Source organism: Arthrobacter sp. AD-310, from assembly GCF_054656615.1.
Window position 1 is genome coordinate 1 of the sequence record NZ_BAAHNO010000007.1, and the last position, 57,671, is coordinate 57,671.

General features: G+C 65.8%; 45 protein-coding genes (1 of these 45 running past the window's edge). 25 read left to right on the top strand and 20 right to left on the bottom strand.

Annotated elements, in window-relative coordinates:
• From ACYQ1Z_RS04125 to ACYQ1Z_RS04140, 4 genes are all read right to left on the bottom strand, one after another.
• A partial coding sequence (locus ACYQ1Z_RS04125) for an RskA family anti-sigma factor (protein ID WP_459791239.1) occupies positions 1-386 on the bottom strand: 386 nt, incomplete at its 3' end.
• Between the two features lies 1 nt (position 387).
• A complete protein-coding gene (locus ACYQ1Z_RS04130; RefSeq protein ID WP_459791240.1) occupies positions 388-996 on the bottom strand; it encodes a sigma-70 family RNA polymerase sigma factor in 609 nt (202 codons plus the stop codon).
• Positions 997-1,204: 208 nt separating this feature from the next.
• Positions 1,205-1,672 carry a tRNA (cytidine(34)-2'-O)-methyltransferase gene (locus ACYQ1Z_RS04135; RefSeq protein ID WP_459791241.1) on the bottom strand — a complete coding sequence of 156 codons (468 nt, stop codon included), beginning with the start codon at positions 1,670-1,672 and terminating at the stop codon, positions 1,205-1,207.
• Between the two features lie 95 nt (positions 1,673-1,767).
• A complete protein-coding gene (locus tag ACYQ1Z_RS04140; protein ID WP_459791242.1) occupies positions 1,768-2,715 on the bottom strand; it encodes a J domain-containing protein in 948 nt (315 codons plus the stop codon).
• A gap of 194 nt (positions 2,716-2,909) precedes the next feature.
• On the opposite strand from ACYQ1Z_RS04140, the gene ACYQ1Z_RS04145 reads away from it, so the two are divergent.
• From ACYQ1Z_RS04145 to ACYQ1Z_RS04185, 9 genes are all read left to right on the top strand, one after another.
• Positions 2,910-3,602, top strand: a complete 693-nt coding sequence (locus tag ACYQ1Z_RS04145; RefSeq protein WP_459791243.1) for a hypothetical protein — start codon at positions 2,910-2,912, stop codon at positions 3,600-3,602.
• 86 nt (positions 3,603-3,688) lie between these two features.
• Positions 3,689-4,912, top strand: coding sequence for a cysteine desulfurase family protein (locus ACYQ1Z_RS04150; protein ID WP_459791244.1), 1,224 nt, complete (start codon positions 3,689-3,691; stop codon positions 4,910-4,912).
• A gap of 160 nt (positions 4,913-5,072) precedes the next feature.
• Positions 5,073-6,203 (top strand): tRNA 2-thiouridine(34) synthase MnmA, encoded by a 1,131-nt coding sequence (gene mnmA / locus ACYQ1Z_RS04155; RefSeq protein WP_459791245.1) that lies wholly within the window; start codon positions 5,073-5,075, stop codon positions 6,201-6,203.
• Positions 6,204-6,437: 234 nt separating this feature from the next.
• Positions 6,438-8,069 carry an ABC transporter substrate-binding protein gene (locus ACYQ1Z_RS04160; RefSeq protein ID WP_459791246.1) on the top strand — a complete coding sequence of 544 codons (1,632 nt, stop codon included), beginning with the start codon at positions 6,438-6,440 and terminating at the stop codon, positions 8,067-8,069.
• Positions 8,070-8,185: 116 nt separating this feature from the next.
• Entirely contained in the window at positions 8,186-9,277 is a 1,092-nt protein-coding gene (locus ACYQ1Z_RS04165; protein WP_459791247.1) for an ABC transporter permease, read from the top strand.
• Between the two features lies 1 nt (position 9,278).
• Entirely contained in the window at positions 9,279-10,301 is a 1,023-nt protein-coding gene (locus ACYQ1Z_RS04170; RefSeq protein ID WP_459791248.1) for an ABC transporter permease, read from the top strand.
• Complete coding sequence (locus ACYQ1Z_RS04175) at positions 10,298-12,013, top strand: ABC transporter ATP-binding protein (RefSeq protein WP_459791249.1); 1,716 nt, start codon at positions 10,298-10,300, stop codon at positions 12,011-12,013. Before ACYQ1Z_RS04170 ends, ACYQ1Z_RS04175 begins: the two co-directional genes overlap by 4 nt.
• A gap of 95 nt (positions 12,014-12,108) precedes the next feature.
• Complete coding sequence (locus ACYQ1Z_RS04180) at positions 12,109-12,522, top strand: chorismate mutase (RefSeq protein ID WP_459791250.1); 414 nt, start codon at positions 12,109-12,111, stop codon at positions 12,520-12,522.
• A gap of 74 nt (positions 12,523-12,596) precedes the next feature.
• On the top strand, positions 12,597-13,601 hold the full coding sequence (locus ACYQ1Z_RS04185; protein ID WP_459791370.1) for a uroporphyrinogen decarboxylase/cobalamine-independent methonine synthase family protein: 1,005 nt from the start codon (positions 12,597-12,599) through the stop codon (positions 13,599-13,601).
• A gap of 29 nt (positions 13,602-13,630) precedes the next feature.
• On the opposite strand, the gene ACYQ1Z_RS04190 is transcribed toward ACYQ1Z_RS04185, so the two are convergent.
• Genes ACYQ1Z_RS04190 through ACYQ1Z_RS04215 form a run of 6 tightly spaced genes read right to left on the bottom strand, consistent with a single transcriptional unit; the run spans position 13,631 to position 19,620 of the window.
• Positions 13,631-14,344 (bottom strand): DUF4166 domain-containing protein, encoded by a 714-nt coding sequence (locus ACYQ1Z_RS04190; RefSeq protein ID WP_459791251.1) that lies wholly within the window; start codon positions 14,342-14,344, stop codon positions 13,631-13,633.
• Between the two features lie 34 nt (positions 14,345-14,378).
• A complete protein-coding gene (locus ACYQ1Z_RS04195) occupies positions 14,379-15,671 on the bottom strand; it encodes a DUF58 domain-containing protein (RefSeq protein ID WP_459791252.1) in 1,293 nt (430 codons plus the stop codon).
• Positions 15,671-16,666, bottom strand: a complete 996-nt coding sequence (locus ACYQ1Z_RS04200) for an AAA family ATPase (protein WP_459791253.1) — start codon at positions 16,664-16,666, stop codon at positions 15,671-15,673. Before ACYQ1Z_RS04200 ends, ACYQ1Z_RS04195 begins: the two co-directional genes overlap by 1 nt.
• Positions 16,663-17,883 (bottom strand): DUF4350 domain-containing protein, encoded by a 1,221-nt coding sequence (locus tag ACYQ1Z_RS04205; RefSeq protein WP_459791254.1) that lies wholly within the window; start codon positions 17,881-17,883, stop codon positions 16,663-16,665. The genes ACYQ1Z_RS04200 and ACYQ1Z_RS04205 overlap by 4 nt, the downstream gene beginning before the upstream one ends.
• Entirely contained in the window at positions 17,880-18,539 is a 660-nt protein-coding gene (locus ACYQ1Z_RS04210; protein WP_459791255.1) for a DUF4129 domain-containing protein, read from the bottom strand. Before ACYQ1Z_RS04210 ends, ACYQ1Z_RS04205 begins: the two co-directional genes overlap by 4 nt.
• A 37-nt stretch (positions 18,540-18,576) precedes the next feature.
• On the bottom strand, positions 18,577-19,620 hold the full coding sequence (locus tag ACYQ1Z_RS04215) for a DUF7847 domain-containing protein (protein WP_459791256.1): 1,044 nt from the start codon (positions 19,618-19,620) through the stop codon (positions 18,577-18,579).
• A 421-nt stretch (positions 19,621-20,041) separates the two neighbouring features.
• Between ACYQ1Z_RS04215 and mtrA the strand changes: the two genes are divergently transcribed.
• The 7 genes from mtrA to secA all read left to right on the top strand — a co-directional run bounded on the left by mtrA (position 20,042) and on the right by secA (position 30,213).
• Positions 20,042-20,716, top strand: coding sequence for an MtrAB system response regulator MtrA (gene mtrA, locus ACYQ1Z_RS04220; protein WP_459791257.1), 675 nt, complete (start codon positions 20,042-20,044; stop codon positions 20,714-20,716).
• A complete protein-coding gene (mtrB, locus tag ACYQ1Z_RS04225; RefSeq protein WP_459791258.1) occupies positions 20,691-22,535 on the top strand; it encodes an MtrAB system histidine kinase MtrB in 1,845 nt (614 codons plus the stop codon). Before mtrA ends, mtrB begins: the two co-directional genes overlap by 26 nt.
• Positions 22,532-24,244, top strand: a complete 1,713-nt coding sequence (locus ACYQ1Z_RS04230) for an LpqB family beta-propeller domain-containing protein (protein WP_459791259.1) — start codon at positions 22,532-22,534, stop codon at positions 24,242-24,244. The genes mtrB and ACYQ1Z_RS04230 overlap by 4 nt, the downstream gene beginning before the upstream one ends.
• Positions 24,245-24,347: 103 nt before the next feature.
• Positions 24,348-25,268, top strand: a complete 921-nt coding sequence (locus tag ACYQ1Z_RS04235) for a ComF family protein (RefSeq protein WP_459791260.1) — start codon at positions 24,348-24,350, stop codon at positions 25,266-25,268.
• 144 nt (positions 25,269-25,412) lie between these two features.
• On the top strand, positions 25,413-26,138 hold the full coding sequence (gene hpf / locus ACYQ1Z_RS04240) for a ribosome hibernation-promoting factor, HPF/YfiA family (protein ID WP_459791261.1): 726 nt from the start codon (positions 25,413-25,415) through the stop codon (positions 26,136-26,138).
• Between the two features lie 30 nt (positions 26,139-26,168).
• Positions 26,169-27,392 (top strand): winged helix-turn-helix domain-containing protein, encoded by a 1,224-nt coding sequence (locus ACYQ1Z_RS04245; protein WP_459791262.1) that lies wholly within the window; start codon positions 26,169-26,171, stop codon positions 27,390-27,392.
• Between the two features lie 82 nt (positions 27,393-27,474).
• Positions 27,475-30,213, top strand: coding sequence for a preprotein translocase subunit SecA (gene secA, locus ACYQ1Z_RS04250; RefSeq protein WP_459791263.1), 2,739 nt, complete (start codon positions 27,475-27,477; stop codon positions 30,211-30,213).
• A 73-nt stretch (positions 30,214-30,286) separates the two neighbouring features.
• Here secA and ACYQ1Z_RS04255 read toward each other — a convergent pair whose 3' ends face one another.
• Together ACYQ1Z_RS04255 and ACYQ1Z_RS04260 are read right to left on the bottom strand one after the other, a co-directional pair.
• The gene (locus tag ACYQ1Z_RS04255; protein WP_459791264.1) at positions 30,287-30,811 is read right to left on the bottom strand and encodes an Rv3235 family protein; all 525 of its coding nucleotides are present in this window, start codon (positions 30,809-30,811) and stop codon (positions 30,287-30,289) included.
• Positions 30,812-30,892: 81 nt separating this feature from the next.
• On the bottom strand, positions 30,893-31,168 hold the full coding sequence (locus ACYQ1Z_RS04260; RefSeq protein WP_459791265.1) for a LysM peptidoglycan-binding domain-containing protein: 276 nt from the start codon (positions 31,166-31,168) through the stop codon (positions 30,893-30,895).
• Positions 31,169-31,843: 675 nt separating this feature from the next.
• Here ACYQ1Z_RS04260 and ACYQ1Z_RS04265 point away from each other — a divergent pair.
• On the top strand, positions 31,844-32,413 hold the full coding sequence (locus ACYQ1Z_RS04265; RefSeq protein ID WP_459791266.1) for a hypothetical protein: 570 nt from the start codon (positions 31,844-31,846) through the stop codon (positions 32,411-32,413).
• Positions 32,414-32,449: 36 nt separating this feature from the next.
• On the opposite strand, the gene ACYQ1Z_RS04270 is transcribed toward ACYQ1Z_RS04265, so the two are convergent.
• Positions 32,450-32,665 (bottom strand): helix-turn-helix domain-containing protein, encoded by a 216-nt coding sequence (locus tag ACYQ1Z_RS04270; RefSeq protein ID WP_009356834.1) that lies wholly within the window; start codon positions 32,663-32,665, stop codon positions 32,450-32,452.
• A gap of 155 nt (positions 32,666-32,820) precedes the next feature.
• Here ACYQ1Z_RS04270 and ACYQ1Z_RS04275 point away from each other — a divergent pair, with 155 nt between their 5' ends.
• The 4 genes from ACYQ1Z_RS04275 to ACYQ1Z_RS04290 are packed head-to-tail and all read left to right on the top strand — an operon-like array spanning position 32,821 to position 41,173.
• Positions 32,821-33,462 (top strand): hypothetical protein, encoded by a 642-nt coding sequence (locus ACYQ1Z_RS04275; RefSeq protein WP_459791267.1) that lies wholly within the window; start codon positions 32,821-32,823, stop codon positions 33,460-33,462.
• Positions 33,459-34,769, top strand: coding sequence for an AAA family ATPase (locus ACYQ1Z_RS04280; RefSeq protein WP_459791268.1), 1,311 nt, complete (start codon positions 33,459-33,461; stop codon positions 34,767-34,769). The genes ACYQ1Z_RS04275 and ACYQ1Z_RS04280 overlap by 4 nt, the downstream gene beginning before the upstream one ends.
• A gap of 56 nt (positions 34,770-34,825) precedes the next feature.
• On the top strand, positions 34,826-39,679 hold the full coding sequence (locus ACYQ1Z_RS04285; protein WP_459791269.1) for an NAD-glutamate dehydrogenase: 4,854 nt from the start codon (positions 34,826-34,828) through the stop codon (positions 39,677-39,679).
• Positions 39,680-39,706: 27 nt separating this feature from the next.
• Positions 39,707-41,173, top strand: a complete 1,467-nt coding sequence (locus ACYQ1Z_RS04290; RefSeq protein ID WP_459791270.1) for a sensor histidine kinase — start codon at positions 39,707-39,709, stop codon at positions 41,171-41,173.
• 91 nt (positions 41,174-41,264) lie between these two features.
• Here the strand turns inward: ACYQ1Z_RS04290 and ACYQ1Z_RS04295 are convergent, their stop codons facing one another.
• Positions 41,265-41,513: a WhiB family transcriptional regulator gene (locus ACYQ1Z_RS04295; RefSeq protein WP_459791271.1), complete on the bottom strand. Its 249-nt coding sequence runs from the start codon at positions 41,511-41,513 to the stop codon at positions 41,265-41,267.
• Positions 41,514-41,853: 340 nt separating this feature from the next.
• Here ACYQ1Z_RS04295 and ACYQ1Z_RS04300 point away from each other — a divergent pair, with 340 nt between their 5' ends.
• The gene (locus tag ACYQ1Z_RS04300; RefSeq protein ID WP_459791371.1) at positions 41,854-42,231 is read left to right on the top strand and encodes a hypothetical protein; all 378 of its coding nucleotides are present in this window, start codon (positions 41,854-41,856) and stop codon (positions 42,229-42,231) included.
• A gap of 19 nt (positions 42,232-42,250) precedes the next feature.
• On the opposite strand, the gene ACYQ1Z_RS04305 is transcribed toward ACYQ1Z_RS04300, so the two are convergent.
• Positions 42,251-46,258, bottom strand: a complete 4,008-nt coding sequence (locus ACYQ1Z_RS04305; RefSeq protein WP_459791272.1) for an FtsK/SpoIIIE domain-containing protein — start codon at positions 46,256-46,258, stop codon at positions 42,251-42,253.
• A gap of 208 nt (positions 46,259-46,466) precedes the next feature.
• Between ACYQ1Z_RS04305 and glf the strand changes: the two genes are divergently transcribed.
• Both glf and ACYQ1Z_RS04315 read left to right on the top strand, forming a co-directional pair.
• On the top strand, positions 46,467-47,654 hold the full coding sequence (gene glf / locus ACYQ1Z_RS04310; RefSeq protein WP_459791273.1) for a UDP-galactopyranose mutase: 1,188 nt from the start codon (positions 46,467-46,469) through the stop codon (positions 47,652-47,654).
• On the top strand, positions 47,651-49,675 hold the full coding sequence (locus ACYQ1Z_RS04315; protein ID WP_459791274.1) for a glycosyltransferase: 2,025 nt from the start codon (positions 47,651-47,653) through the stop codon (positions 49,673-49,675). Before glf ends, ACYQ1Z_RS04315 begins: the two co-directional genes overlap by 4 nt.
• Before the next feature lies 1 nt (position 49,676).
• On the opposite strand, the gene ACYQ1Z_RS04320 is transcribed toward ACYQ1Z_RS04315, so the two are convergent.
• On the bottom strand, positions 49,677-51,269 hold the full coding sequence (locus ACYQ1Z_RS04320; protein WP_459791275.1) for a DUF2142 domain-containing protein: 1,593 nt from the start codon (positions 51,267-51,269) through the stop codon (positions 49,677-49,679).
• Between the two features lie 75 nt (positions 51,270-51,344).
• On the opposite strand from ACYQ1Z_RS04320, the gene ACYQ1Z_RS04325 reads away from it, so the two are divergent.
• On the top strand, positions 51,345-51,836 hold the full coding sequence (locus ACYQ1Z_RS04325; protein WP_459791276.1) for a GtrA family protein: 492 nt from the start codon (positions 51,345-51,347) through the stop codon (positions 51,834-51,836).
• Between the two features lie 186 nt (positions 51,837-52,022).
• Here the strand turns inward: ACYQ1Z_RS04325 and ACYQ1Z_RS04330 are convergent, their stop codons facing one another.
• From ACYQ1Z_RS04330 to ACYQ1Z_RS04345, 4 genes are all read right to left on the bottom strand, one after another.
• Positions 52,023-53,711 (bottom strand): DUF2142 domain-containing protein, encoded by a 1,689-nt coding sequence (locus tag ACYQ1Z_RS04330; RefSeq protein ID WP_459791277.1) that lies wholly within the window; start codon positions 53,709-53,711, stop codon positions 52,023-52,025.
• Entirely contained in the window at positions 53,708-54,709 is a 1,002-nt protein-coding gene (locus ACYQ1Z_RS04335; RefSeq protein WP_459791278.1) for a substrate-binding domain-containing protein, read from the bottom strand. The genes ACYQ1Z_RS04330 and ACYQ1Z_RS04335 overlap by 4 nt, the downstream gene beginning before the upstream one ends.
• 123 nt (positions 54,710-54,832) lie before the next feature.
• A complete protein-coding gene (locus tag ACYQ1Z_RS04340) occupies positions 54,833-56,812 on the bottom strand; it encodes a DUF6541 family protein (protein ID WP_459791279.1) in 1,980 nt (659 codons plus the stop codon).
• On the bottom strand, positions 56,809-57,671 hold the 3' portion of the coding sequence (locus ACYQ1Z_RS04345) for a lipopolysaccharide biosynthesis protein (RefSeq protein ID WP_459791280.1). The gene runs 370 nt beyond the window's last position; only the last 863 of its 1,233 coding nucleotides appear in the window; the start codon falls outside the window, past its right edge; its stop codon occupies positions 56,809-56,811. Before ACYQ1Z_RS04345 ends, ACYQ1Z_RS04340 begins: the two co-directional genes overlap by 4 nt.

Here is a 57,671-nt window from a genome sequence, read left to right on the forward strand (position 1 = left end):
GCCCCGGCAGCCGCACCCGTTTGGGTGACCGCAGCCGGCCCGGCAGCAGCACTGCCGGCGTCGCGCCCGTCCGGCTGTTGCGCCCTGCCGCCGTCCGGCAGCTGGGCGACGATGCGGCCATAGAGATCCGCAGGAGGCTCCGCCTCAACGCGGAAAGTCCTGGCGAGCGTCTCGCGGGCATGGCGGACCCGCTCCTGGAAGGCAAGCCGTTCCGAATCGGGAGCGGTGGAGAAGTAGTCCTCAATGGCCTGCCGCTCTCCAGCCGTCACAGCGTCCAGGGCATACAACTCTGCCAGGTCTACGGCGCGGCCGGTGGCGAGGTCCATGGGTATGGTCTCTCCGAAGGCACCGGAGCGGCCGGTGCTTCCATGGTTTGCGTCTGTCATCTCAACTCACCCCCAGACAGGTTTTCAATCGGATCAGTCCGTCCCGGATGCGGGACTTGATGGTGGGTACCGCTGCGTTCAACTGTTCCGCGACCTCCCGGTAGGTGAGGCCGCCGTAGTAGGCCAGGCGAACCGACTCCTGCTGCGTTTCCGTCAGCGTACCGAGGCAGCGGACAACCGCCTCGGCTTCAAGCCGGCTGCCCACTTCATCGGAAACTGAGTCGTGGTCGATGTCCTGGCTGCTGGCGCCGTATCTGGCCTCCCGGTCCGTGGCGGACTGCGCGGACCTTACTTTGTCCACGGCGCGCCGGTGCGAGATGGTCATCAGCCAGGAGAGCGGGCTGCCTGCCTGGGGATCAAACCGTGCCGCGCTCTGCCAGACCTGCAGGAACACTTCCTGCGTGGTGTCCTCGCTGAGCTCGGGATCGATCAGGACCCTGCGGGCCATGCCAAAGACCCGCCGCGACGTCAGCTGGTAGAACTCCGCGAAGGCTGCCTGGTCGCCCCGGGCGATTCCCTGCAGCAGCGCACCTAGGTGGTGGTTGAGGTCGGCCGGCGGGTCTGTGACCGCGGCGGAAGCCTCGGTATGTGGCGCATTGGGGGTTTCCATTACTACCAAGCATAAGTCTCCCGGCGGCGGATCCAGAGCAGTTTCGCTGTGCTGGAGTCCGCCTGTCCGGGGGCCCGTCCCTAGTAATGTCACCTGCCGCTCCTCGTTCCCGCCGGAATGTCCTCACGAGGGATTCGGGGCAGCGGCTGGGGTGGATGGGCGATACCGGGCGTTCATTTCAGGTTCGTGGACGCGGCCAGCGGCGGTGTCAGAGCCGGGCGCCCGCAAACCCCTGCTGCCGCCACGCCTCGTAGACGGCGATGGATGCGGCATTGGCGAGGTTGAGAGAGCGCAGGGCCGGGAGCATCGGCAGCCGCACCGTCGCAGTCACGTGGGGATCGGATTTCAGTTCCTGCGGAAGACCCACCGATTCCCGCCCGAACATCAGGACGTCGCCGGGTTGGTAGGAGATGTCCGTGTAGCTGGCCGTCCCGTCCGAGGTGAAGGCGTAGACGCGTTCCGGCTGCAGGTGCTGCCAGGCTTCCCCGATGCTCTTGTGCACGGTGACCACGGCGAGGTCGTGGTAGTCCAGTCCGGCCCGGCGCAGTTTGGCGTCCGAGAAGTCGAAACCGAGGGGTTCCACCAGATGCAGCTCCGCACCGGTGATGGCAGCCAGCCGGATGGCGTTTCCGGTGTTGCCGGGGATTTCAGGTTCATGGAAGAGGATGCGGAACACCTTCCAATCCTAGCCACAGCACCCGGCCCCGCCTTCCCGTGGCGGTTGCATGCCGTTCAGAGACGCCGTTCAGTGACGCCGTCCAGTGATACCGCTCAGTGCATGCCGCGGAGCAGCCGGGCCAGCACGGGAACATTGACCGTGTGCGGTGCCGGTCCGGAGGCGAGGAACTCCTTGATGCCCCGGACCATGCCTGCGGCATTGACGATCTGGACCGTCTCCAGGGCCCCGGCGGAGCGGCGGTGGTGGTCGATCACCGGTTCGTGCAGGTTCCCGCTCGGGCTGAGGACCACGGTCCAGCCGGTGACGTTGAGTTCCGGAAAAATATCCTGCATGGCCCGCACCATATGGGAGAGCCGGGGCGGGACGATGGTCCGCGCTCCATGGTTGAGCGTGTTGCCGTTCCAGGCGTAGGCACCCTTGGGCAGCAGCATGGAGTTGACCAGCGCAAGCCGGTAACCGGACAGGACGGCGTGGTCGATGTGGCTGTTGTCCGCGGGCGATTGCAGGCCGTTGATGAGCCGGGCCGCCGGGATGGCCGGCAGGACCTGCCGGGTCAGGAGCTGCACCGTGCGCATCTCCCGCTGGATCCTGGCCTCGGCGCCAAAGATCCCGCGCTTCCGGGGCATGCCGTGGACCTGTTGGCTCGCCTGGGCCAGGGGAATCAGCGGCACGTTTCCGGACGCCCCGCCATCGAACGGCGGGACGTAGACGGGAGGATCACCCGCCGTGTTCCGGGCACTGCCGGTCCGGTGGACGGTGGCTGACGCCCTGCTGCCTGCGGGCGGAGCGTCGAAGTGCGGTTCGTTGTCCGGGGTGCCGCGGACCGTGCCGGCCGCATAGGAACGGTCATACGCTTTGCGGCGCTGGGGGTCGATGAGTGTCTCGTACGCGGCAGTCACCCGGCGGAAGGCAGCCGGGTCACCGCCATGGTCAGGGTGTGCGGCACGGGCAGCACGGCGGTAGGCCAGCTTGATCTCTTTCTCGGTGGCGGTGACGGCCACCCGAAGGACCTGGTAGTGGGAGCTGCTGCTCTCGGTCAAGCACTCGTCCTTTTCGTTGTCGGCCTGCCCCGCCGGGCCGGGCCAGCCCAGTCTAGCCAGCATCGCGGCCGGCCCTGTTCACACAACGAGCGCCCGGGTCCGGCGGGTTCCCGGTCCTGCCGCAGTCTAGACTCGTGGGTGCACGGCCGGAGGGGACGTGCCGAAGCGGATATGGGGACAGCAGCGGGGTGGACATGGAAAAGCCGACGGCGGGACGGGCTGCGCGGGCGGGCCGGCCAGGGAAGGTGCTCGCGGCCGCGCTTGGTGCGGTTCTCCTCGCTGGCTGCAGCATCGGCGTCCCCGACCCGGCGGCCCCACAACCAGTTGGCAGCACCCCTGTCCTGGCGACTCCGACGATCACTCCGGGCCATGACGCAGAGGCCGTGGCCGCGCAGGACCTGCCCCTGGCTGCGGGACAGACCCTTGCCCGGGGCGTCCCGGTGGGCATATCCGATGGACTGGGTAAAGCTCCCGGCTGGAAACCGGTCAAGCAGAACGTGGCAGGGGAGAGCCAGTACCTCAAAACGGACGGCTGCCTGGTGGCTGCCAAAGTCCGGAATACCCAGGCGGTCCTGGCTAGGGCCGATGACCGTGATTCAACAGTGGCGCTGTTTGAATACCTGGATCCGACGATCCTGCCGGACCACTTGAAGACGGACACGCTGGGCTGGGGGGAGGGCCAGGACGGTCCCGTCCGCCGGGCGGAGGTCCTGGTCCTTGAACAGGCCGGACCGCCGGCCGGAAGAGCCGCCGTCGTCCTCGCACGGCTGTTCGCGACTGCGGGCTCTTCCGTGTATGTGTCCGTGTCATGCCCCGACGCCGCCGCTCTGGGCGCGGCCCGTGCCGACGTGTCCAGGTACCTGCCGCTCGTGCCGCCGTCGAACTAGCGTTTCGAGGAGATGCCGGCCAGCCGGGCCGCGGCCACGACTGAACGAAGCCGGGGCCGGAACATCACATTGGCTAGAATTGGAAGGTGCCCGTCTACCTCGACCACGCTGCCACCACCCCGATTGCGGCTGAGGCGCTGGCTGCCCTCACGCGCGAACTCGCCCGCACCGGGAACCCGTCATCCCTGCACGGTTCCGGACGCAGGGCGCGCCGCACCGTTGAGGACGCGCGCGAGACGGTAGCTGCTGCCGCCGGAGCCCATCCCTCCGAGGTGATATTTACCTCCGGCGGAACCGAATCGGACAACCTCGCCGTCAAGGGCCTCTACTGGTCCCGCCTGGCTGAAGACCCTGCGCGGCGGCGCATCCTGTGTTCCGCCGTCGAACACCATGCAGTCCTGGACACTGTCGAGTGGCTGGAACGGCACGAGGGCGCCGAGGTGGCGTGGCTGCCCGTTGACAGTGAAGGCGTCGTGGACCTGCAGGCCCTTGAAGCCGAGCTGGCCCGAGATCCCGGAACCGTCGCACTGGTGACAGTGATGTGGGCCAACAACGAGGTGGGCACCATCCAGCCCATTGCGCGGATCGTGGAACTGGCCCACGCTGCGGGCGTCCCGGTGCACTCAGACGCCGTGCAGGCCTTCGGTTCCCTGGCAGTTGACTTCAAGGCGTCCGGCCTCGATGCCATGTCCATCTCCGGCCACAAGATCGGCGGGCCGGTCGGCGTCGGCGCCCTCCTGCTCGGGCGTGCGGTCAAGCTCACACCGGTCCAGCACGGAGGCGGCCAGGAGCGGGATGTCCGTTCCGGAACCCTGGACACGGCCTCCATCGCGGCCTTCGCCGCTGCGGCCGGTGCCGCCACGGCAAACCTGGGCGGGGAGTCCGCCCGGATAGCAGCGCTGCGCGACCGCCTGATCGATGGCGTCCGGGAAAGGGTTCCGGACGCGGTCCTCCGGGGAGCGCCGGGCGCCGGCCGTCTCCCCGGCAACGCGCACTTCACGTTCCCGGGCTGCGAGGGTGACTCGCTGCTTTTCCTCCTGGACCTTGCCGGCGTCGAATCGTCCACCGGGTCGGCCTGCACTGCCGGCGTCCCGCGCCCCTCGCATGTGCTGCTGGCCATGGGCCTGGATGAGGAGACGGCGCGCGGGGCGCAGCGCTTCACCTTGGGCCACGCGTCCACCGAGGCCGATGTGGACGCCCTGCTGGCGGCCCTGCCGGACGCTTATGCCCGGGCGCGGCAGGCCGGCATGGCCGGGCATGAGTCCTCTATCCAGACAGCCGGCACCATCGCCAGGCAAGCTGCCAAGTAAAGCTGCGGACGCCCTGCGCGGCGGCGCGCTTTACACGAGGCCGTAGAATAGATAGGCGAACATCGTTTCCGGGAGCCTCCCCGGCAATCCACTTAACACCCTTCCGGCCCGTCCGCCCATCCCGGCCTCCGGCCAGATCCTTCCCCGACAGAAAGCCAGCATGCGAGTTCTAGCAGCCATGAGCGGCGGAGTAGACTCCGCCGTTGCCGCCGCCCGCGCCGTCGAGGCGGGGCACGACGTCGTCGGTGTCCACCTGGCGTTGTCCCGGATGCCCGGTACCCTGCGCACGGGCAGCCGGGGCTGCTGCACCATCGAGGATTCCCGCGACGCATGGCGCGCCTGCGACGTCCTCGGCATCCCCTACTACGTCTGGGACTTCTCCGAGCGGTTCAAGGAGGACGTGGTGCAGGACTTCATCGACGAATACGCTGCAGGCCGCACTCCCAACCCCTGCATGCGCTGCAACGAGCGGATCAAGTTCGCCGCGCTGCTGGAGAAGGCAATCGCACTGGGCTTCGACGCCGTCTGCACCGGCCACTATGCCAAGGTGATCGAGGACGCGGACGGGAACCGCGAACTGCACCGCGCCGCTGACTGGGCCAAGGACCAGAGCTACGTCCTCGGCGTCCTGACGCACGAGCAGCTCAAGCACTCCATGTTCCCCCTGGCCGATACCCCGTCGAAGGCCGAAGTCCGGGCCGAAGCCGAGCGCCGTGGCCTGTCGGTCGCCAACAAGCCGGACAGCCACGACATCTGCTTCATTCCCGACGGCGATACCGCAGGGTGGCTTGCGGAAAAAATCGAGATGACCGCCGGGGACATCGTGGATGAAACCGGTGCCAAAGTAGGCGAGCATCCCGGTGCCAATGCTTTCACCGTCGGCCAGCGCCGCGGCCTCAAGCTGGGCACGCCGGCGGCGGACGGAAAGCCCCGCTTTGTGCTCGAAATCCGTCCGAAGGAAAACAAAGTGGTGGTGGGCCCCCAGGACCTGCTGGCCATCGACGAGATCCGCGGCATCAAGGTGTCATGGGCAGGCCTGCCCATCACGGAGGTGGAGACCGGCGAGGCCTTCGACTGCCATGCCCAGGTCCGCGCCCACGGGGACCCTGTTCCGGCCACCGCGTGGATGGAGCAGGGCGACGACACTTCCGCAGGCCAGTTGGTAGTCCGGCTGACCGACCCGCTCCGCGGCGTGGCTCCCGGCCAGACCGTGGTCCTGTACCAGGGCACGCGTGTCCTCGGCCAGGCAACCATCGACGCCGCCCGGTCGCTTCAGCGCGCCGCCCTCTAGCGCAACCAGGCCAAAGCGCCGCCCCTGCACACGCAGGGGCGGCGCTTTTTGCTGCCCGATGGCAGACGCAGTCCGGGTCCGCAGGCACCCGCCAGCCGGATTTCGTGTCGTAACTCACACAATGAACCGTCCTGAGTGTTGACTCTCTGATTGAATCTACCCATCAGTAGCACCCTGCCTAAGCAAAGGCACCCCTGGTCGGCGGGGTGTGCTCATCGGACAGAAAGTTCACAGATGACAAAGAGCCCCAAAGCACTGCCCGGCGCCATCGCGCTCGCAGGCATCTCCGCCCTCGCCTTGACTGCCTGCACGGGCCCCTCAGGCGGCGGCGGATCCTCCACCGGCGGCACCGGCGGTGCAGACATCAGCTACGGCACAACAGACAAAGTCGTAACGCTCGACCCCGCCGGATCCTACGACGGCGGATCCTTCATGGTCATGAACCAGGTCTATCCGTTCCTGCTGAACTATGCCCCGGGGACCGCGGACGCCACGCCGGACATTGCCGAATCCGCCTCCTTTACCAGCCCCACCGAGTTCACCGTGAAGCTGAAGCCCGATCTCAAGTTCGCCAACGGGCACACCCTGGATTCGTCGGATGTCGTCTTCTCCTTCAACCGGGTCAAGAACATCAACGACCCCAACGGCCCCGCGTCCCTGCTGTCCAACATGACAAAAGTCGAGGCGACGGACGCCACCACTGTGGTCTTCACCCTTGAGGCCGGCAACGACCAGGTCTTCCCGGGCGTCCTTGCGTCCAATCCCGGTCCGATCGTGGACGAGGAAGTCTTCCCGGCCGACAAAATCCTGGACGACGACGCCATCGTCGCGGCAAAGCCCTTCGCAGGCCAGTACACGATCGAGAGCTACAAGAAGAACGAACTGGTCAGCTTCAAGCCCAACCCCGACTACCAGGGCCTGCTCGGCAAGGCCGCCAACAGCGGTGCGACCCTGAAGCACTACGCCGATCCGAACAACCTGAAGCTGGACGTCCAGCAGGGCAACATCGACGTTGCCGGCAGGATCCTCACTGCGACCGACGTCGCCGACCTCGAATCCGACAGCAACGTCAAGGTCCACAAGGGTCCCGGCGGTGAACTGCGGTACATCGTGTTCAACTTCGACACGATGCCCTTCGGAGCAAAGACACCCGACGCCGACCCCGCCAAGGCCCTCGCCGTCCGGCAGGCAGTCGCCCACCTCGTTGACCGGGAAGTGATTGCCTCCCAGGTCTTCAAGGACACCTACACTCCGGTCTACTCCTACGTTCCCAAGGAGTTCGAGGGCGCAGCCGAACCCTTGAAGAGCCTCTACGGGGACGGCAACGGCAAGCCCAGCCTGGATAAGGCCAGGAAGGTCCTGGCGGATGCGGGCGTCAACTCAGTGGTGGACCTCAAGCTGCAGTACACAGACAGGTACGGCACCTCCGCGGCAGATGAGTACGCCCTGGTCAAGGAGCAGTTGGAAAAGTCGGGGCTGTTCACGGTGGACCTCAAGTCCACGGAATGGACCACCTATACCAAGGAGCGCAGGGCCGACGCCTATCCGGCCTACCAGCTCGGCTGGTTCCCGGACTACTCCGACGCCGACAACTACCTCACCCCGTTCTTCATCCCGGGCAACTTCCTGGGCAACCACTACGAAAACGCTGCCGTGACCGACGTCGTGAAGAAGCAGCTGGTGACCACCGACAAGGCGGAACGGAGCAAACTGCTGGGCCAGGCGCAGGAAGCCATCGCCAAGGACCTGTCCACGCTGCCGCTGCTGCAGGGCGCCCAGGTGATGGTGGCCAGCACCAACGTGCAAGGCGTGGAGAAGACGCTCGACCCGTCCTTCAAGACCCGCCTCGGCGTGATGTCCAAGTAGGTCCACGCTGCCAATTCCGCCAAGAACCGCACACGGGGGCGGGGCGCCGCAAGGGCGTCCCGCCCCCGTGCCGGCCGGTGCGGGCGCGGCCCGCATCCGATGACCCCTGAGGTACCATGACCACTTTGATCGACGCGCCGCCAGGCGACGCTGACGGGCTGCTGCCGACAGCCAAGAAATTTTCCGGAGGTGGACTGGGGCAGTACATCCTGGTCCGTTTCCTGCTGATCTTTCCCACCATCTTCATCCTCGTCACCATGGTCTTCTTCCTGATGAGGATCACCGGCGACCCCATCACCGCAGCCATGGGCGGCAGGCTGCCCGCAGACCAACTCCAGGAACGTATCCAGGCCGCAGGCTACGACCGGCCGCTCCTGGTCCAGTACTTCGAGTACCTCGGGCAACTGGCGACCGGCAACTTCGGACGCACCCTGACCGACAACCGCGCCGTCGTCGAAATGCTTGCCACGTACGGGTCCGCCACCCTCGAACTGAGCATCAACGCGCTCCTTGTCGCCCTGCTGGCCGGCATCCCCCTCGGTATGGTGGCCGCGTCCCGCCGGGACAAGGCACCCGATGCGGTGCTCAGGATCTTCGCCATCCTCTGCTACGCCACTCCGGTGTTCTTCGCCGGGATGCTCCTGAAGCTCACCTTCTCGGTCTGGCTGGGCTGGCTGCCCGTGGCCGGAAGGGCGAAGACCTCCAGCGAGCTGGCCCTGACCTCGCTGGAAGCCCCTACCGGCATCTACTGGCTGGATGCCCTTCGCAGCGGCAACCTGGCCGCCTTCGGGGACGTCGCGGCCCATGCAGTCCTCCCCGCCCTGGCCCTCGGCCTGCTGACGGCAGGAATCTTCCTCCGCCTGGTCCGCACCAATGTGATTGGCACCCTGGGCCGGGACTACATCGAGGCAGGCAGGTCCCGCGGCGTCAGCGAGTACCGGCTGGTGACCAGGCACGCCTACAAACCCGCGCTGATCCCGATCATCACGGTGATGGGCCTGCAGATCGCCGTGATGCTGGGCGGTGCGGTGCTCACCGAGAAAACGTTCGAGTGGAAGGGGCTGGGGTTCCAGTTGGCCAATTACCTCACTGCACGTGACTTCGTTGCCGTGCAGGGCATCGTCGTGCTGCTGGCGATCATCGTGGCCGTGACCAACTTCATCGTGGACATCATCGCCGCGCTGATCGACCCCCGCGTGAGGTACTGACATGAGCGTTACCGACGTGCCTGTTCCCGTGGCCAATCCGCGGGCTCCGCTGTTCCGCCGGCTTCCGGTCGTCTCACACTTCGCGAGGAGCGTTGGGCTCCAGCGCGGCATGCTGGTGGCCGGGCTGGTCCTTACCGGCGCCTTCGTCCTGACCGCGGTGTTCGCGCCGCTGCTCGCGCCGTACGGCTTCTCCCAGTTGTCCGACGACGACGGCAACTTCCCCACGCAGCAGGCACCAGGCGGCAAACACCTCCTGGGCACGACGGTAGGCGGATACGACGTCCTGTCGCGGGTGATCTGGGGTGCGCAGACAGCAATCCTCGTCATCGTTGTGGCGGTCACCTTGTCCATCGTCGTCGGTGTGGCCCTTGGCCTGGTCAGCGGCTACCTCGGCGGTTGGCTCGACCGGATCCTGGTGGTCATCGCCGACGCCGTCTACGCCTTCCCGTCACTGCTCGTGGCCATCGTCATGGCCATTGTCATCAGCGGGGGGCAATCCAGCCTTACCGGTGGCATCTTCGCCGCGGGAACCGCGATCACCCTGGTTTTCATCCCGCAGTACTTCCGTGTCATCAGGGCTGAGACGGTACGGCTGAAGGCAGAACCCTTCGTCGAGTCAGCCAAGGTGGTCGGGGCCTCCAGCACCAGGATCATGGGCCGGCACATCTACCGGAACGCCACCCGGACACTGCCACTGATCTTTACCCTGAATGCGTCCGAGGCAATCCTGACCCTTGCCGGACTCGGTTTCCTCGGATTCGGCATCGAGCCCAGTTCGGCAGCAGAGTGGGGGTTCGACCTCAACAAGGCGCTCGCCGACACCACCTCCGGAATCTGGTGGACCGGACTGTTCCCCGGACTGGCGATCGTGCTGACCGTGGTAGGCCTCACGCTCGTGGGGGAAAGCATCAATGACCTGAACGATCCGCGCCTCCGCGGACGCAAAGCCGCAGGAGCCAAGGGCGGACGTGGGCCCGCGGCCCCGGCGCAGGCTGCCATCGACGTGGAAGTGAGGGGATCATGAGCACTGACCCTGGTTCGGTATCAGACCGGCCGGAACGGAACGGACGGCCCGTCCTCGGCATTGGCAACCTTCGGGTCACCTTTGCCACCGACGGCGGTGACGTCCACGCGGTGAAGGATGTCACCCTGGACGTCCAGGCAGGGGAGGTGCTGGCCATCGTGGGCGAATCGGGTTCAGGCAAGACCGTGACCGCCAAAACCATCCTTGGCCTGCTGCCGGAAACAGCCACCAGCTCCGGAACCGTGCTGATCAACGGCGCCGACGTCATCAGCGTCGGCGCCGAGCGGCTCCGTCAGATCCGTGGACGCGACGTGGCCATGGTGTTCCAGGAGCCCTCGACCGCCCTGAACCCCGTCTTCACCGTGGGCTGGCAGATCGCGGAAGGAATCCGTGCGCACGCCGGGACAAGCGGCGGAAAACGGGTGTCCGCCAAGGACGCCAAAGCCCGTGCGGTGGAGGCGCTGCGCAAAGTGGGCATACCCGACCCCGAACGCCGCGTAAATTACTACCCGCACCAGTTCTCCGGCGGGCAGAAGCAACGGGTGGTCATCGCCGCTGCACTGGCCCTGAATCCCGGACTGATCGTCGCGGACGAGCCCACCACTGCACTGGACGTCACCGTGCAGGCGGAAATCCTGGAACTGCTCCGGGACCTTCGCGACACATACGGCACGTCCATTGTCCTGATCACGCACAACATGGGTGTGGTGGCAGACCTCGCGGACCGGGTAATCGTGATGCACCAGGGCGGCATCGTCGAGGAAGCGCCGGTGCGGAAGCTTTTTGCGGAACCCCGGCAGGACTACACCCGCAAGCTGCTTGCCGCGGTGCCGCACCTGGGGCACAACTCGGCCTCCGCAGGCCTCACAGAACGTCCCCGCCAGGGCGCGGAGGTCCTGGTTGCTGCAGAAAACCTGGCCATCGAATATGCCGGCAGGCTCGGCACCCCGGCGTTCAAGGCGGTGGACGGCGTCAGCTTCACGCTGTCCAAGGGCGAAGTCTTCGGGCTGGTCGGGGAGTCAGGATCGGGAAAGACCACTATCGGCCGCGCCATCGCCGGGCTCAACCGGGCCACGGGCGGGAGCCTGAAAGTGCTGGGCTACGAGTTGCTGGACTTCCGGGAGCGCACCTTCAAACCACTCCGGAAAGACATCGGATTTGTTTTCCAGGACCCGGCGGCATCCTTCAACCCGCAACTCACCATCGGGGAATGCATCGCCGAGCCCCTGGTCATCCACACCCGGTTCGGTCCTGCGCAGGCGCGAAAGCGCGTCGGCGAGCTGCTCGAATCAGTGCAGCTGCCGGCGTCGTACACGGCCCGCTACCCGCACGAGCTGTCCGGCGGCCAGCGGCAGCGGGCATCCCTGGCGCGGGCACTGAGCCTGAACCCCCGTCTGCTGATCGCCGACGAGCCGACGTCGGCCCTCGACGTTTCAGTCCAGGCCAAGGTCCTTGACCTGTTCAAGGAGATCCAGCAGGAGTTCGGTTTCGCCTGCCTCTTCATCAGCCATGACCTTGCGGTGGTGGACAGCCTCGCCTCATGGATAGGCGTGCTGTACAGGGGCCGGCTGGTGGAACAGGGGATTGGCAGCCAGGTCATGGGCAGTCCCCGGCACGACTACACCAGGCGCCTGATCGCCTCCCTTCCGGTGCCCGACCCGGACGAACAGGAACGACGCCGGGAACAGCACCGGGCGCTGCTGGGCATTTAAGCGGTTGCCCGGAGTGTGGGACCGGGGCCGGGGTGCTGCCCGGCGCCGGTCCTTAACACCCGGTCGATCGCGCCGCCTGCCCATAGACTGGGAGCATGACGCAGCAGAACATCCCAACCCCGGATTCCGACGATTACGACCCCGCCGCCAGCTCCCTGGCCGGCCAGGTGGACAACTCGGTGATGGCTGAACTGCTGTCCATCCGCTCCAGCATCGACAACATCGACGCCACCCTGGTGTACCTCCTGGCCGAACGGTTCAAGGCCACGCAGAAGGTGGGTTTCCTGAAGGCCGCCCACCGCCTCCCGGCAGGGGATCCGGGGCGCGAGACGGCCCAGATCGCACGGCTCCGCCGGCTCGCCGAGGACGCCCACCTGGACCCGGCGTTCGCCGAAAAGTTCCTGAACTTCATCATCGGCGAAGTCATCCGCCACCATGAGGCCATCGCGGAGGACCACCAGGCGGCGTCGGCCTCCGGCCAGCATCCGCAGGCTTCAGCACTGGCGTGACAGTGGGGGAACGGCATGAACCTGGTGCAGGCCCTGAAACGCCGGCTGTTGCCGGGCAGGCCCCGCCGTCGGAAGTGACCGCCACCGCCCTGGGCCCATGGCCAGGCGACGATCCCCTGGAAGCGGCGCGGGCCATCCGTGGTGAACTCGGCAGCCCGCACCTGCCCTTCCTCGCCGAACTGCCCGCCCGTGGTATCGGCTCCGACGCGCTTGGGCGGACCGCTTCCTTCCTGGAGGAACTGGCTGTTGACGTCCAGCCCTATGGCTGGCGCCTCGTAGACCGGCCGGGCAAGGACTTCCGCCGGGCGGCCTCGGCGCTCGCGACGGACATCAACGTCCTCGCCGACGTCGCCGGAACCGAGGAGAGCTCCGCGGCAGAGATCAAGGTCCAACTGGTAGGTCCCCTCAGCCTGGCCGCCGGGCTGCATCTGCACAACGGCGAGCGCGCACTCATCGATTACGGTGCCCGGCGGGACCTGGCCGGATCCCTTGCCGCCGGGGTCGGAAACTACCTGGCCAAGGTGTCAGCAGCCGTGCCCGGCGCGCGGCTGGTCGTGCAGCTCGACGAACCCGATATCGCCGCTGTGCTGGCAGGTACCATCCCCACCGTCAGCGGCTACCGCACGCTGCGGGCCGTGGCAGGCTCGGAAGCGCGGGAATCGTGGCGGACCGTCATAGATGCGCTCCGTGCCGCGGGCGCCGGGGAAGTGGTAGTGTCCGTTCCCGCCATCGAAGCGCCCGTGGACCGGATCCTGGCCGCCGGAGCGGACGGCATCGCGGTACCGCTCAAACCCCTCACGTCCCGCCAGTGGGAGCAGCTGGCCGGGGCCGTTGAAGCCGGGAAGAGGTTGTGGGCCGGTGCCCTGGACGTGGACGCAGGAACACCACCCAAGGTGTCCGACGTCGTCGAATCCGTGTGGCGACCCTGGCGGCAGCTGGGCCTTCCGGCCTCCTCCCTGCACACCATCCGGGTCACGCCATCGGCGGGGCTTGCGGGGATGACTCCCGCGCAGGCAACCGCTGCCCTTGGGAGACTCACGCGGTTGGCCGACGGCCTGAACCAGCTCGCATTGGGCTAGGTGTATCCGGGTCCCGGTCCAGCCCCGTGTCAGACCCGGTTCTCCCACCGGTCCGGCTGGGCGTAGCGGGGGAGGAAACTCCGTGCTCCGCTGCCCCCGGTATAGGCGCGGAGACGGTAGTCGAAACTTCCGGCGTACACCAGGACCAGTCCGATCTGGGGCTGGATTACCTTGACCTGGATGCGGTGCCGGCCGCCCGGGCCTTCGGCTGGATCCCACCACTGCTCGGCATACGCCTTCGCGTCGAGGGGGCCCGGCAGGGGGAGGCGCAGCGGGCCCAGGAAGAGCCGGGAGGCTTCGGAAACTCCCCGCAGCCGTCCACCGGCGGTGACGCTGAGGTTCAGGTCGGTCACCATGCGCCGGTGGCGGCCCACGTAGTCCACGAGCTGCGGCCGGCCGCCGCGCCGGGTGACGCTGGTGGTGTCCTGGAACAGGCGGGTCCGGGCCGGGAACCGGATTTCCCGCCGGGCGGTGAGACTGGACCTGCCGAACGGGTCCTGGTGGGCGTGGTTCTCGATCCGGAAGGGAACGTTTTCGCCGTATTCAGGGAAGAACGCTTCCTCCCCGCTGGTGAGCCGCAGCAGGGGCCGCAGCCACTCCTGCCGGCAGCCGACGACGTCGAACGTGCCCTCGCCCACGCCGTACTGGCCTGAGCCGGGCACCAGTGAAAAGTAGTCCTGCAGTTCAGGTTGCAGCCGGTCAAAGTCTGCCCCCAGCACCTGCTGGTAGATGGGCGTGTTCATCATGTTCCTCCTGCCGGGAAAGACAGCGCTCGCCTCACAATCTACCGGCCGCCTTGAGCCTGATATACATGTCGGCGAGTCGCGGCGGCAGCTGATGGGGCTCGGCGTCCACCACCTCAACGCCGTACCGGCGCAGCTCGGCGCTGACCGCGGCGCGCTGCAGGAGAGCACGTTCGGCGGCGGCGGCCCGGAATACGGCTGCGGCATTCCCGCGGTCCCGCAGCATGGCGCCCAGTTGCGGATCGCGGACTGCAGCCACCACCACCACATGGTCGTGGGCGAGCCGGGCGGCGGCGGGAAGCAACCCTTCTTCGGGGGCTCCGGCGTCGAGCGAGGTCAGCAGGACCACCAGGGAGCGGTGTGCCGTGACGGCGCGGACCTGCGCCGGGACGGCCGGCCAGTCCATTTCAATGAGTTCGGGTTCCAGCGGGGCCATTGCCTGGACAAGCTGGCCCAGCAGATTGCCCTGCACCGCGGAGCCGGCCCGGGCACGGGTGCGCCGGTCGAACGCCACGAAGTCCACCCTGTCGCCACCACGCTCAGCGAGCACGCCGAGCAGGAGGGACGCTTCCATTCCGGTATCGAGCCGGGTTTCGTCTTCGATGCGCGCCGCCGAGGTTCGTGACGTGTCGAGGACCATCACCACGCGGCGGTCGCGTTCGGGCCGCCACGTGCGGACCACGACGGCGGACCGGCGGGCGGTTGCCCGCCAGTCGATGGAGCGCACGTCATCACCCCTGACGTAGTCCCGGAGCGAGTCGAACTCCGTTCCCGCGCCGCGGATCTGCACAGCCGCCTTGCCATCAAGCTCCCGCAGCTTCCGCAGCTTGGACGGCAGGTGCCGGCGGGAGTTGAACGGCGGCAGGACGCGCAGCGCACCCCGGCAGCCGACAGTCCGCTGTCGGGCAGCGAGCCCCAGCGGTCCAAAAGCGCGCAGGGTAACGTGCGCGGACTTAAGGTCTCCCCGCCTGGCCGGCCGGAGCCGCACGGTAATGCGCCTGCTTTCATGGGCGGGAACATCGATGTCCTGGACCGGATTGCGCGCACCGGCTGAAGGCTGCCACCCGTCCCGGAGGGAGCCGTGCAGGCGCCGACTGCCGTCATTGCTGACAGTGAGCCTGGACTCCGCTGTTCCGTTCAGGGCGACGTTGGACGGTTCGGACCGCGCTACCCGGACGTGCTTCAGCGAGCCTGCCAGCATGAGGTCGGCTGCGGCGAGGACGGCCGGCACGGCGGCTGTTGCGAGTACTGTGCCCCAGCCGGGCAGCAGCAGGACCGGCACCAGGCCCAGCAGCACCAGTAGGACAAAACGCCCGGAGACGGCCATCAGCGTGGAACGGGAACGGATGCCAGGATGCTGCCCAGCACGTCGTCCACCCGGACGCCGTCCATCTGCGCCTCAGGCTGCAGCGCAACCCGGTGCCTCAGGCATGGCAAAGCAAGCGACTTGACGTCGTCCGGGGTGACAAAAGCCCTTCCGGACAGCCACGCCCAGGCCCGGGACGTATTCAGCAGTGCCGTCGCTCCGCGCGGGGAAACGCCGAGCAGGAAAGAAGGCGCCGTGCGCGTGGCGCGGACCAGGTCCACGATGTAGCCGATGATTTCCTGCCCGACGGCGACGCCGGTCACCGCCCGCCGTGCCCGCTCAAGGTCCGCGGCGTCCGCCACCGCGCGGACGCCCGCCGCCGCGAGGTCCCGGGGATCGAAGCCTGCGGCATGGCGCCGGATGACCTCCATCTCGTCCGTGCGCTCCGGCAGCGGCATGGTGAGCTTCAGCAGGAACCGGTCCAGCTGGGCTTCCGGCAGGGGGTACGTCCCTTCGTATTCCACCGGGTTCTGTGTTGCCGCCACCAGGAACGGGGACGGAAGGGGCCGGGATACCCCGTCCACGGAGACCTGCCGTTCTTCCATGGCCTCCAACAGTGAAGCCTGGGTCTTGGGCGGTGTGCGGTTGATTTCGTCGGCCAGCAGGAGGTTGGTGAACACCGGCCCCTCACGGAAGCTGAATTCCGCGGTGTGCGAGTCGTACACCAGCGAACCCGTCACGTCGCCGGGCATGAGGTCGGGCGTGAACTGCACCCGCTTGGTGTCGAGGTCCAGCGCCGCGGAGAGGGCCCGCACCAGCAAGGTCTTGGCCACGCCAGGCACACCCTCGAGCAGCACATGCCCGTGCGACAGCAGGGCGATCAGCATGCCCGTGACCGTGGCGTCCTGCCCTACCACCGCCTTTGCCACTTCATTGCGGACAGCCAGGAGGGCCTGCCGGGCGGAGTCGTGCGCCAACGGATCCATGACTTTCTGACCACTGCCGTATCCACTCATCGGCCACTGACCTCTTTCTCCAGATTGTTCAGTTCCTGCGCCCAGGCTACGAGCCGGGATTCGCTGCCGGGGCGTTCGTTGAGAAGTTCACGGACCCCGGTTGCCGGCCTGCCTGCCGCCAGCGCCGCCGCGTCGATGACGGTGTCCGCGCCGCTTCCCGGTCCCAGCCGAAGTTTCGCAGCGAGCCGTACCAGCGTCCCGGCCCGCAGGTTGTCCCGGGCCTGGTCCAGGGCGTGGGCATCGTGGTACATCCGGGCCCGTCCCTCTGCCGTCTCCACTGCTTTGACCACAACCGGCAGCGGTTCGAACACGAGGGGTCCCAGGCGCCGGCCGCGCCAGGCGATGGCTGCCAGGGCGACGACGAGGAGCCAGGGGCCGAGGAAGCGCACCCAGTCCGGGGCCAACTCCTCCAGCGTCGCGGGGGAGCCGGAGTCCTCCAGGTCGGCCACCGAGGGCAGGTACCAGACCAGGTCCTGGGAACTGCCGAGGGTCCGAAGGGCCAGGGCGGCGTTGCCCTGCTCGTCCAGCAGGCCGTTGCCCAGAACGGCGGTGCTGCCCAGGACAAACAGGCGCCCGTCCAGGCTGACGGAAAGCAGCCCGGCGGAACTGCCGCCAGGCCGGTAGCAGGACACGCCGCCGTCGTACACAAAACCCTCCGCGCCGGAAATCTCCCCTGCGGCCTGGGCATCGGGAAGGGGGCACCCCGGGGCCAGCAGGGGGGCGGCATCCGGCACCACGCCTGCCTGGCGGATGCTGCCGTCCAGGGCGGTCAGCGTTTCCAGCCGCGGCGTGACCAGCACAAGCCGCTCCGCGGCTGCCGCGAGCTCGAGGAGCCTGGGTTCGTCCAGGAAGCCGTACCGGTCGTACAGCAGCAGCGTGGGGGAGGGACCTGCGTCCAGGGCCGCGCGCGCGGCCTCGAAGGTGTCGGCCTCGTGCACGTTGACTCCGTGCCTGGCCAGAATCCGGGTGACCGCCCGGGCGCCTTCCGGCCCTGCATTTCCGGCTGACAGGGGGGTGTCGTTGCCCTTGGGCGCGAGCTGGTTCCAAACCACCAGGCACATCGCTGCCACCACAATCGCGGCCAAACCTGCCAGAGCCCGGTGCCGGCGGATCCATGGACGCCAAACCCGCTGGGGCGAGGTCCGGGGACCGGTGTCCTGCGGGGAGGTGTCCTGCGGGGCGGGGCCGGTACCGGCGCCGGTGCGGACATCCGTCATGGCAGGACGCCCCGTTCAGCGGCGGGGGAACGTTCAGGCCGGCTTGCCTCCAGCGCGGAGTCCAGGCCCGCCATGTCCCGGTAGTCCGCTTTGCCTGCCGCCACATTTCCGTAGCGGACGGCGTCGAACGTCCTCGCTGCCGCTCCCAGCCGCACTGCCTCCGTGCGGAACGGCACAGCCAGGTCCCGGGCCACCTCATCTGCCGTGCGGCCCGGCTGCGGATCCAGGATGGTGCGGGCCTCGGCGGAGCTGACCAAGGCACGGAAACGGTCGACGACGGCGTCCCCCCAGTTTTCCAGCGCGGCGGCGGCTTCAGCGCGCGCCCGGTAGTCGGCAGGGCCCAGAACGGTGCCCGCTTCGAATACCTCCCCGCTCTTCCGTGCCGAAGGATTCAGCCGGGGCCTGGCAAGGATCACCGCGATGGCGATGATGACGGCGATCACGATGCCGATGACGGAACCCGGGACGGCCCCGGCAGGCTGGGCCGGTCCGTCGAGTGACGAGAGCCAGTCGAGGAAGTCTTCCCAAAGGGCCTGCAGCCAGGACGGGGCGGCATCGCGGTACTCGGCCTTGGCCAGTTCCTCGGCAGCCCACCGCCGGGCTTCTTCTGCCCCCGGCTGCACCGGCGGTTCAGCGGGCATCGGTTCAGCGGTCATTCGGTTCAGCAGCCATTCGGTTCAGCGGCCCTATAGTTCACTGGCCATACGGCCAGGATCGGGTGTCCCGCCCGTGCCCCCCGGGACCCGGCAGGCCTGGCGCGCCGCGGCCCGGGACGCCGTCGGGGTCTGCGTCTGACTCCATCAGCCGGAGGAGGACGATGTCCAGCCCGTCCTTCCGCATCCGCAAATCCATATACAGCAGGGCCATCACGGATGTCTGGAAGGCGTAGCCGAGGGCCCCCACCAAGGCCCCCAACACGGCAGTGACCACTCCGACCGCCACGGCGGCAGCCGCCTGTTCGCTGCTGCCGGCAGGGGAAGCGACCGCGCCGAGGAAGCTTGTCAGGAAGCTGACCGGGATCATGACCACCTGGCTGGCGATTCCCACCATAATGCTGACCACCAGTGCGATGCCCAGGATCCGCCACCAGTTGGCACGGGTGAGGTCCCAGGACCGCCGGAGGCCGGCGACTGCGCCCAACTCCTCGATGACCACGGCGGCCGGGGCAACCATCAGCTTGATGCCAATCCAGATGAACAGCGCAAAAAAGCCCAAAACGGCCGGGATCAGCAGGAGGGCGCCGGTGCCTTCCATGCTGGATACCAGGACGAACGCCAGGCCGGCCAGGACCCCGAAACCAAGCAGGCCGCCCCCCAACAGGAGCAGCGCCACGCGGACCAGGGCGCCCGCCCGGGAACGCGACAACGCCCACATCATGCGGAAACCGGTCTTCCGGTTGAGGATCGAACGTGCCACAGGGACCACCATGGCGCCCTGTAGGACGGCGGAGATGAACATCGTCAGGAAAGCGACCACCATAACGGCGGCCAGGATGCCGACGCCGAGTGAGGCGATTTCCGCCGGGCTGGCGCTTTCAGCCCACGCTTCAATGGACCCGGCGGATGTTGTGGTCATGGCGGTGATGACCGCGGCGAGGATGGCGCCGAGTGATTGCGCCAGCAGCGCGGCGCCGAGCATGGCCTTCGCATTCCTCCGGATAGCCTGGAAGGAGCCGTCCAGGATCTCCCCGAACATCAGGGGGCGGAGCGGAACAATGCCCGGTTTCGGAGGCGCCACATAGCGTGGCTGGTTGTAGGGGCTGCCGTGCGGCGCGCCCGAATACGGCCCACCCGGATACGGCGCACCCGGATATGGTGTCCCGTACGGGGAACCCGTGCCGGAGGGAGGAGGTCCCCAATGCGGCTGGTGCCCCTGCTGCGGCCACCCCGGTTGGCCCCACGGCTGCTGCCCCGGCCACTGGTTCTGCCCCGGTTGCTGCTGCCCCGGCCATTGCGGACCCGGATCCTGTGGTGCCACCGCGTTCCTTCCCCCGTTTGAAATCCGTGCACTGCCCGCGGCGCCCGGCCCGGACACCGGAGGGCGCCGGGAAGGTACGGCATGTCCCAGACTATAGTTCCGGCGTCGGCCGTCCTAGTGCCCCGCCATGCCGAACGCCGCTGAACAGGACAAAGTCAACCTGATAAGGGAATATATAACTATGAAGGCACGCATTCTGGTTGTTGATGATGACGAAGCGCTGGCCGAAATGATTGGAATTGTTCTTCGCAACGACGGCTTCGAGCCGGTCTTCTGCGCCGATGGGGCCCAGGCGCTTGACGTATTCCGGTCATCCAGGCCGGACCTTGTACTGCTGGACCTCATGCTTCCCGGCGTGGACGGCATCGAAGTCTGCCGGCAGATCCGCTCGGAGTCCGACGTGCCCATCGTCATGCTGACTGCGAAGTCTGATACCTCGGACGTCGTCCGCGGACTGGAATCCGGCGCCGACGACTACGTGCCCAAGCCCTTCAAGCCTGCCGAACTGGTGGCCCGCGTCCGCGCCCGCCTCCGGCCCGGCGACCAGAAGGCACCCGAAACGCTGCGGATTGCAGACATCACCATCGACGTCGCAGGACACACGGTGAGCCGGGGCAGCGAACGGATTTCCCTGACCCCGCTCGAGTTCGACCTCCTGGTCGCCCTTGCGCGCAAGCCGTGGCAGGTTTTCACCCGCGAATTGCTGCTGGAGCAGGTCTGGGGTTACCGCCACGCCGCGGACACGCGCCTTGTGAACGTCCATGTCCAGCGCCTGCGGTCCAAGATCGAGCAGGACCCGGAAGCCCCGGAAGTCGTATTGACGGTGCGTGGTGTCGGCTACAAAGCAGGGACCTGAACCCGCCGCGGAACATCCTGATGCGCTGACACCCCGTTTTCGGCGCCTGGCGTTCCGTGGCCGGATCTGGCAGCGCCGTGCACTGATCGTCAGCCTCCGCGTGGCGCGGCTGGTTCGAATGGGGTTCCGCAGGTTCCTGCCTGCCCTGAAGTACCTGGGCCGGGCCGTCCAGCGGCGCTGGCGCCGCTCCCTGCAGTTCCGGACGGTCCTGACCACCCTGCTGCTGGCCGTCACCTCGTTCGCGGTAGTCGGCGCCTACCTTTCGCACCAGATTGCCAACAACCTGTTCCAGGAGCGCCTGACGCAGGCGGAGTCGGAGACCCGCTACAACGTCAAACAGGTCCAGGACACGTTCGACGGCGCACAGGTCACCGACCAGTCATCCGTCATCACCCTGGTCTACGACACCCTGAACGCTGTGGAAGGACGCGGCTCCGTCATCCAGCGCCGCTACGTTTTCGAGGCCATGCCGGAACAAACCAAGCCGCGCAACCGGTGGGTTGAATCGCGCGCCTCGGACCAGCTGACCGTCAGCGTCATTCCGCCCGAACTCCGCAAAGCCGTCCAGGAGTCGGGCAAGGACCAGTACTGGGCCTCCACCGTGATTCCCGTGGGCACGGAGGACAGGCCAGGCATCGCCGTCGGCAACAAGGTCACCTTCAACGGCACCGTGTACGAGCTCTATCTGATCTATGACCTGAACACAGCCCAACAGACACTGGACGAAATCCAGAGCGTGCTCTGGGCCGGCGGCGCCGTGCTGGTGCTGCTCATCGGCGCCGTGGCCTGGTACGTCACCCGGAACGTTGTCAGCCCGGTCAGCCACGCGGCCATGGTGTCTGAAAAACTCGCCGCCGGCCAACTGCAGGAGCGGATGGTGGTCCGGGGCGAGGACGAGGTTGCCCGCCTGGGCGCATCGTTCAACCACATGGCGGCGAGCCTCCAGGAGCAGATCACCCAGCTCGCCACCCTTTCGCAGATGCAGCAGCGCTTCGTCTCCGACGTCTCCCACGAGCTGCGGACACCGCTCACCACGGTGCGGATGGCCGCGGAGGTCCTCTACGACGCCCGTGACGAATTCGACCCTATTAACAAACGTTCCGCGGAACTGCTGTACAACCAGGTGGAACGGTTCCAGTCCCTACTGTCCGACCTCCTCGAAATCTCGCGCTTCGACGCCGGCGTGGCGGTGCTGGACGCCGAACCTGAAGACATCCTGCAGGTCATAGCACACGTGATTGAAGGCGCCGCCCCGGTGGCTGCCGAATACGGATCCGAGATCATCCTCAGCGCTCCCGAGGGCGCCATTGTCGTGGAGATGGACGCCCGGCGGATCGACCGGATCCTGCGGAACCTGATCCTCAACGCCGTTGAACACGGCGAGGGCAAGCCCGTGAGGGTAACCGTGGCAGCCAGCCGGACCGCCGTCGGTGTCAGCGTCCGCGACCATGGCATCGGCATGGAACCCGCGGAAGCCGCCCGCGTCTTCGACCGGTTCTGGCGTGCCGACCCCGCCCGCGCCCGCACCACGGGCGGCAGCGGCCTGGGCCTGTCCATCGCCATGGAGGACACCAAGCTGCACAACGGCTGGCTGCAGGCGTGGGGAAGGAAAGGCAGCGGTGCCAACTTCCGGCTCACCTTGCCGCTGCGCCAAGGGGAGGAGATCGACGATTCACCGGTCCAGCTTGAACCGGACGATGCCATGACCGCCAACGAACCGCGGAATATCCCCGGCGAACCGGACAACCGCAGCGTACTCGTCCTCGAAACCGGCGCGGCACGGCTGGCTCCCGTGCCGGCACCGAAGGAGACCCCATGACCGGCCGCCCGCGCCTGGCGGGGGCCGCGGCTTTCGCCCTTGCCCTGCTGCTGGTCCTTGCCGGCTGCGCACGGATCCCCACTTCCGGGCCCGTGGGGAAGAGCAGTGAAGGCAGCGCCGGGAACCTCAGCGCCCCGGTGTTCCTCCCTGCTGCCCCGCAGGTTGGTGCGTCCCCGGAAACCATCATCGACTACTTCTACCGGGCCGGCAGTGGTTATGAGGACGACTACGCAGTCGCCCGCCAATATCTGACACAGGCGTCGTCAGTGTCGTGGAAACCGGACCAGCGCGCCCTGGTTTACCGGGAGGCGCGGGTCGTGGCTACCGAGACCGAAAACATCTACAACTACGAACTCGACGTCGCCTACACGGTGGACGCCGATGGCATCGCCACCCAGTCCCCTGAAGGGACAGTTGAGAAGATCCCGGTGACCGTCACCCAGGTGGACGGCGAGTGGCGTATCTCCGACATCCCGGACGGGACGGCGATCGCCGAGGAAACGTTCAAGGTCATCTACGGGGCGTACCCCATCTACTTCTACGACCCCACCTTCACTTTCGCCGTCCCCGATGTCCGCTGGTTCATCCGCAACAAGACCGTCAAGGCGATGACCAGTGCCCTGCTCGCCGGGCCGGCACCCTACCTGCGGGGTGCCGTGGCGAGTGCCTTCCCGTCCGGCATCAAGCTGGCGCGCGAATCCGTCCCCGTGGTGTCCGGCGCCGCGCAGGTGGACCTGACCGCCAAGGAACTGATGGAAACCTCGCCGGAGGACCGGCTGCGCATGCAGATGCAGCTGACCCTGACCTTCCGCAGCCAGCCTGATGTTGTCAACGTCGAACTGCGGGCCAACCAGGACCTGGTGCGTGTCGAGGACGACGGTTCCGTGCTGCCGCCCGTGCAGGACAAGAGCGTCCCGTCCCGGCAGATTGCCATCAGCGGCAACGAACTGGTGAGGTACGAAAACAACAGGGTTTCCCCGCTGCCGGACATGCAGCCGGTCTCTGCCTTGAACCCCCGGTTCCCGGCAGAGTCGCCGGTTTCCCAGACAGCGGCGTTCCTCAACGAGGGCAGGACCACGCTCTACAGCATCATGCCAGGGCAGCCTGCCCGCGCCCTGACGACCCGCAGCACACTGAGCCGTCCGTCGTTCGGGCTCAACGAGTGGGTGTGGACTGCCGGACCGGGCGGGAATGGCGAAACGGAGGTCGTGGCCTTCCGCCCTGCCGGTGTGGCCGAGGGTGCGGCGGTCCCGTCCGTCACACTGGCTCCAGCATGGCTGGCCGGGCGGACGGTGAAAGAGTTCAGGATTTCCCGTGAGGGCGTCCGTGCGCTGGTAATTTCCGAACAGAACGGCAAGACCCGGGTACAGGTGGCCGGTGTCATCAGGGGCGGTGACGGCACGCCGCGGGAACTCACCGCGCCTGTCACCCTGGCCACTGACAGTAATCCGGACCAGGGCGTGTGGGTCAGTGACACCACCGTGGCGGTGATGAAGGGTTCCCCGTCCACCAACGTCACGCCGGAACTGTTGTCCCTGACGTCGGGGCAGCCACAGCAGCTCGCCCCGTGGCCCGGGCTGGTGACCCTCAGCGCCGGCAACGGCGCGGAGGAGGTCTACGGGCAGTCAGCGGAGGGTATCTTCCAGCGGCTCGGCAACGGGTGGTCCCCGCAGATCAAGGGCCCGATCGACCCGTCTTTCCCCGGCTAGGCCGTCTCCTGCCCCGAGCAGTCTCCAAGGCATCCACCCGCCAATTTCCACATAGGGCGCCCGGGGCCTGCCGGCGGGGTCCCTCACGGCCGAGGATGGAAGGATGGACCCCAGAGCCGCCGCGCCGGCCGCGCGCGGAAACGCCTGGACAGACCCGGACCTCAACCCGCCGGCGTCCCACCCTGGCCGGCACCGGAACCACTACCACAGCCGGTTTTTGCGGCTCGCTGACCTGCTGGGTGGTGCCCTCGCCGACCTCCTCGCCCTTGTCGTCCCGGTGGACTGTGTGTGCTGCCGGGCCGAGGACCGGGCGCTCTGCGCCGCCTGCAGCCGGAGGATCAGGCACCTCACCAGGAACCCGTTCAGGGCAGAGAGCGGCGCGCCTGCCCTGATGGACATCAGCGGAGCGGTCCTGCTGCCGGTGGCCGCAGCCGGCGTCTACCGGGATGAGCTGGCCCAGGCGCTGTTGTCCTTCAAACGGTACGGTCAGCACCAGCTCAAAGGCACCCTTGGACGGGCATTGGCCGGCGCCGTCACGGCTGCATCGGGGGCCGGCCGGGATGTCTGCCTTGTCCCCGTCCCCACCAGTTCCGCGGCCTACCTTGCCCGGGGGTTCAGCCCGGTCCATCTCCTCCTCGCGGAGGCCTCGCGGCAACTGCCAGGAGCCCGGACCGCCGACGTCCTGGTCAAGACCGGGCAGCCGGCAATCCGGCTGCCGGGCGGGCAGAAGGGGCTCGGCCGGGGAGCCCGCGCCGTGCGGGTCCGGGGTTCCATGCGGGTGCGGAAACGTGCCGTGAAGCGGCTGGCGGGGCGGCGCTGCCTGATTGTGGATGACGTCCTGACCACCGGTGCGACCCTCGCCGAGGCCGCCCGTGCACTGCACCGGGCGGGGGCAGTTGTCACCGGAGCCGTGGTCTTGGCGGCGACACGCCCGCCCGTCACGGGAGGCAGTGGCGACCCGTCCCCGGCGGGCCTGGGAAGCAACCGTGTCTTAGAAAAAAATAAACCGGGAAAGGATGAATAACCGGTGTCTATGAACTAACGTCGGTGGTGGGTACCAAGAACAGAGGGTACCTTTCGATGGCGGCTCGGAGAGGGGCTCGACTGTCAAGCAGCTGGGCCCCGGGAAGTGCCGCCGTCGTGTCACCGAAGTCATTTGGAGGGCACCATGGAGTTTATGATCAGCGGCCGAAATCTGACAGTTTCAGACCGGTTCCGCGAATATGCCGGGGAGAAGATTTCAAAGATCGAATCGCTTGGGGATAAGGTCCAGCGGGTCGATGCCAAGGTCTCCAAGGAGACCAACGCCCGGCAGACAGGCGATCAGCTGACCGTCGAGGTGACAGTACTGGGCCGCGGACCTGTGATCCGTGCTGAAGCCAGCGCCGCCGACAAATTCGCTGCGTTCGACCTCGCCTACAACAAACTGCTTGAGCGCCTCCGCCGTGCCAAGGACCGGAAGAAGGTCCATCACGGGCGCCACACTCCCAAGGCAGTCCGTGAAGCAACTGCCACCCTCGAACCCGCAAGCGCCCACGAGCCGCTGTACGTCGAGGCAAGCCACCGGAACGAAGCTGCGGCCGCCCCCGCCGACAAGTCACCGTACGATGTGGACAATGACATCCCCGCCGGCGATTCTCCCGTTTTGATCCGGCGCAAGGTCTTTCCTGCCGCGTCCCTCTCCCTTGACGACGCAGTCGACAACATGGAACTCGTGGGCCACGACTTCTACCTCTTCGTGGACAAAGCGACCAACACGCCGTCGGTTGTCTACCGGCGCCGCGGCTGGACATACGGCGTGATCACCCTGGACCACGAATGCGAACCAGGGGACACAGTGATCGAAGAAAAAGTCCTCGCCTACCGTTCGGACGACGCCCCTGCCAACGCCTGAGGTGGGCAGTCCCCACCCGAGAGGACCGATGTGCCGGCACCGCTGAGCCTGGACCAGGCACGGCGGATCGCCCTGGCAGCACAGGGACTCCATAAAGGACGGCCCACCGGCCCCGTAACACTGCGGACGGTGGGCCGAACCTTTGCCCAGATCCAGCTGGTCCAGATCGATTCCGTCAACGTCCTTTCCCGCAGCCACTACCTTCCCTTCTTCTCCCGGCTCGGTAACTACGACCGCTCCATCCTGCAGCGGATGTCCAGCTCCCATCCCCGGCGGATGGTGGAGTACTGGGCGCACGAGGCAAGCTACATCCGGCCCGAGCACTACCAGGACCTGCTGCTGTGGCAGCGGCGTGCCTGGGTGGGCGCAGGACGGATGGACCCCGGCCTGCGCGCGGACGTGGCCGCGAAGATCCTCCAGGCGCTGGCATCCAGCCGCGCCATGACAGCGTCTGAACTGACTGCCCGCATTGGCCACGTCGAGGAAAAACAAGCCGCGAACTGGGGCTGGAACTGGAATGCAGTTAAGCGGGTGCTCGAACACCTCTTTGAGGAGGGGCTGGTCTCGGCCGCAACCCGGACAGAGCAGTTCGAACGCAAATACGCGCTGACAGCCAAAGTACTGCCGGAAGCCGATGCCGGACACGACAAGGACCCCGAGGCGGCGCTTCTCCGGCTAACGGAAGCTGCGGCGAAGGCGCATGGCGTCGGAACTGTCCGGTGTTTTGCGGACTACTTCCGCACTCCCGTCAAGGCAACAGCCCAGTCCGTGGAACACCTGGTGCGGCTTGGCAGGCTGGAACCTGTGCAGGTAGCCGGCTGGAACCGGGACGTCTACCGGCACGTCGAGGCTTCCCTGCCGCGGCGCGCCTCAGGCCGGGCCCTTTTGAGCCCGTTCGACTCCCTGGTCTTCGAGCGGCGCCGGCTGGAGGAACTCTTCGGCTTCCATTACCGGCTTGAGATCTACACGCCCGAACACAAGAGGCGTTACGGCTACTACGTCCTGCCGTTCCTTCTGCGGGACCGGATCGTGGCAAGGGCCGACCTGAAGGCGGACCGGGCCGCCGGGAAGCTCCTGGTGAGGTCAGCCCACGGCGAGCCCGGCGCCCCGCCGGACACCGCCGTCGAACTGGCCGCCGAACTGCTCCTCATGGCCGAATGGCTGGGGCTGCAGGAAGTGGTGGTGCAGCCCGACGGAGACCTGGCACCGGACCTGGCCAGGGCCGTGGCGCGGCCGGGGCCGTATCCGCTCTGAGGGAAACAGGCAACTGCCCGTTCTCTCTCCCGTAGACTAAAAACGCCAGAATTCGGCGGCATGAGACTGGGAGCATTTTCACGTGGCATCACTGATCGAAAAACTACTGCGCACGGGTGACAAAAAAACCCTGCGGCAACTACGGAATTATGCCGATTCCATCAATGCACTCGAAGACTCCTTCAAGACCTTCACCGACGCTGAACTTCGTGAGGAAACCGACCGGCTGCGTGAACGCCACCAGGACGGCGAAAAGCTGGACGACCTGTTGCCGGAGGCCTTCGCCGCTGTCCGGGAGGCATCCTCGCGGACGCTGGGGATGCGGCACTTCGATGTCCAGCTGATGGGCGGCGCGGCCCTTCATCTTGGCAACATCGCCGAGATGAAGACCGGTGAAGGCAAGACCCTCGTGGCAACCGCTCCCGCCTACCTCAACGCCCTCACCGGCAAGGGTGTCCACGTGGTCACCGTGAATGACTACCTTGCCGAATACCAGTCCGACCTGATGGGACGCGTTTACCGGTTCCTTGGCCTGACCAGTGGCTGCATCCTGGCAAACCAGGACCCCGCCGTCCGCCGCCAGCAATATGCCGCCGACATCACGTATGGAACCAATAACGAGTTCGGCTTCGACTACCTCCGCGACAACATGGCGTGGGACCGCAACGAACTCGTCCAGCGCGGGCACAACTTCGCCATCGTGGATGAGGTGGACTCCATCCTGATCGACGAGGCCCGGACCCCGCTGATCATCTCCGGCCCCGCGCAGGGGGATACCAACCGCTGGTACAGCGAGTTCTCCAAGGTGGTCCAGCGGCTCCAGCCCGAGAAGGACTACGAGGTCGACGAAAAGAAGCGCACCGTCGGCGTCCTCGAAAGCGGGATCGAAAAGGTCGAGGACTACCTCGGCATCTCCAATCTTTACGAATCGGCCAACACGCCCCTTATCGGGTTCCTCAACAACGCGATCAAGGCCAAGGAGCTGTTCAAGCGGGACAAGGACTACGTCATCCTTGACGGCGAAGTCCTGATCGTCGACGAGCACACGGGCCGCATCCTCGCCGGCCGCCGCTACAACGAGGGCATGCACCAGGCGATCGAGGCCAAGGAAGGCGTCGAGATCAAGGCTGAGAACCAGACCCTGGCCACGGTGACGCTGCAGAACTACTTCCGTATGTACCGGAAGCTCTCGGGCATGACGGGCACGGCCGAAACCGAAGCTGCCGAGTTCATGAGCACCTACAAGCTCGGCGTCGTGCCCATTCCCACCAACAGGGACATGCAGCGGATCGACCAGCCGGACCTGGTGTTCAAGAACGAGGTTGTGAAGTTCGACGCCGTGGTGCGTGACATCGCCGAACGCCACGAAAAGGGCCAGCCCGTCCTCGTGGGCACTACCAGCGTCGAAAAGAGCGAGTACCTGTCCAGGCTGCTGGCCAAGGAGGGCATCCGGCACGAGGTCCTGAACGCGAAGAACCACGCACGCGAAGCCGCCATCGTGGCCCAGGCGGGCCGGAAGGGCGCCGTCACCGTGGCCACGAACATGGCCGGCCGCGGCACGGACATCATGCTGGGCGGCAACGCCGAGTTCACCGCCGTCGCCGAACTCGCCAAGCGCGGACTGGACCCGGAGGAAAACTCGGAGGAATACGAGGCCGCCTGGCCTGCAGCGCTGGAGGCAGCCAAGCAGTCAGTCAAGGACGAGCATGAAGAAGTCCTGAACCTGGGCGGACTCTACGTCCTGGGCACCGAGCGGCACGAATCACGACGGATCGACAACCAGCTCCGTGGCCGGTCCGGCCGCCAGGGCGACCCGGGTGAGTCCCGGTTCTACCTCTCGCTGACCGACGACCTCATGCGACTCTTCAACTCCGGCGCTGCCGAGCGGCTGATGAACAGCTCCGTGCCGGACGACGTTGCCCTCGAATCCAAGCTCGTCTCCCGCGCAATCGCCTCCGCCCAGGGGCAGGTGGAGGGCCGCAACGCCGAACAGCGCAAGAACGTGCTGAAATACGACGACGTCCTGAACCGCCAGCGCGAGGCTATCTACAGTGACCGGCGGCGCATCCTCGAAGGCGATGACCTGCACGAGAAAGTGCAGTTCTTTGTTGAGGACACCATCACCGCCCTCATCGATGACGCAACGGCGGAAGGCAACGGGGACGACTGGGACTTCCACCAGCTCTGGACCAACCTGAAGACCCTGTACCCGGTCAGCGTCTCGGCCGAGGACATCATCGAGGAGGCCGGCGGAAAGTCTCGGCTGACCGTCGAATTCCTCAAGGAAGAGCTGCTCTCCGATGCCCGGCTCGTATACCAGGCCCGTGAGGAGGCCATCGGCTCCGAAAGCATGCGCGAGCTGGAGCGCCGGGTTGTCCTGTCCGTCATCGGACGGAAGTGGCAGGAACACCTCTATGAGATGGACTACCTCAAGGAGGGCATCGGGCTTCGTGCCATGGCCCAGCGGGATCCGCTCGTGGAGTACCAGCGCGAAGGCTTCGCCCTCTTCCAGAGCATGATGGAAGCAATCCGCGAGGAAAGCGTGGGATTCCTGTTCAACCTCGAAGTGGAGGTCACTCCTGCCCAGGACGTTGTGGTACCGGACGCCACCGGCGGCCACACCGAGCACGTGGAACCCCAAGTCAAGGCGGCCGGACTGGAGGCCCCGGAGAAGCCGGCGCAGCTGCAGTACACGGCGCCGGGCGAGAGCGGAGAAACCCAGACCCGGGTGGAGACACGTTCAGCGGGCCGCTCAGGCAATCCTGCCAAGGCAGCAGCCCAGGATGCGGCCCGACGCAGCCCCAAAAAGAAGAAGCGTTAGGAACAGCGCGAACCGCATAGCGGGAACCTAACAGAAGAGGCAGGTCCGGTCCGGACCTGCCTCTTCTGCCTGTTCAACCAATAACAAGTTCTGTCACCCGCCACACATGCTTGCTTCGTTCCAGGCGGACAGCCACGGCCCTCGCACGCACATCATCCACCACCACGGCGCTCGCTTCATAGATGCCATCGGCCACTTCGCAGACCCGGACCGAGCGCACGACGGAATTCCGGTGCAGCTGTGCAAGGGCAGGATTACCCGTGCGGGCGAGCTCCCTCCTGATCAGGGACGCACGGTGCTGCAGGTTTCCCAGGCACCGGGGGTCGAGCCGGCGCGCCAACTGGTGCACAGGCCTGATTCCTGCCAGGACTTCCATCGCCGCCTGGACCGTTCCGCGGACAATGGCCCGTACTTCTGCCGCCTCATCGACCGGCTGGAGGGCAGGTCGGCTACTCGGCTGCAGCTGCACACGCTGCTGTTGGTCCGGCGCCGCGGTCCCGGGCGTTTCCCCGGTTCCCGAGGCTCCCTGGGCGTGGTCCTGCCGCAGAGGATGGACGGTTGGGCCCGGCGTTGCACGAATAGGTGTGACTGCTGGCATGGCTTTTCCCCTTAGTGTTGGTGCGGGCGTTCTGCTGCGCACTGGCGGCCCCTGGAATGCCGCCCAGCTGGTTGAGTGTTGTCAGGAAGCCGCAGGCGGTACGAGGACTTGTCCCGGAAGAAGCACATCCGGGTCCGGCCCGATCAGGGCTTTGTTTGCCTCGTACCAGCGCGGCCATTCGAGGGCTATCTGCACATCCGTGGCTTCCGGTCCCAAGTGGCCGGCAACGATGTTCCAAAGGCTGTCCCCGGCGAGCACCGCCACCGCACCTGTGGACGGGCTGGCGTCCCGGTGTCCGGCAGTGACTTCGCGAACGCCCGGCCCGGCCAGAAGCCCCGGTTCGACTATGGGCGCCAATGGTGCCCATCCCGGGTGGACGGTTGCGGGGATCGAGGGCAGGCCAGCTGAATCGGTAGCAGCCGCCGCCGGATCCTGTGAACTGCTCCGGGGAACACTGGCGGGTGCGGCGGCCTCGCGTTCTTGCGTTGGGGCCCACTGCGGGCCCGGTACCGGTGAGGCGGCGTGCGCCGCACCTGCCACGAACAAGTGGAAGGAAAACGCAGTGACGACCAGCCGCCGCATGAATGCCGGCGATATTCTCCGGGCGACCAACGCTGCCCCCGTCCAGCCCCTCCTCTCCAGGAACAGTCCAGCTGCGGCACAGGCCAACGAAAGAACCCACCACACAAGAAGCGCCCCTCCGGCTACGGCCGAGGCCAGTCCGAGGATATCCTCCACCGACAATGCCTGCTGGCGGGCTGACTCTGCCCTCCATTGATCCATCAGACCTGCGCCGGCCAGGAAGAGCAGGCCTCCAAGCACCAGCAGGCCGGCTGCCATTACGGCATCGCCAGTAGTCCCGGCACCGGTTTCGCTTTTCTGGTTCAGCACAATAAGCCTCTTTGATGCAGTTTGATGCTGTTTGATAGCTACCGCATCAGTTTGCGCTCCGTTCGCCTACTTTGTCCATACGTTGGAGTCAAGAACATCCGGGTGTTGACCGGCCGGAAACAGCGGACCTACGCTTGCCGGATGCGCTGGGATGCACTGTTCAATGACCTGGAAAGCCAAATCGCAGAGTCCGACAGGCTCTCGCTGGAGGCTGAGGTAACGGAGCGTGCGAGAGTCGAACTGGTGGACACCGGGTACGTTGACAGGCTGCGCGGCGCCATCGGCAGCCGAATCGGAGTCCAGCTCCACAGCGGGGAAACTGTTGAGGGGGCCCTCTGCCATGCAGGTGCGGACGCACTGGTCCTCGACGACGGGCCGCAACAGGTGCTCATTCCCTACGCCGGGGTAGCGCGCTACGTAGGCCTTGGAAGATTCCTTGGTGTTGAACCCTCACGGGTGGGGCGTGGCATTGGCCTTGCCCGGTCTCTGCGCGCCCTCGCCAGGGACCGGGCCCCACTGGTGCTCACGCTGGGGAGCGTCACCGGAACAACGCGTCTGGAAGGGGTTATCGACAGAGTGGGTAAAGATTATGTTGACCTTGCGTCGGTGACACCGGGGGAAGTGCGGCGAAGCGATCACGTCCGGCAGGTTTCCACCATTCCATTTGCCGCGCTGTCCGCCGTCAGGTCCCTCCGGACCGGCGGCCTGTGACCCCGCGGTGGCAGGGGAGGGGTTGTTCGAAGTCCGTCAAACGGAACGGGACTTGGACTCCTGGATCATCCGGCTCGCCTCTGCGTAGCGCTCTTCGATGTACTGTTCGAGCATCTTTTCTTCCACGCGCCACTGGCCGCGCCCGCCAACCTGGATAGCCTTCAGCTCCCCGCTTCGCACCAGAGCGTAAGCGGCAGGCGAATTGATCTGCAATTGTTCCGCGACGTCCGCGAGGGTAAGGAACCTGGGCATGGCTCCATTTTGCCATCAGATACCCAAGTTTGCTGCCGTTATCCACAATTTGGCACTGTTTGCTTCCAGGGCTTTCGTTCCGCCCCCGGGGCCGTAACAATGAGGTGTCCGGCCATACTGGGGGCGCCGGAGCCAAGAGGGGGAAGAGAAACAGCATGGTTCCAGATCCGTCTGCTACGGCTGCACGCCTGAAGCGTCCGTCGTGGAAGGACCCCCGCCTGCTGATGGGTGTCCTCCTGGTCCTGGTTTCGGTGGCGGGCGTGGTCTTCCTGATTAACAGTGCCGACCGGACCACGGAGGTGTATGCCGCCAGGGAAGGCATTGCGGTAGGGGAAGCCCTGACGCCGGAGAACGTCGTCCGTGCGAGGGTGCGGCTGGGTGATACAGAGCAGCACTACATTCCGGTCGCGTCGGGTCTTCCCGAGGGTGTGGTTGCCGTACAACGGGTTGCCAAGGACCAGCTTGTTCCCCGTGCCAGCCTGGGCCGCGTGGATGAACTGGACCGCAAGCCGGTGGCACTGACGATCACCGAAACGCTCCCTTCACAGGCAGTAGCAGGCTCCCGCATTGATGTTTGGGTAGCACAGCCTGATGCGAAAAATGGGTTCAGTGAGCCAAAGCTCCTGCTTCCGGGCGCTGAGATCGCCGAGGTATCCGACGGCTCTACCGCTCTCGGATCGACAAGGACGACCGTGCTCATGGTCCTGGTCGAAGACAGCCAGATGCCCGCGCTGCTCGGAGCGCAGGCCAACGAGGCGAAAATATCGGTGGTCTGGAATCCGGGCGGCAGCCGATGAGCATTCCTGTTGTCACTGTTGGCGACAGCCAGGAGGACCTGGTCGGCGGGCTGGAACGCCTTCACGGGCCGGTCACCGTCGTGCGAAGGTGCGCCGAACTTGCAGAACTCCTGGCCGCCTGCCAAAGCGGACTGGCCAGGGCGGCGGTTGTCGCGGACGGATCCGAAGCCCTCACTGCTTCCCTGGTGGACAGGCTGGGGGCGGTGGGGGTCGCCATCATAGCTTTGACGGACAGCGCTGAAGAAGCTGCCCGGCTGCGGAAGATCGGAGTGTCCTCCGCCCTGACCCGCGTCGAGTCCGCGGAGCTGTCGGAGCGGATTGCGGACGCCGTGGAACGGTTGACGGGAGCAGGCCCGGCCTGGCCTGGCTTCGGATCCTCCCTGGCGGACACCGGCGCGGCCTTGCATGTTGTTCCTGCGGAGCCCGACGCCGTTCCCGAAGGCCGGGGAACCGGCGAGGTCATTGCCGTCTGGGGCCCCGCTGGATCTCCGGGGCGTACTACGATCGCAGCCAACGTTGCCGGTGAACTTGCCGCTGACGGAAAACGGGTTCTCCTGGTGGATGCGGACAGCTACGGCGCGAGCGTGGCCGCCGTGCTGGGCCTGATGGATGAGTCCGCAGGATTGGCGCAGGCATGCAGATTGGCGGACCAGGGGACCTTCGATTCCGCCGCCCTCGAGAAGATTGCCAGCCCCGTGGTCACCTCGGCCGGCACCTTTAGAGTGCTGACCGGCATCACCCGCCCGGACCGGTGGACGGAACTCCGGGCGCCCGCCCTCGCGATGGTCCTTGAACGCGCCAGGCAATGTGTGGACGTCGTGGTGATCGATACCGGATTCTGCCTCGAAGCTGACGAAGAACTCAGCTTCGACACCATGGCGCCGCGACGCAACGCAGCGACCCTTCGCCCGTTGGAGATTGCCGACACCGTTTACGCAGTAGGTGCCGCTGACCCTGTGAACGTGCCACGGCTGGTGCGGGGGCTGGCTGAGCTCGCAGCGGCCGTTCCGCACGCGTCACCCACTGTGGTGATGAACAAGGTCCGGGCATCGTCCGTGGGCCGGAGTCCCGAGCGGCAGTTGCGCGATGCCTGGGAACGGTTTGGTCCCGCGGTTGAAATCACTGCATTCCTGCCGCATGACGCTCCGGCCACGGATGCTGCGCTGCTTGCGGGATCCCTGCTGCTGGAGGCTACACCGGATTCGGCTCTGCGCCGGGCCATCCGGGAATTGGTTTGTGCACCCGTCCAGCAAAAATCGAAATCTTCTGTCTTTTCTTCCACAGCACGACGCAGGGCAAAGGACTAGGCTCGCCATAAGAGCTGCGATGGGGCAGCAAATACTTGTGATGGAGGCGTGTGTCGATGTCGTCGGGATCCAGCGTGGAGGATCAGCCCCTTTCCATTGAACGCCTTGAGGGCTTCATTGGGGACTACTACCAGCATCTGGCCGAGGAGGACGCCCGGAGCTACCACCGCGAGGTGCTCGTTGCCCGGGCCGAAAACCACCGTGAGGTGGCAGCGGTGCGGCGGCCGGGCCAGGCAAAAAGCGCGATCGTTGACGAAGAAGACAGCAGCGTTGTTTTTGTTGTCACGGATGACATGCCCTTCCTTGTCGATTCCGTGAACGCCGAGCTCGTCCGGCAACATGCGGCCATCAAGCTGGTCGTCCACCCGCTGATCGTTGCCACCCGCAACCGGGAGACCGGCCAGTTGGTCAAGGTCAACAGGGTGCCGGCGCACATCGGGATTTCCAGCGGTGACACAGCAGCCATGCCGAGCCTGTCCCACCTCATCGCCCAGGGGGAGAACGCCTCCCACATGGAGTCCTGGATCGCCGTCGAGATCAACCGTGTCTCCGACGAAGCGAAGGCTTCGCTGCTTGAAGGCTTGAACCGCGTCCTGAATGACGTGCGTGCCGCCGTCGAGGACTGGCCGAAGATGCGCCAGAAAGCCCGGCAAATTTCCGAAAGCCTGGATGAGGTGGCCCATCCGGCCCAGATCGCTGAACTGCGGCAGGCCAAAGACCTCCTGCGCTGGCTCGACGACGGCAACTTCACGTTCCTGGGGTACCGCGAATACGACCTGGTGACTGTGGACGGCGAAGACGTCCTGGAACTTCGTGAGGACAGCGGGCTGGGTCTTTTGAGGGCGTCCGCGGACGCGCCGCATATCCAGCACCTCACGGACACGGGAAGGAAGAAGGCGCGCGAAAAACGTGCCCTGGTCATCACCAAGGCGAACTCCCGGTCAACTGTCCACCGGTCCGCCTATCTCGACTACATCGGGGTCAAGAGCTTTGACGCGTCCGGCAACGTCAATGGTGAGCGCCGCTTCATCGGGCTCTTCGCCACCAGTGCCTACACGGGATCGGTCCGGAACATTCCGATCATCCGTGAAAAGGTCGACGCTGTCCTGCGCAGCGCGGGGTTCCCCCCGGACTCGCACTCCGGCAAGGACCTGCTGGGCATCCTGGAGACCTACCCGCGCGATGAGCTCTTCCAGATCGAGGTCCCGGACCTCGCCGCTACGGCGCTCGGGATCCAGAAACTGCAGGAGCGCCGCCGGACCCGGCTCTTCCTGCGGCCGGACATCTATGGCCGGTTTATGTCCGCCGTCGTTTACCTTCCCCGCGACAGGTACACCACGAACGTCCGGCTGCGGATCGAACAGGAACTTCGCGAGACGTTCCAGGCCGTGTCCATAGACTACGAAGCACGCATGACCGAATCGGCGCTGGCCCGGTTGTTCTTCCGCATCCGCCTGCCCAAGGATGCCGACGTCAGCCACGTCAACACGGCCGAACTGGAGTCGCGGCTCGTCCGCGCCGCCCGCTCCTGGAGCGAGGGCATCGCGGAGGTGCTTCGCGAGGGCCGGGATGCCGAGGAAGCCAAGGAGCTCGCCGGGATCTGGGCGGAGGCCTTCCCGGCCACCTATCGGGTGGACTACGAGGTTGAAGACGCGCTGGAGGACATCGCACGCTTCGAGAAGTACGGGGCAGCTGCCGAGCGGGAGGTCGGTGCCCGCCAGGAGCGGCCCGGGGTCCACGTCTACCTTCCGGAAGGCGCAGGGGCGACACTGGAGGAGGACGCGCGGGTCAAGCTCTACATGCTTGAGCCAAAAAGCCTCAGCCAGATCCTCCCCTTCTTCCATAACCTGGGACTTGAGGTCCTGGATGAACGGCCCTTCGAAATCGAGACCGCGGACCGCCGGGACTTCTTCCTGTACGACCTTGGCCTGAAGTATCCGGCCGGGGTGGATCCGGTTTCAACCGGGGAATTGCTGGCGGACTCGTTCAGTGCCGCAGTCACCGGGGCGGCTGAATCCGATGCCTTTGACCGGCTGGTCCTGCGGGAAGGCCTGCAGTGGCGCAAGATCACCATGCTCCGCGCCTATGCCCGCTACATGCGGCAGATGGGCAACAGCAACTCCTTCGGCTTTATGGCGGACACGCTGCTGGCCAACGCCGACGTCACCCGCAACCTGACGGCACTGTTCGCAGCCCGTTTCGATCCTGCCCTCACCGGGGACGAGAGGCTGGAGGCGCAGGAGAAGGTGCGGCAGGAGCTTGCCGCGTCGATCGAGAAGGTGGCCACCCTCGACGCCGACCGCGTCCTGCGCACGTTTGCCAACCTGATCGAGGCGACGCTGCGGACCAACTTCTACCAGAACAAGCGGCACGTCAGTTTCAAGCTGGATCCGTCGCGGATCGACGGGTTGCCGTTCCCGCGGCCCATGTTCGAAATCTGGGTCTACTCGCCAAGGGTCGAAGGCGTCCACCTGCGCTTTGGAAAGGTTGCCCGCGGCGGGCTCCGCTGGTCGGACCGGCGCGAGGACTTCCGCACCGAGGTCCTCGGCCTCGTGAAGGCGCAAACGGTCAAGAACGCCGTCATCGTGCCCACCGGGGCGAAAGGCGGGTTCTTCGCCAAGCAGCTGCCCGACCCCGCAGTCGACAGGGCAGCGTGGATGGCCGAGGGTGTCGAGAGCTACAAGACCTTCATCCGCGGCCTGCTCGACCTCACCGACAACCTTGTGACCGAAGGCGACAGCGAAAGGCTCGTGCCGCCGTCGGACGTTGTCAGGCACGACGACGACGACTCGTACCTCGTGGTGGCTGCCGACAAGGGAACGGCGACCTTCTCCGACATCGCAAACGGGCTGGCCGCGGAGTACGGGTTCTGGCTCGGCGACGCCTTCGCCTCCGGAGGCTCCGTGGGCTACGACCACAAGGCGATGGGCATCACAGCCCGCGGGGCCTGGGAGTCCGTGAAGCGCCACTTCAGCGAACTGGACCTGGACACGCAAACGCAGCCGTTCACGGTGGTGGGTGTTGGCGACATGTCGGGGGACGTCTTCGGCAACGGCATGCTGCTCTCGCGCCACATCCGGCTGGTGGCAGCCTTTGACCACCGCCATATCTTCCTTGATCCCAACCCGGACGAGGAGAGCTCCTTCGTTGAGCGGCAGCGGCTTTTCGAGCTGCCGAGGTCATCGTGGGACGACTACGACAAATCGCTGATCAGCGAAGGCGGCGGGGTGTACCCCCGCCAGGCCAAGTCGATTCCGGTGTCGGAACAAGTGCGCGCCGCACTGGGACTCCCCGCGGAGACGACCGAACTCAGCCCGCCCGAATTGCTGCGGGCCATCCTGCTTGCGCCCGCGGACCTGCTGTACAACGGCGGTATCGGAACCTACGTCAAGGCGAGCACGGAAACCAACGCGTCGGTGGGGGACAAGGCGAACGACGCCATCCGTGTCGACGGCCGGGACCTGCGCGTCAAGGTGGTGGGCGAGGGCGGCAACCTCGGTATGACGCAGCGCGGCCGCATCGAGGCGGCGTTGCAGGGGGTCATCCTCAACACCGACGCCATTGACAACTCTGCGGGTGTGGACTGCTCCGACCACGAGGTCAACATCAAGATCTTCGTGGACCGGATGGTGGCCGCGGGGAAGCTTTCAGCTGAAGAACGTGCCGGGTTCCTCGCGTCCATGACGGACGAAGTCGCCCGCCTGGTGCTCGAAGACAACATCGACCAGAACATCCTGTTGCTCAACGACAGGACAAAGGTCGCCGAGTGGAGCCCCAGTTACGAGCGGCTCATGGACTGGCTGGAAAAGTCCGCGGACCTGAAGCGCGACCTCGAGGCACTGCCCACCACAGAGACCCTGCGGGAAAGGCTCCAGCAGGGGCAGGGGCTGACTTCGCCCGAACTGTCCGTGCTGGCGGCCTACGCCAAGATCGAGCTGACCACGGCGCTTCGTGAAAGCGACCTGGCCGACGACCCCTGGTTCCGGCAGACCCTGCGGGCCTACTTCCCGAAGCAGTTGCGCGAGCGTTTTGACGCCGAACTGGACACGCATCCGCTGCGCCGGGAAATCATTGCGACCGTGGTGGCCAATGACATCATCAACCTCGGCGGTATCACTTTTGCCTTCCGCGTCATGGAAGAGACGTCGGCGAGCGAAGTGGCCATAGCCAAGGCGTTCGTGGCGCTCCGCGAGATCTATGAACTGGATGCCATGGTCGGGGAGCTGAACAGCCTGCCCGCCTCGTTCCCGACAGAGCACTGGAGCACAGTGCACCTGGACATCCGGCGGCTGCTCGACCGGGCTGTCCGCTGGCTCCTCACGCAGGGGACGGGTTCCCAGCCGATTGCCGACGTCGTGGGAGAGTTCAAGCCCCTCATGGATCCCATGCGGGCGCGCCTGCTGGACTACCTGCGGGGCGAGGACCGCGAACGTGTCGCCGGGTGGCTGGCAAAGGGCCGGGAATGGGAACTCCCGGAGAGCCTGGCGCTGCGTTGGTCGGAACTCTTCGAGAGCTTCGTCCTGCTGGACATCGCCAAAATCGCCAGGTTGCGCAAGGACCCCGTGGAGGAGATCGCCGCGGTCTACTACACGGTGTTCAACCGCTTCCACGCCGACTCCCTGCTGGAGCGGATCACGAGCCTGCCGCGGCAGGACCGGTGGCAGGCCCTGGCCCGGGCAGCCCTGCGGGATGACCTGTACTCCACCGTGTCGGACATGACGACGGCGGTGCTGGACGCCACCGACGCCGCGGACTCGCCGGAGGCGCGGCTGAAGGACTGGGAGGCGCGGAACGCCGAGCAGCTGGGCAGGGCGAAGAGCATGTTCGATGAAGTGAACGCGCTCGAGTCCGACGACATGGCCTCACTGTCGGTAGCATTGAGGCTCTTGAGGTCAATCGTCCGGCGCTAGTCCAATAGCGCCGTAACTGGAGGTGCAGTGGCAATCTTTACGGACCCCATCAGGGAACATGCTGATTTCGGGCCGGGCGATGCCGAGTGGCTGCACCTCCTGGTGGGGGACTGGCAGATGGTTGCGGACCTGGCGTTCGCTGACCTGGCACTCTGGTTCCCCCACCCGGACCTCGGGTACATCGCACTGGCGCACGTCCGGCCGTCCACGACGCACACCGTCTTCCATGGAGACTTTGTGGGGGAGGGGATCCGGTCGGACCTGCAGCCGCTCGTTGACAAAGCTTGGAACAGCCGGGCCATCGAACGGTCCAGCGAGACCAACTGGAGCAGCGACATGGCGCTCCGGGTCGAAGCCGTACCCATGGTCCGCAACGGCCGGACACTTGCCGTGGTCACCACGCACATGGACTTGTCCAGCTCCCGGATGCCGTCCCGCCTGGAACTGACGTACCGCCAGTGCGCCTACGACCTCCTGCGCATGGGGACTCTCGGCCTGTGGCCGGACTTTGCCTCGCCCACCGGATCCCGGCGCGGTGCACCCCGTGTGGGGGACGGGTTGATCCGGCTCGACGCCGAGGGCGTGGTGCAGTATGCAAGTCCCAATGGTGTCTCGGCCTTCCGGCGCCTGGGTGACGGAGAATCCCTTGAGGGCCGGTCGCTCGCGGAGGTCACCGCCAGCCTTCTCAAGGACAGGCGAATGGTTGATGAGACGCTCCCGCTGGTAGTGACCGGCCGGATGCCATGGCGCAGCGAGATTGAATCCCGGGGCGTCAGCCTGTCCCTGCGTGCCATCCCGCTGCGCGATGAGCAGCAGCGGTTTGGCGCACTGGTTCTTTGCCGGGACGTATCCGAGCTCCGCCGGCGGGAGATGGAACTTGTCACCAAGGATGCGACCATCCGTGAAATCCACCACCGGGTCAAGAACAACCTGCAAACCGTCGCCGCCCTCCTGCGGATGCAATCCCGCCGCATGGTGAGCGAGGAAGCGAAACAGGGGCTGGAGCAGGCGATGCGCCGCGTGGCCACTATTGCACTGGTCCACGAGACCCTTTCACAGGGGCTGACCCAAAGCGTTGACTTTGACGAACTGATCGGTCGGCAGTTCCGGCTGTCGGCAGAGGTTGCCTCACCGTCCCAGCAGGTGCGGACCGAACGGGCAGGGACCTTCGGGGAACTGCCCAGCGACTTGGCGACGCCGCTGGCGCTGGTCATCAATGAACTCGTGACGAACGCGGTGGAACACGGCCTTGAAGGCCGGGCCGGGACCGTATGGCTGATCGCCGACCGCGCGGAGGGGGAAGACGGCGAGGAGCTCACCGTGACAATTGCCGACGACGGCGTAGGCCTGCCGGAAACGCCGCATGTTGAAGGGCTCGGCCTGCAGATCGTCAGGACGCTCGTGACCAGCGAACTGGGCGGCACCATCCAGTGGCAGCCGCGCGAGGGGGGCGGCACGGCAGTGAAAATCCGCTTGAGCCTTGCAGGGAAGTGACCCCGTCGTGTTAGTGACGGTAGAACGCGGTTAAACAGGACAGCCCCTGCGGCAACCGGATGGTTGCGCAGGGGCTGAGTGTTTGTCCAGATCAGGAAGCGCGGCGTGCCCGGGCTGCCCGGCGCTTGAGCGCGCGGCGCTCGTCTTCGCTCATGCCGCCCCAGACCCCGGCGTCCTGGCCGGACTCGAGTGCCCACTGGAGGCAGGTGTCCACTACCTCGCACCGGCGGCAGACGCTCTTGGCTTCCTCGATTTGCAGGAGAGCGGGGCCCGTGTTCCCGACGGGGAAGAACAGTTCCGGGTCCTTTTCGAGGCACGCTGCGCGGTTACGCCAATCCATGCTGATCAGTTGCTCCATTTCTGGGAAAGTGCTTCTTGTGAAATAATTCACTAGTAGCTACAAAGGAAAAGGGCCCGGCAGGGCCCCCTTGGTCATCTGAATCAAGCCTGTCATGTTAACGCTGTGTAAACAAGGGGTAATAACGCCTGATATCCCCGTAATGCTGAGCGATACATCACACTGCCACCACTGGCCCTCACCAGTCTCCGACTATGTCCGGTAGGGTGCCAGTGTGTCAAGACCCCCGGTAAACCCCCCGCAGTCCCCGGCTCCGTCGGAGGAGCCCCGGCCAGGAGATCGTGCCCACCAGGCGACGTCCTCCACTGCCCCGCCCGCGGTAGTGGTCGTGGCGCTCATCGTGGCTGCGGAAGCAACAGCACTCCTTGTGGCGGCCGGGTGGTACGGCTATCAGTTGCTTGCCGGCAGCCCGGTCCTGTCTTTCTGGGGTGCGGTGTTCACGCTGGTGCTTTTGCTCGCGTTCGCCGCCTGGCTGTTCGCGGTGGCTGTCTTCCTCTTCCGGGGATACCGCTGGACCCGGGCTGCCGCCCTGGTGGCGCAACTGTTCGTGCTGACGATTGGATTCCCCACCCTGTCCGGAGGCCTCGTTGTTGCCGGACTGGCGATGCTGCTGCCCGCGGCCACCGCGATCGTCCTCCTGTTCCACAGCAGGGTCATCAGCTACGCGTCCCGTACAGGCAGCACGCCACCGGCCTTGTAGCGCGCGTCTTCGCAGCTGCTCATGAAGGTTGCGGCACCAGGCCTACCTGGAAGGGCCTGGCCTGCCCCTCCGCCACCAGCACCGCCCTTCCTGGCGGAGCTCCTGGCTCCACCTCGACGCGCGCCCCAAAAATGTCTCCGTCAGCAACAGATCTGGGACACAGCAACACCGCCGTTCCGCCTGCCCGCGCAGCCATGGCCAGCGGGACACGCTGCAGGAGCGCCGGGCTGTAAGTTGCGGTCAGCACGAGCGCGAACCCCCGGGCATGGAGTTCGGTCACGTCCTGAACCGTCGAGGGCGGCATCTGGTCCGCGTCGTCAGCCAGCAGCACCGTACCCGGTGGTAGCCCGCCACACCTGGCCATCGCCAGCACGTCGCTCCATGCGGTGCCGCCGGCATCGCCAGTGCCCGGAAACAGCCAGTTCCGTGCAGGGTTCAGTGCCTGCAATGCCCGCAGGGTGTTGGTTTTGCCACTGCCGGGAGTCCCCACCACGGCAAGGACGGCTCCTGCCGGAAGCCGAAGGCAAACGGGGGACAGTTCGTCGCCGCCCACACCGATGAGTACCTCCCCGGCCGCCGCTCCGGGCCCAAGGATTCCCGGCACTGCGTTGAACCCTGAAGATGCCGCACGCGCGTGGACCTCCGTTGCCATGATCCGGCAGGGCAACGGTTCCACCCGAAAGGGCGCTGGTCCGAGCTGGTGGAATGGACAGTCGGGGGCGGCAGGGACGGCCCAGGGGGTGCCGGTTGGGGTGCTGTAGAGCTGGCATACCGCAGCCTCGCCGCCCGCGATGGGACCAAAGGCCACTGCCCTGCCTTTCACTGCCGGGGTGGACGGCATTCGTGGCCACGCCACCCGGCTCTCCCCGGTTGACCCGGCCGGAAAGTAAAGCCTGTTGGGCAGGGCAGCGTAAAACCTCGCGGTGACCAATTCGCGGTCACCGGAAGTAAGCACGGTGATCCCCGCCCCGGCGCCGTCCCGTATCAGGTCATGGACGAGGTCCTCAGCCCACGCCAGCGGTCCTGACCTGAAAGCCGACATCCAGGAACCCCACCCGGAGATCACGGCAATAAGAGGGACCGCAGGTTCATCGGGCCGGCTGAGCCGCACCGCCAGCTCGCGAGCCAGGCGCTCCAGGATCCGCACCGCACGCCTCAGCTCATGCAGTCCTGTGTAGGCGCCTACCCCGTGATGCGGCGCCGCCGGGTGCAAGTTTCCGGTGCCGTCGAGGATGTAGCAGTGTGACGTTTGGTTGTGCAGCAGCCGCCGGACCGTCAGTTCCAATGCTTCTGGTGCCCCTGATGCGGGGGAACCTATAAATGCGAGGTGACTGGCTCCGGCAGGATCCCAAACCAGCGGTTCAACGCGTTGGGCGGCAGGAACATCCATCAGGCCCAGGGGCACCGACCACGCTGATCCTGGATCTGAAGTTTCGGTGCCGTCATTCCCCGAAGGTGCCGGGAGATCCGGCGGCAGGGGTGCCGCGACCGGAACGCGGGGCGGCGCGCCCCCGCGCGCGGCCCACACGTCGCGGATCAGTTCCAGCAGTGGGGCTGCGGCCTGGGCAGGGGTCGGCGCTTCTCCGCTCTCGGCGCCGGTTCCGGACTTGAGGTAGTCAGTGGCGAGATGCACGGCCACCGCGTCAAGGTTCCCGAGGCGGGGACGGGAGGGGCAGGAGGTGGCTGCCTGGAACTCCTCGGCGGGTTCGGTGCCCCGGGCAAGGTAGGCCCTTCCCGGGGCATCGAGGCTGATACCGGCAGCGAACTTCGAGCCAATAACGTCCACAGATTCCAGCTCTGACTGTACGCGCAGGGCGATGCTGGAGGTCACGTTCGCCCGGATGTCTGCGGTCAGTGCCCCTTGCGGCCGCTGCGTGGCCATGACCAGGTGGATCCCGAGCGACCTTCCAATGGCGGCGATCCGCATCAGTTCCCGAAGGACTTCCGGTGCATCGTCAACGAGCATCCGGAATTCATCGATGATGATCAGAAGGTGGGGGAGTGGCTGCCGCTGCGAGGCCGGAGCCCTGCGGTAGGCAGCCAGATCCGGGACGCAAGCGGATGCAAGGGCCTCCTCGCGGACCCGGATTTCCGCGCGCAGGGAGGCGAGTGTCCGTTCCAGCGCATACCGTTCGAGGTCGGTGAGCAGCCCCACACAGTGGACCAGCCCGGTAAGCGGCCCAAGCCCTGAACCGCCTTTGAAATCCACAAAGAGGAAGTTGACCCGGTCCGGAGAATGGCTCAGGGCCAATGACAGCGTGAGGCTGCGGAGCAGCTCAGACTTCCCTGAGCCGGTGGTGCCTGCTACCAGGAGGTGCGGGCCGTCCTTCTGGAGGTCCAGGCTCCTCATTCCCGTAGCCGCAAGTCCCAGGGGCACCTCAAGTCCGTCCCCCCGCCTGTTTGCTTCCCACCGGGCAGCTGTATCCGCTGCCGTCAGCGGGAGCACCTCCTCCAGGTCACACGTGGCGGGAACAGTCCGTCCGTCACTGCCGGGATGAGGGGAAGTGCCTGCCATCTTCCGGCAGAATGCGTCGAAGACGTCGCCGGTGGCCAGGTCGGGCACAAACGCCAGTTCCCCGTCCGGTTGCCGCAGGAACGAGCCACGTTCAAAAAGTCCGACGCCCATCTGCGGTGAACTGGAGTCGGCCGGACGGAACTCAATCACGTGCCAGCCGTGGTTCACAGCATCGCCGGTCAGCGAAGGTCCTCCCGCAGCTTCATCCCGTGGCTGCACCAGCAAAAGAACGCCCCGGTGGCAGCCGGACGTCAGGCCCCTCCCCAGCTCGTGCCTGCAGGCGCCAGCGGATGCGGTCATGGTCACCTGGGGCAGGTAACGGGCGTTGACGGGGAGCTTTTCCGGATCCCCGTGGATGATGATCCGGGTTGTCCGGCACCGCGGGTAGCCGGCCAACTGCATGATGATTGCCCGCAGCATCCCCTCGAGCAGCTGCGGGGACCCGTGGAACGACGTACGGGGTCGTTCGAGATCGATGGCGACAGGCGCCGCCTTCAGGGGCGGGATGGCCATACGCCCGCCGTCAGGACCAACGCCCACATTCGCGGGCTGGTCCGCGAGGCCAAGCCGCAGCCACATGCCTGCCTCTCCTGTTGCAGCGGCAGGACCTGCAGGGGTCCATCGCGCTGCCAGCACCAGGGAGGAAAGCGGGGGAGCCGAGGCCTGCCTTCTGCTGCTGTCCTGGTCCACTGCCTTCCTGATGGCTGCCGCAAGGTCCTTCCGCTGGCGCCTGCCGCCAAATGCCGGGATCAGGAGGGCGAGCGAGGACGCAGCTGAAAAGGCGAGGAACATCCACATGCCTGTGAAGGCAGCGAGCCCGACGCCGATGGCCAGGGGAAGCGCGGCGGTGACGACCATGGTGGTCCTGCTGCCTGGTTCAGCCCTGCCGGGCACGGTGATTGGCTCCAGGACTGACCCACCGGCAGCCCGTAGGTCACGGTCCATGGCGTCGGCGAACACCAGGGACATCGTGGCGTTTCCGCACCGGATAGTGGACCGGGTTGAGATGGCAGCGCGGCGGATTCTTTGGTTGTCCACAAACGTTCCGTTGGCGCTGCCCAGGTCTTCGATGAAGATCTGCGTGTCGGTGACAACAATGCGTGCGTGCTGCCGTGACAGCTCTGCGTCCGCGATCACAATTCCGGAATTCTTCCGGCCGAGGGTGTAGGCGCCCCGCCGCAAGGGCACCAGCGTTCCCGCTCCGGCTCCGCTGTGGACCGCAAGCAGGAGCGGCGCCCCCGTCTCAGCGGAAGCGCGCCGCCGCTGGCGTTTGCCGACGGGTTCGGCGCCGGAGTCGACCAGGATGGCTCCATTGACCAAAGGCGGGATTCCGAGCCTGGCGGTGCGCAGGTCGTCGTCGTCGACCCTCACTGTTCCCGTACCAAAGGCGTGGGCAAGGCGTTCGGCGACGAGGGTTCCCAGGGTCCCGTCAGGGCCTTCGATGGTCAGCTCGAGCTGCCGCCCGCTTAGCCGCGACCCGGGCCCGCCAACCAGTGTGCAGTGCAGCGTCATGTGGAATCCTTCTGGCCTTTTGTCCCAAGCTAGCCCGCCCCGGGCAGCCGGCGACCCGCCGTCGTGCGCTATGTGGAAAACGTTGCCGCGGCAGGCGCGCAAGCCCGCCGGGCCGCGCTGATTCGACGGCCCGCGGAGTGGCTCGGGTAGGCTAGAGCAGCAGACAATGCGCATCATTGCGCTGCCCGCATTCAAACCAGGAGATTTTGTGACCGCTGACCTTGTCATCGTAGGGTCTGGCTTTTTCGGCCTGACAATCGCAGAACAGGCCGCCACCGAGCTCGGCTTGAAGGTCGTCGTCATCGACCGCCGCCACCACATCGGCGGAAATGCCTACAGCGAAAAGGAAGAACAGACCGGCATTGAGGTGCACCGCTACGGCGCGCACCTGTTCCACACGTCCAATGAACGGGTGTGGGAGTACGTCAACCGGTTCACGACGTTCACGAATTACGTCCATAAGGTTTATGGAGTCCACAAGGGTGAGGTGTTCTCCCTCCCCATCAACCTGGCAACCATCAACCAGTTCTTCCGTGCCAACCTCACGCCGGGGCAGGCGCGGGAACTCATCCAGGAACAGGCTGGGGAACTGGCCGGTACCGATCCGCAAAACCTCAATGACAAAGGCATCCAGCTCATTGGCCGCCCCCTGTATGAGGCCTTCATCAAGCACTACACCGGCAAGCAGTGGCAGACGGACCCCAAGGACCTGCCCGCCAACATCATTTCCCGGCTCCCTGTCCGGTACAACTACGACAACCGGTACTTCAACGACAAGTACGAGGGCCTGCCGACCAACGGCTACACCGCCTGGATCGAGAAGATGGCAGAGCATCCGAACATCGAGGTGCGGCTGAACACCGATTTCTTTGACGAATCGCACGAGTACAGCAAAAACAAGGTGGTGGGCACCATCCCCGTGGTGTACACCGGACCGGTTGACCGCTACTTCGACTACGCCGAGGGCGACCTGTCGTGGCGCACCATCGATTTCGAAGAGGAAATCCTCGACGTGGAGGACTTCCAGGGAACCTCAGTCGTTAACTACAACGACGACGACGTGCCCTACACCCGCGTCATCGAACCCCGCCATTTCCACCCCGAGCGGAACTACCAGACGGATAAGACCGTCATCATGCGCGAGTTCTCCCGGTTCGCCGAAAAGGGCGATGAACCGTACTACCCGGTCAATACCGCAACCGACAGGGAACGCCTGCTGAAGTACCGCGATCTGGCGGCCGCCGAGAAGGACGTCCTCTTCGGCGGACGCCTGGGAACGTATAAGTACCTGGACATGCACATGGCCATTGGTGCGGCCCTGAGCATGTTCGACAACAAGATCCGGCCGCACTTCGAAACCGGCGTCAAGCTGGAAAGCGGAGGCGTGGACGCATGAACCAGGCGCCGGGCTGGACCACGCTCCAGCGGGTCATCTTCCCGCCGGAGTCAGGGGTGGACACGATGTCCCTCTACGCGGATGCCGGCCCGGCCACCGGAGTTCGTTTCAGGGAAAGCGATGAGTTCGCCAGGAATCCCAAGCCGGTTGAAGCGAAACTGCACCTGGTGGGTTCCAGTGCCCGCGAGGTGCATTTCGACGACCTGCTGTCCCGCTATTCCGTCAGGGTACGGTCAGGTGAGCAGCTTTCCCTGGGTACGTACTTCAACGCGTTTCCCGCCAGCTACTGGCGCCGTTGGACGCACCTGCGGGACGTCCGTCTTGTGGTCGAAACGTCAGGCCGCGGGTCGGTTACCGTGTACAAGTCCAACGCGCGCGGCACCATCCAGCGGGTGGACGGGGCCCGGGTCGATGGTGATGCGGTCACGGAGTTCGAGCTGTCCATCAGGCCGTTCGGCGACGGCGGCTGGTACTGGTTCGACCTTGCCTCCAGTGCCGGGGACCTCGTCCTGAACCAGGCGCGCTGGGAAGGATCCCCGCCTCTGCGCACCGGCGAAACGGCAACCATCCAGATCACGACCATGGACAAGCCAGACTTTTGCCTGGCGAACGTCCGCACCCTTGCCGGGCACTCCGACGCCCTGGAACTGGCAAAAGAAGTCATCATCGTTGACCAGGGCTCCAGCAAGGTCGAGGATCAGCCGGGCTTCGCGGAAGTGGCTTCGCTGCTGGGCAGCAAGCTCCGGGTCATCAACCAGGCAAACCTTGGCGGTTCCGGAGGCTTTGCCCGGGGCATGTTCGAGAGCGTGGAAAACGGCAGCGATTACGTTCTGCTGCTCGACGACGACGTGGTCATGGAACCGGAAAGCATCATGCGCATGATGGCCTTCGCCGGCCGCTGCAAGAGCCCCACGATCGTGGGCGGACACATGTTCGATCTTTACAGCCGAAGCACGCTGTACTCGATGGGGGAGACGATCGACGCACGCCGCTTCTCGCCGAGCCAGCCCCACAGCGACATGCAGATGCGGCATGACTTCAGCGTGTCCAACCTCCGGCAAACCCCATGGCTGCACAGGCGGTTCGACGTTGACTACAACGGGTGGTGGATGTGCATGATCCCCACCTCGGTTATTCGCCGCATAGGACTGCCCCTGCCGCTTTTCATCAAGTGGGACGACTCGGAGTACGGCCTGCGTGCGCGGGCGGCAGGATTCCGTACTGTGTCCCTTCCGGGGGCGGCCCTTTGGCACATCTCGTGGATCGACAAAGACGACCTGGTGGGATGGCAAGCCTATTTCCACAACCGCAACCGGCTCATCACTGCATTGCTCCACAGTCCCCATGCCAAGGGTGGCAATGTCCTGCGTGAGTCGTTCCAGGAGGACGTCAAGCATCTTGTGTCCCTGCAGTACTTCACGGCACACAACCGCTTGAATGCCAGGACGGATCTGCTGGCCGGTCCCGACGGCCTGCACCCGTCCCTGCCGGTCAAGCTTGGCGAGATCCTCTCCCTTCGCGGCTCCTACACCGACGCCCAGATGCGCGAGGACATCGACGAATTCCCCGCTCCGCCGCTCGGCACCGGACTGTCGACGTCCACTGATATACAGATGCCGGCCAAAAAGGACATGGTCCAATGGGGCCTGGCAACTGTCGCACGGCAGCTTCTGAAGCGGCCCTCACAGGAATCCCTGGAGCGGCCCCAGGCGTACTTGGCGCATCTGGACAACCGATGGTTCAGGATCGCCCATTACGACTCCGTGGTGGTGTCGAATGCGGAGGGTACTGCGGCGTCCTGGTACAAACGGGACCCACGGAAGCTCAGGGAGATGCTCAAGCAGTCGGCCACCCAGCACGCCCGGCTCTACAGGGAATGGGATGCACTCGCGGAAAGGTACAAAGCCGCTGTGCCGGATCTGGTTTCGATGGAGGCGTGGCGGAAGACCTTCGAGCAGGCCGCTCCGGGACAAAGCCGTACCGATGGCCCCGTCGCCAGGAGCGGCGCCGCTTCGGGCTGAGTCAGGCGAAACTTTCCGCCCGCCGCCTTGCCGTGGATGCTTCTGCTGCGTTCAGCGGCAGGCCCCGGGGTGTCGTCAGGAGGCGGTAGAGGCATGTGCCGCCGGCTGCCAGCAGCACAAGGTAGGCGGCGGCAAGGAACTGCCAGCTGCCCGGCGGCTGCCATTCAGGCTGGAACATTTCGGTCCAGTTGATGTGGTCCATAACACCGATGGTGTAGCGGCGCAGGCCTTCCATGAATACGTAGAAATGCGCAAGGCCTCCCAGCACCAGTCCCCAGCGGACCATCGACCTGGTCCACGGGGTTATGCGGAACTGCCGGAAGCGTGTGGTGACTCCGGCCGCAAGGATCAGTGTGACCACCATGGCCAAGGTGTAGCGTCCCTGCCAGATCCATCCCAGTTTCTCACTGGAGCCGGCCTGCAGTACCGCCGGAACAACAATGACGACGAGGGTCAGCAATGCCATGACCCACCTGCCCCGGACGGGCCGCGCGGTGTAGGCGAGGAACAGCATGGCACCAAAACCGAGGACCCAGGCATAGACGGCTGCCGGCGGCGGCATAGTGTCGATCCAGCCAAGGACCCCGACGTACTCCACCATAAAGAAGACAGTTTTGTCGAGCATCGCAACGGCGGCCTGGTCGGCCGGCATCGGCGCGCCGGCGAGGAGGCTGTCGAAGCTCTTGGCTGAGAGAACCCACCACAGCGCGAACAGGCTGGAAAGGCCGACCAGCAGGACGGCGATCTGGAAACCGCGGACGGCGAGCGTCCGGAAAAAAGTCCTTGCCCCGTAGCAGAGAACAGCGGAAACGGCGGCAACGGCAAGCCACAGCAGGGATAGGGGCCGCGTATGGGCGAGAAGGCTGCCCGCCAGCGTCACCACGGCGAGGAGCAGGTTGCCCACCGGCCGGTGTCCCGCGGTCCGTTCGAAAACGGCACACAGGCCCATAAAGACGGCTCCAGCAGCCGCGATTTCCAGACCGTTGGGATTAACGGATCCTGACAAAAAGAAGGTTGCCGGGGTCAGGGCTATGGCACAGGCAATGACTGGCCGGTGAAAATGGCGAAGGGACGACGCCGCGCACATGATGGCTGCGAGGAAGAACGCCACCAGCCAGGCGCTGATGATGCGCATCGCGTACAGGGCGGGCTCACCGCTAAGCCCACGGCTGCCGATGCCGACGATGCCGTAGTAGACGGGATTGTAATTTCCGGCCGAGGTCTGCGCGGGAATCCATCCGCGGTCCTTCGCGTCGATCGGCGGTGCGCACGCCGGGGTGAGGTTCGGGTGGTGCGCAAAGCATTTGTAGTCGTCGAGGGACGCTACGTATCCCGGCACATTCACCGTCAGCCGCTCGCCCTGGACTCCTGTGCTTGCACCGCTGAACTGTCCGCGGGCAACGGCAGCAGCCTTGATGGTATGGGCGGGCTCATCCGGGATGGACATCAAGGGTGAGGCAAAGCTCCACAGCGTTCCAATGCTGCCGAACAGCAGCCACGCCACCAGGAGAACGCGCAGGGGCGACGGCCGTTTGCCGTCCGCCGGATATGGTTTGAGCTGGGGCGGCAGTGACGGCCGGGTGGTTTTTCGCATGATAGGTTTAACCATACTTTGGACGTGCAAAGAACCTAATTTGTGCGGTCCATGCTCTGGGGAGGACTAAGACCGATGCGCAGTTCTATTTCTGGTGCATCTTCGTCCCCGAAAACCCCCAGCGAGGCGCCGCCCTCAGTACCCGGCCTGGCGCTGGGCCTCTACCGCAACGCCGTTGTCCGTTTCCTGTTTGTTGGCGGCCTGTCTTTCGCGCTGGACCTGGGACTCCTGGCCCTCCTTCACGAAGTCTTCGGTGTGGCCCTTTGGATTGCAACGCCCATTGCCTTTGTCGTCAGCCTGGTGTTTAACTTCCTGCTCCAGCGGATGTTCACCTTCCAGGCCACGAACAATGGAAGCGTCAGCGCCATCAAGTACATCCTGCTGGTGATCGTCAATATCACCGTTAGCGACCTTGTGGTCACCGGGTTCGATGCCCTTGGATGGTCCTACATCATCGGCAAGACCACAGCCACCGTGATGACGACGACCTGGAATTACTTCCTCTACCGCCACTGGATCTTTAAACGGACTTCCCAGGAGCCGGCCCGGACCTCCCCGTCCGCATAGGCCAAGCCCGCCACTGCCCTAGTGATCCCCCAGGAAAGCTTCTGCGGCGATTCTTCGGCAGGCGGGAACTGCACACATCCTGCATCTCCGAGCTTCGCCTGACACGGGCAGATGCGCGGCTAAAAGTCCGCGGGCTGCCGGTGTACCGGCAGCCCGCAGGTTTTCTTCCTTGGAGGGAAGGAACGATTAGGGGTTTCCGGATCCGGCCGGAAGGCTGGACCCCGTTGATACCCGCTGATCCGGACCCGCCGCGGCTGCAGTGCCAGGTGCCGCAGATGACCGGCTTTCGCCCACGGCGGGCTTCGCGCGGCCCGTTCCGGAGGTCCTGAATCCCGCAATGAGGGGTTCCCCGCGGTAGAGGTAGCGGAAGAGGAGCAGCACACCTGCGGCTGTTACGAGCAGGTAGGCGGCCGTCAGGGGCAGCCATCCGAAGGGCGGTTGCCAGTCGGGCGAGGAGAAGAGCGTCTGCCAGTTGGCGATCTCGCTGATACCCACCACGTACCGGCGCAGGACGTAGACGAACGTCAGTGTGTGGCAGAAGACGACGAGCCAGAACAGAACGCGCGACACATGGACCGCCGTGGGGCTGCCGGGGAAGCGGAGCCGGCGCAGACCCAGGCCTACACTGACGAACAGCACGACGACGATGGGCAGTGTGTAGCGTCCCTGCCAGATGAAGCCCATGCCGCGCCACAGGGCGGTCTGCAGGAGCGCCGGGACCAGGTACAGCATGGCAAGGGCGACCCAGTAGCCGGTCCAGTTGCGAAGTGGCCGGACGCAGAACGGGATAATCAGGGCGGCGACCATGAAGCCGCCCCAGACGAGGGTCACCAGTTCCGGTGCAGGCGTGTCGAGCCAACCCATGGTCCCGATGTACTGGGGGAAGAAGTCGTATGTCCGGTCGAGCATGATCATGAAGCCCCGGTACAAGGGGGCGTCAGGATGGGGATTGGCGATGCCCTCCGGTGCCACCCCGACATTTGCAGGGCCGTTGGCGGCGATGTAGACCCACAGAAGCCCCAGCAGGGCACCCGGGACAGCCAGGCCGACAGCGGTCAGGACGCGCCGATCCTTGAAAACAGCTACAGTCCTGCGGAGCCGGAACGAACAGACCCCCACGATCAGGGCACAGAGCAACCATATGAGCGAAATTTGCCGCGCATTGGCCAGGACCGCCGTCGCTGCCACGACTGTGGCGAGGGCGGGAAGCACTCTGCGCGTGTTGCGCCAGTTATCCAGGACAACCACGAACCCGGCAAAGGCTGCCATGGTCGCGGCAATTTCCAGCGAGTTCGGGTTAATGCCCCCGCCCAGGAAAAGGATCATCGGCGTCATGGCCAGTGCAGCGACCAGGACGGGATATTTGGGGCGCCGCAGCTCCGTCAGCGCGGTGAACCCGGCGGCGAAAAACACTGCACACAACAACGCACTGACCAGGCGCATGGCGTAAATGGCAGGAGCGCCGGACATAACCAGCGTCGGCAGGCCCACCAGCCAGTAGTACATGGGGTTGTAGGAACCCGCCGACGTCACGCCTATATTCGTGAACGTGTCATCGGCGTAGATGGGGGCCGCGCAGTCCGCTGCCTGGGCGCGGTTGAACTTGTAGCAGCTCTGGGCATGAAGGCTGGCGATGTAGTTGGGGACCTTGACGTGGACACCGTGACCGAACGAGGTCCCTTCTTCCACCAGGACCTGGCCTCGAACGACAGCCGCGGCCTTAATGGTGTGGGCGGGTTCATCAGGAGCGCCCATTAGCGGTGTGGCAAGTGACCAGAGCCCGAACAGCAGGGAAAAGATCGTCGTGAGGAGCGCGAATGTCGGGAGGGGACGCGGCAGCCCGCGGCGCCTGACGTGATTGAGAAATATGGTCATTGTCCGTCTCCGATGGTGCCGATGAGTGCGCGTGCCTCATTAACTGCCTTTTTGCTGGGCGACATCACGAAGGCAAAGGCATTGGCGTTTTTCTGGGCATCTTCACCGAGGACGCTCTCGCCGAGGGACCGGGTGAGGCGGCCGAGGGCCGGCTCGGTGTATTGGCGGCACATGTACACGTAGATAACAGTGCCCAGGGCGTAGCCGGAGTTACCGTCAAGACCCTGCAACACGGCCCGGGATGACGCCGTGACTTCTCCCGTCGTGACGGCGTCGACAACGGACGACGCCTGCATCCGCCGGGGCTTGCCGTCGAACAGCAACTGGGCTGCGATGAAGCGGTTGCCGATGATGCTGCCGTCCAGGATGGAGATTCCGCCGTCTGTTTCATCCAGTTTGTCGGCCAGGTCCAGTTGCGGCGACGACACCTGCCCGGTGACGTCGGAAGGCCAGCTGTCAGGAGTCTCGGGTTCCCAGCCGGTCCCGGCCTCCTTGCGGAGGTAGTCGTTTACCGGGCGCACGGTGTCGGAGGCGCCTTCCGGCACAATCACGGTGATGTCGAGGTCGGGAAGGGACGTGCCTTGGTTCAGCCCCGCTATCCGGGGGTCGTTCCACCGTGTGATGTCGCCTGTCAGGATTCCGGCAAGGACGGGAGCGTCCAGCACAACATCGTTGACTCCCTTGATCTTTATGGCGACGCCGACGGGGAGGACGCCTGCCGCCATTGAGATGGCTCCCTCGGCGGTGCACATGCCCCGCACGGCTGCAGCCTCATCATCTTCCAGCGGTGCCGAACCGACGGCGAAGTGTGCCTGGCCGTCCTTGAAGGCTTTGAGCCCGGCGGAAGTGCCATCGGGGGAGTAGCTCACCGAGGTGCCCTTAACAGTCTTGCCCCAGGCCTGGCCCCAGGCGCTGACCGCCCCTTGGGCTGCGTTGCTGCCGATTCCGGTCAGCGCACCCTGGATGGTGCCAGGTGGCGTAGCGGAGCATGCCGACAAGGACAGAAGTCCCGACAGCAGGACTGCAGTCCGTAATTTTGTTCGGTGGGAAACGGGAATCACCTTTCCAGCCTAGTGTGCGGGAGTTGCAAGTACGGGCAGGCGGACGTGCATTGCCAATGATCAGAACCCATCGCACGCCGTAATGCGGTACAGCCTGGCATCATCACCCTGCGAGTCAACGAGGGTAAAACCCTCGGCTTCCCCTATGTCCGTCACTCCCGGATAGCTCTCCGAGCCCGGGAGCCGGATGAGGTACCGGGAGCCGAAGTCCAGGACAAACTGCACATTCTTGGCCTGCAGCGCCGAACACACTGCGCCCCTGTCCGTGGCGTCTTTCAGCTCTTTGTCGATCAGGACTGTTTCCTGGTCCTTTTCCGCAAAGAGATGCGCGGTCAGCACGGGTCGGTCGGCGTAGGCATAGGCGAGGGAACTACCGTTCCAGGGGTTGTCCGCAATGACCGCATCAGCGGGGACATGGGACGGGAGACGCTTCAACAGTGCCGCTTCGTCCGGCGTGAGCAGCTCGGATCCGGCATCGAACCTGTACACGGTGGACGCGCCCCCGATGTAATGCGTCAGCGGCCCTGCGAAAGTCGCCAGCAGGGTGAAGGCAACGGCAGTGGCGGTGGCCAGCGCGGATTGGGCACGTTTCCGCGCCCAGCCGAGCCGGTCCTGAAGCGTCTTCTGAACTTGTACTGCACGTGCTGAGGTCCGCAACCAGTCCCAAAGACGCAGCCCGCCCACGACGGCGAGCGGCGTGGCGAACAACGGCAGGAGGGCGGCAAGGCGGTAGGTGTCCTGGTACCAGGTGCCTATCAACGCGTCGCGGATGGCACCTTTCGGAAATGAGGCGGCCACCACGTAGAGCGCTCCGGCAGCGCCGTAGCAGACGGCCAGCCAACGCAGCTTCCGGGTCCGGAAGACCGTCAGCAGCCCGGCGACGGACAGAACGGACACCACTACTGCCGGAATGGCGGATTGCATGGTGCTGGCTGTGAGGATTTCCCCGACGGCGGCACCCGGCTTTACTGACGGGCCCCAGTTGTCGTAGGGCGCCGGGCGAAGCTTGAGCCAGAACGCGGCGGCGACGACAAGTGCCACGAGCGTGCCGGTGATGAACAGCCATGCCCGGACGGCGCTGGTCCGGATCTGCATCCGCTTCAAAAGGCGCCACCACGCGAGCGCGGCGACCGGAAGGCCGATGGCAATGGTGGTGTTGATCGAACTGGTATGTGCGAAGGCCAGCCCCGCCAGCGACAGCAGCAAGGCGGCCGCCCAGCTCGCGGGCGGGTCCGTCCGCGTCCGCCCAAGACGGGAAAGGGCGGCCAGGGAAGTGATGACCACCGGCATCATGCTGATCGCCAGTGCATAGGGAAACAGGGGTCCCCAAACAATCATCAGGAACGGGAAAGCCACCTGGGTGCCGGCGAGGACCGCAGTGAGGATGAGGGCCGCAGGCCTGCGTGACACGGTTTTCAGCACAAGGAACAGGCAGGAGGCCGGCCAGACGACGGCTGAGATGGCGAGGTTGAGGACGTTCTGCGAGGTCGGGATATCGACGGCGGTCAGCTGCACCAGGAGGGCGGCGTACGAATGCCACGCCGCCGGGTACACCGCGTCCAGGCCCGACATCCCTTGAAGCGAGGCGAGGTTCAGGGAGGAGGCGTTGCCGGTATCGAGGATGAAGCGGATGGCGTTCAGGTGGAAGACGTTGTCGAACACCTGGGACGGGTGCTCCGGTGAGCCAACAAGCTGGACGAAGCGCCAGGTGATCGGCACCGTAGCGAGGGCCATCGCCGCCAGGGGAAGCCATGTCCGAAGCGGTGACACCTTCGTGACGCGCCAGGGGATGCCGCGGGTAAGTGCCAGCGCCGCCACGGCGAGCAGGGCGGCAACGGCAAGGTACGGCAGGATGCTCCAGGGAACGCCAAGCAAACCGGCGGCCACCCCGGCAAGGCCGGCAGCCGCCGTCGACAGCAGGGGAGCAAGCCCTATGGCGCTGCCTGGCCGGAATTTGAGGCACGCCGCTACCGCTGCTCCGGGGATGTACAGCAAAAGTACCGCTGCGAGCACCGAAGGTATGACACCGATCCAGTTCACGAAGGTACTTCCTCGTTCCTGTCTTCCGGCGCCTTATCGCCAAGCAGCTGCACAATGGCGCGCAGCTGGATAAGGGTCACTGCTACTTCACCGATCGCAAGGCCAAGGGCGCCGCCCTGGACGCCCATAAGGCTTGAAAGGATGGCCATGGCCGGAAGGCCCACCACGGCGCCCGTAATGGTGCTGGCAAAAACAGCCTTCATCCGCTTGGCAGGAACGAGCCAGTGGGCGCCGGTGGACGTCGTGACGCACACCAGAAGGAATGACAGGCCAAACCAGAAACAGGTCCAAAAGTCAGCGGCCCGTTCCGCACCGAAAAGCCGCTCGCTGACGAACGGACCCAGCAGGGAAAGGATGAGCCATCCCGCGAGTCCAAGGCCCGTCAGCGCCATCAGCGAAAACTTCCGCCGGTGCCTGTGGTCCGTCCCGTGCTCGCTGACCCAGCCCTGCAGGCTGTTACCGAGTGCAGCCGTGGCAAGCTGGCCAATCCGGTAAAACTTCTCGGCCGAAACAAAGCCGGCCAGGCCCGTGGCGGAGGCTGCAAACTGCACGACCAGAACAGGGGTTGAAGCGTAGGCCCCGGCGGCGGCGGTAATCCCGGCGCCGGCACGAAGGGCCCAGATCTCCTTCAGGACGTTTCTGGCGCCCAGGCCGTGGTAATCCTGCCGTCGTGAATGGTCCTTGTTGAACCAGAGGGTGCCGGCGAGGCCGAGCACGATCAGGGCCATCGGGTAAAGGTAGATGTCGCCAGTGGCGAACAGCAGCGGTATCACCCCGAGGGTGGCAAGCATACGGGGTACCACGTCGTACTTCGCGATTCTCCCGGCATGCCCGGTGGCGATGCAGTACCACGCGGGCG

What these genes read in the sequence shown, in the direction of transcription:
- ACYQ1Z_RS04330 (WP_459791277.1), bottom strand. Translation starts at nt 53,711, where the DNA reads ATGACCATATTTCTCAATCACGTCAGGCGCCGCGGGCTGCCGCGTCCC.
- ACYQ1Z_RS04270 (WP_009356834.1), bottom strand. Translation starts at nt 32,665, where the DNA reads ATGCCCAGGTTCCTTACCCTCGCGGACGTCGCGGAACAATTGCAGATC.
- ACYQ1Z_RS04170 (WP_459791248.1), top strand. Translation starts at nt 9,279, where the DNA reads ATGAGCGTTACCGACGTGCCTGTTCCCGTGGCCAATCCGCGGGCTCCG.
- ACYQ1Z_RS04265 (WP_459791266.1), top strand. Translation starts at nt 31,844, where the DNA reads ATGCGCTGGGATGCACTGTTCAATGACCTGGAAAGCCAAATCGCAGAG.
- hpf (WP_459791261.1), top strand. Translation starts at nt 25,413, where the DNA reads ATGGAGTTTATGATCAGCGGCCGAAATCTGACAGTTTCAGACCGGTTC.
- ACYQ1Z_RS04230 (WP_459791259.1), top strand. Translation starts at nt 22,532, where the DNA reads ATGACCGGCCGCCCGCGCCTGGCGGGGGCCGCGGCTTTCGCCCTTGCC.
- ACYQ1Z_RS04325 (WP_459791276.1), top strand. Translation starts at nt 51,345, where the DNA reads ATGCGCAGTTCTATTTCTGGTGCATCTTCGTCCCCGAAAACCCCCAGC.
- ACYQ1Z_RS04255 (WP_459791264.1), bottom strand. Translation starts at nt 30,811, where the DNA reads ATGCCAGCAGTCACACCTATTCGTGCAACGCCGGGCCCAACCGTCCAT.
- ACYQ1Z_RS04165 (WP_459791247.1), top strand. Translation starts at nt 8,186, where the DNA reads ATGACCACTTTGATCGACGCGCCGCCAGGCGACGCTGACGGGCTGCTG.
- ACYQ1Z_RS04305 (WP_459791272.1), bottom strand. Translation starts at nt 46,258, where the DNA reads ATGACGCTGCACTGCACACTGGTTGGCGGGCCCGGGTCGCGGCTAAGC.
- ACYQ1Z_RS04235 (WP_459791260.1), top strand. Translation starts at nt 24,348, where the DNA reads ATGGACCCCAGAGCCGCCGCGCCGGCCGCGCGCGGAAACGCCTGGACA.
- ACYQ1Z_RS04195 (WP_459791252.1), bottom strand. Translation starts at nt 15,671, where the DNA reads ATGGCCGTCTCCGGGCGTTTTGTCCTACTGGTGCTGCTGGGCCTGGTG.
- mtrA (WP_459791257.1), top strand. Translation starts at nt 20,042, where the DNA reads ATGAAGGCACGCATTCTGGTTGTTGATGATGACGAAGCGCTGGCCGAA.
- ACYQ1Z_RS04320 (WP_459791275.1), bottom strand. Translation starts at nt 51,269, where the DNA reads ATGCGAAAAACCACCCGGCCGTCACTGCCGCCCCAGCTCAAACCATAT.
- ACYQ1Z_RS04295 (WP_459791271.1), bottom strand. Translation starts at nt 41,513, where the DNA reads ATGGATTGGCGTAACCGCGCAGCGTGCCTCGAAAAGGACCCGGAACTG.
- mnmA (WP_459791245.1), top strand. Translation starts at nt 5,073, where the DNA reads ATGCGAGTTCTAGCAGCCATGAGCGGCGGAGTAGACTCCGCCGTTGCC.
- ACYQ1Z_RS04280 (WP_459791268.1), top strand. Translation starts at nt 33,459, where the DNA reads ATGAGCATTCCTGTTGTCACTGTTGGCGACAGCCAGGAGGACCTGGTC.
- ACYQ1Z_RS04210 (WP_459791255.1), bottom strand. Translation starts at nt 18,539, where the DNA reads ATGACCGCTGAACCGATGCCCGCTGAACCGCCGGTGCAGCCGGGGGCA.
- ACYQ1Z_RS04130 (WP_459791240.1), bottom strand. Translation starts at nt 996, where the DNA reads ATGGAAACCCCCAATGCGCCACATACCGAGGCTTCCGCCGCGGTCACA.
- ACYQ1Z_RS04145 (WP_459791243.1), top strand. Translation starts at nt 2,910, where the DNA reads ATGGAAAAGCCGACGGCGGGACGGGCTGCGCGGGCGGGCCGGCCAGGG.
- ACYQ1Z_RS04315 (WP_459791274.1), top strand. Translation starts at nt 47,651, where the DNA reads ATGAACCAGGCGCCGGGCTGGACCACGCTCCAGCGGGTCATCTTCCCG.
- ACYQ1Z_RS04275 (WP_459791267.1), top strand. Translation starts at nt 32,821, where the DNA reads ATGGTTCCAGATCCGTCTGCTACGGCTGCACGCCTGAAGCGTCCGTCG.
- ACYQ1Z_RS04180 (WP_459791250.1), top strand. Translation starts at nt 12,109, where the DNA reads ATGACGCAGCAGAACATCCCAACCCCGGATTCCGACGATTACGACCCC.
- ACYQ1Z_RS04285 (WP_459791269.1), top strand. Translation starts at nt 34,826, where the DNA reads ATGTCGTCGGGATCCAGCGTGGAGGATCAGCCCCTTTCCATTGAACGC.
- ACYQ1Z_RS04175 (WP_459791249.1), top strand. Translation starts at nt 10,298, where the DNA reads ATGAGCACTGACCCTGGTTCGGTATCAGACCGGCCGGAACGGAACGGA.
- ACYQ1Z_RS04160 (WP_459791246.1), top strand. Translation starts at nt 6,438, where the DNA reads ATGACAAAGAGCCCCAAAGCACTGCCCGGCGCCATCGCGCTCGCAGGC.
- ACYQ1Z_RS04190 (WP_459791251.1), bottom strand. Translation starts at nt 14,344, where the DNA reads ATGAACACGCCCATCTACCAGCAGGTGCTGGGGGCAGACTTTGACCGG.
- ACYQ1Z_RS04205 (WP_459791254.1), bottom strand. Translation starts at nt 17,883, where the DNA reads ATGACGGATGTCCGCACCGGCGCCGGTACCGGCCCCGCCCCGCAGGAC.
- ACYQ1Z_RS04200 (WP_459791253.1), bottom strand. Translation starts at nt 16,666, where the DNA reads ATGAGTGGATACGGCAGTGGTCAGAAAGTCATGGATCCGTTGGCGCAC.